A 55,452-nucleotide genomic window follows, 5' to 3' on the forward strand; every position below is an offset into this window, starting at 1 on the left:
GCATCGCGGCGAACCTGAAGTATCTCACTGATTTGGTTAATAGTATGGCCTTGGTCACTCAGTAGAATGGCATGCGCCCGACGACGGAGAGCGCGCTTCTCGCCATGGTGATAGGCGGAGGTCAGCGTCTGTTGTTCAGGTTCAGTGAGAGGGGCAACGAAGCGTTTTTCCATGGTTCTGTCCGTGTCAGAAATCCTGGCATGGATATTACACGAAAACTTTAGATCAGGTACTTACCTTCTTGTAATATCTTGTTCGCTGTATCTTGATGTCCCGGAGCGGCAAAGGCGGGGGCAGTGATAGCCACGGCAAGCGCTAAGGTCAATGCTTGAATTCCACGGTTCATGACAATCTCCTAAAAGTTGGTACAGCCTAAGTATGTGCGACGAATCTGAACTGGAGCTGAAAACGATACGAATATTGATGGATAAACTTGAAAAGCGAATCCGGTAATGGGATGGCGTAAGTCAATTGCACTAAGTGAATGTTTTCTTTGCGGTTCTGCTTGTTCTATCACATTGCAATCCTTTCACCAAATTAGATAGATCTTCAGATGTTCATGCCACGACACCTCGTCCGACCTATGATAGCACCACTTATGTTAAACTCTGTTTCTTTATAGCCTCTCTGTATTTCGAACGTTTCTCGAATCTGCTCGAAGATTCAGACCACTAACGGTGTTTAAAATGACTGAAAAGGTTTGGTGCATAGGAAATGATATTTCTATAGCCGGTAGCCGGTAGCCGGTAGCCGGTAGCCGGTAGAGGGAAGGGGATGCCGTGTTGCCAGCAAATAAATCTTGAAGAACCGACCAGCAGAGCGGCACTGGTTAGCTTATTTGGCGAGTGAGTCTTCCAATTTCCGAATGATAGCTGCATTTGTCCTGCATTTTGACGAACATAAGGATCGGGAAAGGCCGCATTGTCTAACACGATCGCACGGGATCCATATGCAAACTATCGAATTATAAAGGACACCGACTAGAATCCCTCAAACCATGATGGATACGTCACACCTATGACGATGAGACGGCATTCGTGGTTTCCTGCATGAGTCTCCCTGAGTCCGACAAGTATTTTCGGTCCGATCCATCGACTCTTCAAGAGGATCAAAAGATTGGAAACAGGGAGCTTTACCAATTATTTCATCCGAATATCTTCGAAATCTTGCTTCGAACTGACGCTAGATCAGCGGCGCCGGGGCCCGGCTATGCGGCTAAGAGTACCATCCCGGCGTATCAGGCCGTGCCAAAGCAGTGCCATACCGGCATGACCGACAATCAGCGCCAGCAGGGTCCAGCCAAGCCAGACATGCCACTGGCGAGCCTGCATCATCCGAGGACCTTGGGTGCTTCCGCCGTCGAATAAAGGTATGCCGAAAGGTGCGAAGGGCTGACCACCGAGCCAGGTCATGTAGAGCCCGAGAGCCGGTATTCCCAGCATTAGCAGATAGAGCAATAAGTGCGACAAAGTCGCGATTTTGGCTAACTTGCCGACGTGAGCTGGGCGGTGGCGTAAGTTGAATAGTGCCCAAAGTGCGCGAAGTACAATCAAGCCCATCAACAGCGTGCCCAGGGGTTGATGGGTCGAAAGCCAGGCTTGTACCCACTGTGGGTGTCCCCATAATATTTTTGCTGCCATCCCGCCAAGTTGCCATAGCAACAGAGCGCCAATACCCCAGTGTAGCCAGCGGCTGATTCGACCGTAGTAAGCAGGTGTATCCCTCCATGGAAAAGATGACATCGTGATCCTCCCTTAATGTAAAACTTGGACTTTTAGTACCAGGCGCGCAGACCCATTACCAAGGCAGTTGTTGACTCATCATCATCGTAATTACGTTCGTAGCTAACCCCCACGTATGGGCTTAGCTCCCTCATCAGGTCGTAGCGCAGACGAAGACCGATCTCACTACTGTTAAAACCGCGGTCAATGTCGTACTCGGGAACATCCTGGAACGATGCTGAGAGCTCCAGTCGTGGTTGCAGGATCAATCGCTGAGTGAGTAGCATTTCATATTCGAATTCGGTGCTTGCGCTGACATCACCCTCGTCACTGACGAATAACGCAGTGTCGGTTTCCATCATCAAAGGTGCCAGCCCCTGAAAGCCAACGACCGCGAAGCGTCGATCAGGGTCCGGATTGAAGCTTTGACGCACGCCCGTCTGCAAGTTCCAGAACGGGCTTATCGCGCGACTATAGAGCAACTGGAGATCGCTGCTTTCGGTGTAATGACCCCCTGGTTTCTGCACACCCTACGCCGTTAATGCGGGGTGTGCTCGGGGTGCCACGTAGTCCAGAGACTGATGTGGCCGCTCTTCGTTGTAGTACCGGATCCAGCGATTGATCACGACCCTGGCTTGGCCCAGCGATTCGAAACGGTGAAGCCAGATGCACTCCTCCTTCAAGGATCGGAAAAAACGCTCGACAAGCCCGTTCTGTTCCGGTGTATACGGTGTCGTGAATTCCTGCGTGAGGCCATAGGCTTTCACCGTGCCCGTGTAGTGGCGACTGCTAAAGACGAGCCCGTTATCGGAGCGAAGTGCGAGTGGCTGCTGAACGCGCCCCAGTGCCCCCAGTCGATAAATCAATGCTTCTTCCAGGGCAGCCTCCGCTGTCTTGCTGCTGCCATTGTCCGATAATCGCCAACCGAGGATCTCACGCGTGCAACAGTCGATGATGACCGCCAGGCTGGCCCGCCGATCCTTACCGCACCACACGTGAGTGAGATCCGTGGCCCAACGCTCATCGGGTCGTGAGGTGATCGACGGCAAGCGTCTGGCGCGAGGTCGGAAGCCTTGCGGCCGCTTGCGCACCTGCCAGCCTTTGAGTTGCAGGATGCGCTGGATCGGCTTGCGGTTCTCGCCCAGTACACACGCTAGCCGGCGATAGCCGTAGCTCGGGAAGCGTTCCAGCGTCAGCTTCACCCGGGCCGTCAGATCCGTATTAACGACACGCTGCCGCGCCTTGGGCCGGTAATACAGACTGCGCCGAGGAAAACCCAGCCAGCGGCAAAGTTTGGCCAGTGAGACCACTTGGCCTTCCTGGGCCATTTCCGCCTGCAGCGACCTTACGAGTTCTCGTCCTCGTCGAGCAGGCGACGCCACTTTTTTAGTGCGTAGATCTGCAAGTGGGCCTCGCCCAGCGCCTCCTTGGTTTCCCGCAGGTCGGACTCGTATTGCTCGCGGATATCCTTGGGGCGGGCCTTGAACCCGTTTTCCATGTTGCGCTGGGCTTCATCGATCCAGCCTTCGACCTCGGAGACGGTGAGGTCATGCTGTCGCGCGACCTCCGCGACCGTGGTCTTGCCCTTGAAGATGTCCATGACGACGGACGCTTTGCGCTTCGCGGTCCACCGCTTGATGGGGGTATCGTCGCTCATTCTGTCCTCCTGATGACTGCACTATAGCCTGTGCAGCTCTGGAGGGGGTCACTTCAAGGTGACGGTTCCTTTCATCCCGGCTTCGTAATGACCGGGAAGGAAGCACGCGTACTCGATGACGTCGCCCTGCTCGGGTGCGGTCCAGATCAGTGTCTCGGTCTCGCCCGGCGCTATGGTGACGGCTGCGCTTTGGGTCTCACCGTGATCCATCATGCCGTTGTGATGATCGCCCATCATCTTATCGCTGCCTTCAGCGCCGTGATGGTCTCCGCCCTGTTGCATCATTTCTCGATGCATCTGCTGCATGCGGCCGCTGCCGATAGAAAATTCGTGGGGAATCATGGATACGTTTTCGATCCGAAAACGTACCGTCTTACCGGGTTCAATCTGCAGTTTGTCGGCGTCGAACCACATGCTTCCGGCCTGAATATCGATAGTTCGGCTGGGCGCGGGCTCACTTTGGTGTGACTGACCGTGGCCGGTATCTGCCAAGGCTGAGGCGCTGACGGCAGTCAAGGTGAAAAGCAAAAACAGGAATTTCATCAAAAAGCTCCGCTGTTATGAGAAAGGATATTTAAAAATGATGTTTTCGCCCGCTGATCGAGGCCGGCGGATACCAAAACCAGATTGCCGGGTGCCAGAATCAACCTGCCGATATCGGCAGGGTCATGAACACTTGAGTTTCGTTATCGTCGAACTGATGCACGTTCAAGGCCCGAGCCTGATCGCCGGGCATCCCCGGTGTGCCAGCCGGCATGCCGGGCAGGGCTATACCGCGAACGCTTGGACGTTCGGCAAAAAGCCGATCGAGCGCTGCGCCGGGGACATGGCCCTCGACAACGTAGCCCCCCATCTCGAGGGTGTGGCAGCTCCCGAGTCCATGAGGAAGGTCAAGGCGTTCTTTGATTTCGCCGAGGTTGGTGGTTTCCACGACTTTGACATCGACACCACGTTCCTTCAGATAATCGCCGTAAGCGGCACAGCAACCGCAGGAAGGGCTTTTATAGAGTGTCGCCTGGTCGGGCAGTGAAGCGTGGGCCACTTGGGCACCCAGCATGAATGTTGCGGATAACAACAATGCGATGTTTCTGCTTGGCATGACGAATCTCCGGAGCGTTCATGAGCCTTCGCCAACAGTAAACGTGGGTAAGCTGAAAAGAGGCTGAATGGATCCGCCAAAACGAGAAAAGTATCTTCACGGTGCCGAGCCAGGGTGTAACGTGATTTCGACCCGCAGCCCGCCCAGTCGTGAACGGCCATAGGTCACACGACCGCCGTAGCGTTCGGTGAGCTGTGACAGAATGGAGAGCCCCAGGCCGTGGCCACGATGTTGTTCATCAAGCCTGACGCCTCGCTGGCCCAGGCGCTCGAGCATGATATCCGGAACCCCCGGGCCATCATCCTCGAGCCTTAGGCAACAGGGCTTGGGAAGTAGCGTAAGCTCGACGCGTTGGCGCGCCCATTTACCGGCATTGTCGAGCACGATACCGAGCATCTCCATGCCGTCCTGACGCTCCAGCGGTATCCGGAAATCGACGACGGCGGTGTCATCGAGAACGAAGATGCGATCGGGGTAGAGGGTACGAAACATTTCCAGCATGGAAATGACTTCTGCCATGCCGGTATGTTGCTGTCCTGTAGACTGGCCGGCGATACGCGAATGGCGTAGTTCGCTCTCCAGTTTTTCATCGATGTCGTCGAGACGAGCCAGAATCTGCTTACGACGTTGATCATCCAGGGCTCGTTTTGAGCGAAGGGCTTGCATGACCGCCGTTAGTGGCGTCCTGATCGCGTGAGAAAGGTTGGCCAGTGACTCCCGCGAGCGCTGCTGACGACGTTCATGTTCGTCGAGAAGGGTATTGAGTTGAGCGATGGGGGCTTTCAGCTCGGAGACGGTTTTGATGTCCAGGCGGCGGCGCTCGCCGCGTTGCAGCTCGATGAGCTGGCGCGATAGCCGACCGAACGGGCGTAAAGCATGATTGACCGCGAACAGGTTGAGCAGTATCAACAGCAACAGCAGCACCATGGCCGCTGCACCGATCCACCAGTGAAGGCGTGTCAGTCCTCGCTCGATGCCGGCGAAGTCTTCGCCGACCGTCAATGTGGCGGGTTCGCCGGCAAGCATCAATCCGGTTCGCCACAGCAGCAGTCGATGATCGCGCCACTGCAAGAGTTGCGCGCCTTCTGTATCCCCGGTCGGCAATGTCTCGAGCGCATCGTGAGTCGCGTAGACACGGCCGTTGGTCCGCAACTGATAGAAGTGGTGAAAGGTTTCGGCGGGGCTGGAATCAGGTGGCAGCGACAGGGCACTCGGGCCCTCGAGGCGCAATCGGCGCACGACCAGTTCGGATTCCTGCTGTAAGCGATCGGCGAGAAAATTCCGTGCCAACTGGTCCAGCAGCAGTCCGTGCAGTACCCAGGTACTCCCGACGACGATCAGCGCCGCAATGCCCAGGCTACCCAGCAACCGGAGGCGTAGGCTTCGCCGGCTAAACCGAGACAAGCATGTACCCCTCACCACGGCGCGTCACGATGCGCTCACGTCCGAGCCGATGACGTAGTCTGCCGATATAGACCTCGACGAGATTGGGAGTCGCAGCATCCTGCTCGAGCGCGTAGAGTTGTTCGAGCAAGTGTCGCTTGGAGTGAACGCGATCAGGGTGGCGCATCAGGTAGCGCAGAAGCCGAAATTCGGTGGAGGTGAGTGTTTGCCACTCCTGGTGATCCAGACTGAACTGCTGGCGTGCCTCATCGAGCCGAAGATTGTTGATCTCCAGAAGGGAGGAAAAATGACTACCTCGACGACGCAACAAGGCCTCCAGGCGCGCCAGCAACTCTTCCTCATGATAAGGCTTGGTGAGGTAGTCGTCGGCGCCGGCGCGAAGCCCTTCGACCTTATCCATCCAGCTATCTCTTGCGGTCAGAATCAGTATCGGCACAGACCACTTAGCGTCCCGCCAGTCGGAGAGGAGACTCAGCCCGGAGCCGTCCGGCAAACCAAGGTCCAGAATGACCAGCGTGTACTCCTCGCTAGCCGAGAGCGCAGACGCCGATCGGCTACTAGGTGAAATGTCGGTGCGGTAGCCAGCATCATCCAGAAGCTCTGCCAAACTTTCCGCCAACAGCTCATCATCTTCTACCAGTAATATTCTCATGGCTCATCGAGAGACTGAATCTGTTTGCCGAAGATACAGCCGGTTCCTGAATGGTTCCTGAAAATCCGGAAGGCGCCGGATATCGTGATTTATCCCAATTCGGTGTTCATTCAACTGACGCCTCCCCGAAGCCACATCTCAGGCATTTCGATCGACCGTTTTTTGCGTGACGGTGGCAGGATCATCGCTTCACCTGGAATGCCACGGTGCCACAGGGTAAGCCCCACAAAGAGCACAATACATGCAAAGAATGCCGCCATAACGTCATCCAGCACGATACCCAAGCCGCCACCGATGGCTTCGCTATAGCCAATGGGCAATAGCTTAGTGACATCGAACAGCCGATATAACACGAACGCCACTTCCATCGTCCAGGCACGGCGCGCCACCGTGATTCCGAGCATGGCGATCGGAAACGCCAGGTACTCATCGGCGACGATCTGGGAGAGATCTCCGCCGCCGAGCCAGATTGAAGCCCAATGACAAATTGGCACTGCCGTGACCAGCAGTACCGACAGAATGACAACCCGGCGTTGCGGCGAGTGATGTGTCAGCCACCAGGCCAACGGCACACCGATCAGCGACCCGATTGTCCCCGGTGCCCAGGATATCCATCCCAGGCCAAAGCCGGTCGCTACCAGCAAGACCGCATTCTCTATCAACATCTGTCTAATCCATGAGAGGAGGGGGTTGGCTTGCGATCAGGAGCAAGACTTGCTAAAACGAAAGTCGATATCGATCTTCGTTTTCGGTAGACCGGAAGTCAATACAATGAAGCATCATCACTTGCTCGTGGGCCTGGTCAGACTACACGTCCTTCACCATGCCGCCGAGCATGAAATCAACGGACAATGGATGATCGATGAGCTGGCGCGTCACGGCTATCGACTGAGCCCCGGCACTCTTTATCCCATGCTGCACTCGATGGAGAACAGGGGATACCTGATCTCCCGCGAAGCGCATCAGGGTAGCGTTCGCCGTAAGTTCTATCGCGCGACCGATCTAGGTCGAGAAGGGCTTGAAACGGCCAAACGCCAGCTGAGAGAGCTGACCGGCGAGGCCTTAAAAGACGACAGTCCCTTGTAAGAGAGCCATGGCAAGGAGCCCGGATGGAGAATCAGACACCACGCCCTGCCGGACTTATTAGAGAGGTCTTCGCGGCCTTTCTGTTGCTGGGCTTGACTTCCTTTGGTGGTCCCATCGCTCACCTGGGTTACTTTCGCAGCGAGTTCTTCCGCATGACCCGATGCCGCTGGCTGCGTGACGGCCGACTCTGCCTCGCACCTTGGCTATTGTTAACCTACTTTATCCAGGGAGCTAAATGAGGACGCTTATTCAGTTTGCGTTCAGCTGAGCCGCCTACCCTTTTATAAAGGGCTGGTTATCAGCGAAGGGACTGGAGCCCGCGGTCATTGTCTCTGGCCCGGGTTCGTTTGAATCAGCGACGCGAGGGATTCGCATGGAGCTGTTCGCTCTTCTCATCATTCTGATCGTGGTACTGGGCGCCGGGCTGCTGGTGCAGTGGCTGCCCATGCGTCACCAGCCGCGGCCCAGCTGGTCCCAGCGCGTGCCGTTTCTGGGCGGGGGGACGCCCGACAGCCACGCCTGGAGCCGCTACCACGTTCGCTACTACTCCATGACGCTGCTGTTGATCGCCTTCGAGATGGAGATGATGTTCATGTACCCGTGGGCGGTCGTGTTCGTCGAGACGGGCATGAAGGCCATGATGGAGATGGGCATGTTTCTCGCCATCCTGTCGGTGGGCATCGTCTATGCCTGGCGTGAGGGGGTGTTCAAGTGGCAGTGAACTGGCTGCACAAACTTGCCTCACGTGGCAGCGTTCCCGTGTTTCCCGTGCTGGGTAAGCAGGGTGATGGCGCGCTGCGGCATCTCGCGCTTTCTCCGCAAATCGAACTGGTCGATTCGCCGCGCCACGCCAGTGTGTTGCTGGTGGCAGGGGAGATTCCGGCCGACCGCTTCGAGCCCCTGCGTCGGGTGCATGACCAATTGCCATACCCTTTCACGACGCTGTGGTTTCGCAGTGAACCCTGGCCGCATCTGGAACGCGTGGCCCGTATCGACGATCTCGACGACCTGCCCGGTGCACTGGTCACGGCGCATCGCGAACTGATGGAAGGCTGCCGCGGCAGTACCCATCGTCTTTTGCCGGACGAGCCGCCCAACCCTTGGGAAGGCGAGGGCGATTTCGGCCAGGGCGGTGAAGGCATGATGGGCGGGGTGCCCTACGGGCGGCCCATGGCCATGAACATGGAGGATGACATCCGCGACGGATTGACGCTGGATTCACTGACTTTCCGGCTGGGGCCGTTCTTTTTCGTGTTTCCGCCCGGCATGGCGGCGGAGATCACCCTGCAGGGGGATCTCGTGCAGACATGGCAAACGCAATTTGCGCCGTATCCACAATCTCTCGACGATATCTTTTTCAACGCTCGCGAGCGCCCCGTCCCCATTGCGGAGGTCGAGCTTGCCCGGGCCCGCCATCACCTGCAGCGGCTGTTTCATGCGTTTCACCTGGCGGGCCTGGAGAACGTGAGCCTGAGGGCCTTGCGCCTGGCGCATGGATTGTCGACGTCGAGCACCCTCGACGGATTGCGGCGCGCACTATCACGTAGCGGCTTCTTTCGCCTGACGGCGGGCGGCGGCGCGCTCGGCCCCGAGCAGGCGCGCATGATCGGTGGGCCCGCCGCTCGAGCTGCCGGAATGGATGATGATCTGCGCTCGGAGGATGCCGGCTATCGACGGCTGGGGTTCTCTCCCGTCTGCCAGGCCGAAGGCGATACCCATGCTCGCTGGCGGCAGCTTCTGGACGAAATCGATCAGTCCCTCCATCTGGCCCGTCTGGCCGAACGCGACAGGGTACACACGGAGCGGACAGGCAGCGTCGAGACACCGCGTGGCCCCTGGTCGGCGCGGCGGCCGGCGGATGCGAGTGCGCTCTTCGACGAGCTGTTACCCGGGCTGGAGTGGGGCGATGCCCTGGCGGCGGTCGCCAGTCTGGATGTCGCGGGGTTGACCGATCAACCTGTCGGCACACGGCCATCCGGAGAGTCCCGGGCGGCAGAGGGAGGCACCGGAAGCGATGTTTAGTGAGCTATTTCTGCCGGTTCTCATGGTGATCTTCATGCTGGTTATCGGCGGTTATGCCGTCGCCGTGCTCGATCGCCTGGTTGCCAGTGCGCTTGGCACTCCTCAGGCCGGGCGTGTCTGGCTGGCGCCGATGTCACGCGGCGCCTGGTTGCTGACCCAGCACGCCAATGCCACCGAAGCGCCGGATTGGCGGGCCTGGCGGCTGGCACCGGCCCTGTATCTGGCGTTGGCGGCGAGCGGGCTGGCGGTGGTGCCATGGTCGGCCTCGCTGGTCGCCACGGACCTGGTCACCAGCGTGGTGCTGTGGGGCAGCGTGGAAGCCCTGGCGACCGTCGTCATCTTCTTGCATGGCTGGTCGGCGAATTCGTTACTGGCGTTGATCGGCGGGTACCGCTATGTGGCGCTGGGGCTCTCCTACATCCTGATCAGCATGTTCGTGCTGATCGGTGTGGCATTGCCGGCCGAATCGCTGCAGTTCACCCAGGTGGTGGCTTCGCAGGAAGGGCTGTGGAATGTCATTCGCCAGCCACTGGGGCTACCGCTGTTTCTCATCGTCGGCCTGGGCATGACCTTCTGGGGGCCGCTGAACCTGGCCGATTCGACGGACCTGGCCGGCGGCACGGCCTCGGAGATCTCGGGGCCGCCAAGGCTGGTCTGGGACATGGCCCGGGCGGCCATGCTGGTCGCGTTCAGCGGCGTGGCAGCGACTGCCTTCCTGGGGGGCTGGCTGGGGCCCTGGCTGCCCGGCCCGTTATGGATGTCCCTCAAGATGTTGGCGGTACTGATCGTGCTGCTGTTGCTCGGGCGGTTACTGCCGCGACTGGCGCCGGAGCGCTGCGTCACCTTGATGTGGGTCGTGTTGCTGCCGCTGTCGTTCATCGACCTGGTGTGGGCCGGGATAGGAGCGCTGTTGTGATGGAGAGCATGAATCACGGCATCGGTGTCGATATCGCGTTTGTGTTGCTGGCCACGCTGGCGGTGGTTACCGGGTGGCGCGTGTTTCGCACCGACTCGATGGTACGGGCCTCCTTTTTCCTGCTGGTGTCGTTCATCGCCGTGGGCGTGATCATGATCCTGTTGGCGGCGGAATACCTGGGCGTCGCCATGTTCTTCATGATGGCCGTGGAAATGACGGTCATGGCGCTGTTCATGGTCATGTTCATGATGAACCCGGCCGGCCTGAATCCCATGAACATGGTTCACCAGGAACGTATCGCCATCGGGGCCGGCGTCGCCGGTTTCCTGGTACTGGGCGCCATGGCTCTGTTGGCGACCTTTCCCGACCAGCCGGTGCCGGCAAGCCTCGATCCCGTCAGGTCACTGGGCAACGAAATGCTCGGTGACTCGATGCTGATTTTCGAATCGGCGGGTCTCGTGCTGCTGACCACCATGATCGGCGTGGTGGTGCTGTCGAGCCATCGCGGGCGCTATGGCGCGGCGGCGGAGGGCTCGATGCCGCCGGGGCTGGAACCGGGCGGCGACCCGGCAGGCAAGCCCGAGGAGGACGAAGAGGGCGAGGGTGGGCATCACCATCATCACCATCACCACTGAGCGGGACAGACAGGCAGGGAGGCTTGCATGACACTCACCACACTTTTGCTATTGGCAGCGGCACTGATCGGTATCGGGATCTATGGTGCGCTTTCCCAGCAGTCGTTCGTGATGCTGATGATGGGACTGGAGCTGATCCTCAACGGGGTCATGCTGGCGGCGGTGGCGTTCTGGGCCTTCAGCGGGGCCGGGGCGCCGGAAGGGCAATTGCTGACGATCATCGTCATGGCGGTGATGGCCATCGAGATGGCGATGGGATTTGCCCTGGTGGTCGCGGTCTTCCGCGGTAAGCAGGCCGACGTGACCGAATCGCTGACCGGGCTGAAGCACTGATGCTGTGGTTCGTTCCTCTCTTGCCCTTGCTGGCTGCCCCTGTCATCCATGGGGTCGGCAAGCGTTGGCTGGGCGACGACAGGGGCCGTGCCGCGCTGGCGCTGGCGGGGGTGGCGATTACGGTCGCTACCTTGCTGCTCGCGAGCGTTGCGGTCACGGCGGACTGGGGCGGCACCTATCGCTGGAGTTCCCTGATCGTCCTGTCGATCGGGATGACGCCCGCGAGCGCCGTGTTCGCCATCGTCGTGCCACTGATCGCCGCGCCGATCATCGTCTACAGCGCCTACCATGAAGCATCGTCTGTCAGTGACGGGGGGACGGCGCGCTCGCCCGTCGGATTGGTGGCGCTGCTGACGGCGTTCGTCGGGGCGATGGAGCTGCTCGTCCTGGCCGAGGATTTCGTCACCCTGCTGATCGCGTGGGAACTGGTCGGGGCATGTTCGTGGGCGTTGATCGCCCATGAGTGGCAGAAGACTGGCAACCTGAGGGATGCCGCCTGGGCGTTCCTGGTGACTCGCTTCGGGGATCTGGGGTTGTACATTGCCGCGGCGGCGGCGTTTGCCGGCACGGGTTCGTTTGCCTTTGACGAACTGTCCCGGCTCGATGGGTGGCTGCTGGACGTGTTCGTTGCCGGCGCCGTACTGGCCGCTGCCGCGAAATCCGCCCAGGTGCCGTTCTCTCCCTGGCTGTTTGCCGCCATGTCCGGGCCGACACCGGTGTCGGCATTGCTCCATGCGGCGACCATGGTCGCGGCGGGGATCTACCTGGTGATTCGGCTGCATACGGAGTTGTCCGCCGTCGCCTGGTTTGCGCCGGTCGCCATCACGCTGGGGCTGGCCACTGCCCTGGCAGGGGGCGTCGTGGCCTGTCTTCAGGGCCATGCCAAGAAGCTGTTGGCTGCCTCGACGTCGGCCCAGTATGGCCTGATGTGGCTGGCGGCAGGGGCGGGCTTTCCCGGTGTTGCCCTGGTGCACTTCGTCACGCATGCGTTCACGAAAGCGGCCCTGTTTCTGGCGGCCGGCGTCGCCGAACGCCATGTCGGCAGCTATTCGCTGAATGCGATGCGCCTGGGCCGCCTGCTTCCTGGCGTCGCGGCAGCCGCCATGGTGGCCAGCCTGGCGCTGGCGGGCGTCGTCCCGCTGAGTGCGGCGTGGAGCAAGGAGCAAATCGTCACGGCCGCCGGCCATCAGGCGTCCTGGCTGGCCGTGATCGTCGCCGTGGCGGCAGGGCTCAGTGCGCTGTACGCCACACGCTTTCAACTGCTGGCGTTCGGGCGGGGGCGGCATGACCGCATGAGCGAGGCTGTCTCCCGGCCCGGCCACTCCCGGGCGGAAGCCGTCGCGCTCTACCTGCTGGCGGCAGGCACATTGGCGCTGTCGATACTCTGGTGGCCCGGTGTCGGAAATGGCCTTGCTGATTTGCTGTCTGTGCACTTCCCCAAGACCAAGCTATGGGAACTGATCGTATCGCTACTGCTGGTGGCGCTGGGTGTGGGCCTCGGCGCCTGGGCGGTGCGTCGTGAGGTGTCGCGCCAGCAGAGCGACAAGCGTGCCGCTATGGCGGACTGGCTGGGTCTGCCGACGTTGACGGCGCGTGGCGCGGATGCCGTGATGATGTTCAGCCATGGCCTGGCACGCTTCGACGATCGCGCCGTGGATGCCGGGATCCGGGGCAGTGCCCGCTTCGGTGCGTGGCTGGCCAGGCTGGGAGAGCGGCGTGGCGAAGGCGCGTTCGATGGTGCCACGAACCAGCTCGCGAAGGGCATCGACTGGGCGGGACAAGTGGCACGTCGGGCGCACACCGGGCAGATGCATCACTACTACACCGGTATCGCGGCCGGACTCGCCGCGATCCTGATCATTCTGAGCATAGGAGTGCTCCTTTGATTTTGACTGCAGCCTTGGGGCTTCCCATGCTGGGGGCCCTCGTACTCGCCGTTTCAAGCCGTTGGACCGAGGTCACGGCTCGTCGATTTGCCATTGCGGTCTCGGTGTTGCCGGTGCTGTTGCTGGCTTGGGCGTGGCGACAGTTCGATCCGCAAGGTGCGCTATTCCAGTTCGTCGAGGAGGTGCCCTGGGTACCCAGCCTGGGCATGGGCTACAGGTTGGGCGTGGATGGCATTGCCCTGGCTGTCGCGACGATGAGTGCGCTGGTCTTCTCGGCGAGTATCGCCTACCCCGTGGACACGAAGCATCAGCCTCGCCAGTACTACGCCTGGATGCTCTTCCTGCAGTCCGTGTCACTGGGTGTCTTCCTGGCGCTGGACCTGCTGCTCTTCTATGTCTTTTTCGACCTGAGCCTGGTGGGGATGTTCTTCCTGATCGGCCGCTGGGGGCATGGCCAGGCGCAGCTCGCCGCGTTCAAGTTCTTTCTGTACACCTTCTGCGGCTCGCTGTTGCTGCTGCTGGCGATCATCGGGCTTTATCTGTCGGTCGAACCGCACACCTTCGACATGCGCGTGCTCATCGAGCAGCAACCGTTGGCGGGCGCGGGCATGACGGCCGGCCTGGTGTTCCTTGCCCTCATGCTCGGCTTCGCCATCAAGACACCGGTGGTGCCCGTGCATACCTGGCTGCCCCAGGCGCATGTCGATGCTCCGGGGCCGGTCTCGGCGATTCTCGCCGGGGTGCTGCTCAAGATGGGCACCTACGGGATCATCCGCATTCCGTTCGCCATGATGGCGGAGACGTTCTCACGCTATGCCCTGGTCATTGCGCTGTTCGCGGTCGCGTCGATTCTCTACGGGGCTTTCGTGGCGCTTGGTCAGAGCAACCTGAAACGACGCATCGCCTACACCTCGATCAACCACATGGGCTACACGGTACTGGGGATCGCCGTAGCCGCCGCGGTGCTAAGCGATGACACTGTCGCCCGGCAAATAGCGCTGACCGGGGCAACGGTGCAAATGGTGGCGCATGGTCTGATCACTGGCACGCTATTCCTGATCTGTGGCTCATTCTGGCAGCGCACCGAGGAGTACGACCTGGACAGCTACGGTGGATTGCTTCGTCAGGCTCCGTGGTTGACCGCTTTCGCCGTGCTCGCATCGTTTGCCAGTCTGGGCCTGCCTGGCCTGGCCGGCTTCGTGGCGGAATTCCATATCTTTGTCGGCACCTTTGGTGTCTATCCGTGGCTCGCCGTCATCGGCGTGCTGGGCATCCTGGTGACGGCAGCATTGTTCCTGCAGATGCTGCAGAAGGTGTTCTTCGGGGCGATGCCGGAGCGCTGGGCGCAGTTCGAGGATCTGCGTCCCATCGAGTGGGGCGTGCTCGCGGTGTTGTCGGCAGGCTTCGTGATCATCGGCGTGGCGCCGGCGTTTCTGCTGACACTGGTCGAGGCATCGGCGACGCTGTTGATGGGAGGCCACTGATGCCTATCGGTGACGTATTGCCGGAAATCAGCCTGACGCTGGGCGCGGTGGCGATCGTCCTGTTCGCCAGCTTCGTCCGTCAGCGGCAGCATCACTGGGCAGCTGTGCTGGCCCTGCTCGCTATCGGTCTCGGTGCGGGGCTGACCTTCGCGCAATGGGGCGGGGCGCCGCGACTGACGTTTTCCGGTGTCTGGGCCCTGGATGGCGTGGCGCTCGCCAGCAAGCTGGTCGTGCTGGCCGCCGGTGCGATGGTCGTTGCGATGTCGCCTGAATGGATGCGGACCGATCGCCGCCATGGTGAGTACTACGCACTGGTTCTGTTCGCCCTGCTGGGCGTCAGCATGATGGCATCGGCCAGCGATACCATGGAGTTGGTATTGGGCGTGCTGCTGTCCTCGGTGGCCAGTTACCCGTTGGCCGCCTATCACCGTGGCTGGGCGCCCGCGCTGGAAGCCGGCATGAAGTATTTCCTGATCGGTGCCCTAACTAATGCGTTGCTGACGATCGGTGTGGTGGTGCTGTTCGGCCTGACCGGCAGTACCGGGTATCCGGACATTACCCAGGCGCTGGCCACGGACAGCGACCGCCTGGCGCTGACCATTGCCACGGCCTGCGTCGTGCTGGGCCTGACCTTCAAGCTGGCGGCGTTTCCGGCCCACGCCTGGATGCCGGATGTGGCGCAGGGCTCACCAGTACCCGCGGCGGCTTTTCTGACCGTCATCCCCAAGGTCGGCGCCGCGGTGGCGCTGGCTCGCTTTGTTTCCCTGTTGCCGCCGGATGTCGCCTGGCGGGCGATCGTGGCATCGATCTCCGTCGCCACCATGACGCTGGGCAACGTGGCGGCATTGCGACAGACGGATGTGCGCCGTCTGCTGGGCTGGTCATCGGTTTCCCAGTCCGGGTATGCGCTGATGGCCATCGTAGTGCTGGGCATCAGCGATCAGGCCCTGCCGGCACTGGTGTTCTTCCTGGCAACCTATGCCACGGCCAACCTGGCTGCCTTCGCCGTGGTCACGCATCTGAGAGGCCGTACTGCGTTGGACGATTACCGGGGGCTGGCCAGAAACGCACCGATCGCGGCAACGATAATGATCGTGTCGCTGTTATCCCTGGTGGGTATCCCGCCGCTGGTCGGCTTCTTCGGCAAACTGATGCTGTTTCGCGTCACCCTCGAGGGCGGTTACGCCTGGCTGGCGCTCGTGGCGGTGATCAACACCGTCGTCTCGCTGTTCTATTACCTGCGCATCGTCGCGCCGATGATGTTCGGCAGTCGCCAGTCCGCCGTGCATGTGCTGTCGGGCCTGTGGGCGCGTTCCACGATGGCCGTGGCGGGCGTGCTGCTGATCGTCGGAGGACTCGGCGCGGAAGCGCTCTCGCTGTTTACAGGATCGATACGCTTTGCCCTTTAGGCCCCGGCGGCCTGGCCCGCCGGATCCACGTCAATGGAGTGATACTGAGAAAGGAGTCGTCCATGTCACCTGCTCAAGGTTTGGCAATCGAAACGCCAGACAACCTGCACGCCAAGGAATGGCTGCGTGCGTACCAGCGAATCCGTGCCGCCACCGAGGCCATCTGTGCGCCTCTGCACAAGGAAGACTACATGGTGCAGAGCATGCCGGATGTCAGCCCGCCGAAATGGCACATCGCCCATGTCAGCTGGTTCTTCGAAGCCTTCATCCTGAAACCGTTTCATCCCGCCTACCAGACCCTCGACCCCGCGTACGATCACCTCTTCAACTCCTATTACGTGACCCATGGCACGCCGTTCCCCCGGCCCGAACGCGGCATGATCTCGCGGCCGACCGTGGACGATGTCTATCGCTATCGCGCTCACATCGACCGGGCCATGGAAGCGCTGCTCAGCGATCCACCGCAGGAACATCTCCAGGAGATTCTCCGACGTCTCGAGCTGGGCCTGCCCCACGAACAGCAGCATCAGGAACTGCTGCTGATGGATATCAAGCACATCCTGGCCCAGAACCCCTTGTGCCCGGTCTATCGGGACGACCTGGCGCCGACGCCTGCGCATGACGTCGCTGCGCTCGGCTGGCATGCCTACCCGGCCGGCGTCCGGTACATCGGCCATGACGACACCGAGGAGGGTTTTGCCTATGACAACGAGATGGGGCGCCACCGCCAGTTCGTCGAGGCATTCCAGATCGCCGACCGCCCGGTGACCAACGGCGAGTTTCTCGCGTTCATGCAGGCGGGTGGATACGACAAGCCCGATCACTGGTTGTCGGACGGCTGGGCCACGGTCAAGGCCGAAGGCTGGCAGGCGCCACTCTACTGGGTCGAGCGTGACGGTGTCTGGCACCACTACACCCTGGGCGGCCTGGTACCGGTCGACATGAGCGCGCCGGTCTGCCATGTCAGTTTCTTTGAAGCCGATGCTTATGCGCAGTGGGCCGGTGCCCGCCTGCCCACCGAGGCCGAGTGGGAGACAGTGGCCCACGATGCCGACATTCAGGACGACTTCGGGCAGGGGAACTTCGTCGAGCAGGACCATCTGCAGCCGGTCGCTGCTGCCGGGGACACAGGCGCGTCGGGCCAGATGTTCGGCGATGTCTGGGAGTGGACGGGCAGCGCCTATCGCCCCTATCCGGGGTTTCGCAAGTTGCCGGGCAGCCTGGGCGAATACAACGGCAAGTTCATGTCCGGCCAGATGGTGTTGCGAGGCGGCTGTTGTGCGACGCCGGCCGATCACATCCGCGTCACCTATCGCAACTTCTTCCCGCCTCATGCCCGCTGGGCGTTTTCCGGTTTCCGTCTTGCCAAGTAAGCCTCTGATTAACGCCGTATTACCCAGCGGAATAATTAATCATAGGTTTCCAAGGAGAGCTGATCATGACCCTGGCCGTACAATTCCATGACATGCACACGACCCCTGCCAAGACGTCGCTTCGCGACGAGATCTTGACGGGATTCAGCGCCGACCAGAAGTTCGCCTCGCCAAAGTTCTTCTACGATCAGCGGGGCTCCGAGCTGTTCGACCGGATCTGCGAACAGCCGGAGTACTACCCGACACGAACCGAGGAACTGATCCTGGCCGACGCCGCCGAGGACATCGCTAACATCGCCGGTGATGAGGCGACGTTGATCGAACTCGGCAGCGGGGCAAGTCGCAAGGTTCGGCTGCTGCTGGAAGCCATGCGACCGTCAAACTATCTCGGCATCGATATCTCCCGGGAATTCCTGCTCGAAAGCACGCGCCGTCTGGCTGCCGACTATCCATGGCTCGAGGTGCACGCCGCCTGTGCCGACTTCTCTTGCAACATGGCCTTGCCGGAGGGGCTGGGATGCGAACGGCCGGTCGGCTTCTTCCCGGGATCGAGCATCGGCAACTTCGACCCGCAGGCCGCCGAGGATTTCCTGCGCGGCTTGCACTCCCTGCTGCCCGTTGGCAGCGGGTTGCTGATAGGTGTCGACCTGATCAAGGACAAGACGACACTCGAAGCCGCCTACAACGATGCGGCAGGCGTGACGGCAGCTTTCAACCTGAACTTGCTGGATCGCCTGCGCGAGGAGCTGAACACCGAAATCGACCCCGGGCATTTTGCCCATCGGGCTTTCTTCAACGAGGCGCAAACCCGCATCGAGATGCACCTGGTCAGCCAGTTACCCCAGTTCGTCGCGATCGAGGGCGAGCGCTTCCATTTTCTGGAAGGCGAGACCATCCATACAGAAAATTCCTACAAGTACACGGTCGAAGGCTTTCAGGCACTGACGGAGCGCGCGGGATTCAAGGCGCGCGCCTGCTGGACCGACGATGAGGACCTGTTCAGCGTCCACTATCTGGAGCGCTGCTGAGTCGTACTGCTGGCGAGACAGGGCGGGCAGCCCGAGGGAGCATGAGCTGTCGGCTCGTTTACGATGAGTAGCAAAATCCTACGGATACTTAGGCTAGATCATTATCCCTAATCATAATTTGGCTTTATGCTGTCGCCTTCCATTGGATGGATGCTCGCCAGGAATGCAGACAGGAATGTTCTGATGCCATGGATTCACGGATTTGCGAGACCGTGATAGCCAAGCACCTATGGTCGTGCTTACTGAGGGCCCCGGCGCTTGCGCCTGGGCCCTCTTTCATTTTTCGTTGCTCTCCCGTTCCGCCGCTCTCCTTCATTCCGCGCCCGCCTGCACGATTCCACCATGCTTCTGCTCTTCGTTGGTGGCTCGGCAGCCAATGCTATCTGGCGGTCACGGATAACAGGTGCCTCGGTTATATCCAGATGGCATAGAGAGAATTTTGCGTCGACTTTTATATTTCAAAAAGATCTAACGTTAGAACATTTTTGGCGTTACTCTAGGGGCATGTCTTCCCCAAGGAGTCGCCATGAACACTTTTGCTCTCTCCCGAGGTGATAGGGAACGCGGCCGGCCCGACGTCGCCGGCTTTTTCGACCCTCGCACTTTCAGCATTCAGTACGTCGTCAGCGATCCCGCCACGCGGCGTTGCGCGGTCATCGACCCTGTGCTCGATTTTGATGAGAAGTCCGGTGCCACCGCGACCCATCATGCCGACGAGCTGCTGGCGTATATCGAGCGCGAAGGGCTCGAGGTCGAGTGGATTCTGGATACCCACCCGCACGCGGATCACTTTTCCGCCGCGCGCTATCTGCACGAAAAAACCGGCGCGCCCACCGCCATCGGCCGGCCGGTGACCCAGGTGCAGGCGCTGTGGAAGGCGATCTACAACTGGCCGGACCTGAAGGACGACGGCAGCCAGTGGGATCATCTGTTCGACGAAGGGGATACCTTCAAGTTGGGCGAGATCGATTGTCGCGTGATGCACTCGCCGGGGCATACGCTGGCCTCGATCACCTACGTGATCGGCGATGCCGCCTTCGTTCATGACACCCTGTTCCAGCCCGATTTCGGCACCGCCCGCGCCGACTTCCCCGGCGGTGACGCCCATCAGCTATGGCATTCGATCCAGGCGATCCTCGTGCTGCCCGACGAGACGCGCCTGTTCACCGGTCACGACTACATGCCCGACGGCCGCGAACCGCAGTGGGAAAGCACCGTGCGCGAGCAGCGTGAGCACAACAAGCACCGGCTCGGCGAGAGCAGCGAGGCCGAGTACGTCGAGCTGCGCAACCGCCGCGACAGCGAATTGCCGATGCCGAAGCTGATCCTGCACGCGTTGCAGGTCAATATTCTCGGCGGACGTCTCCCCGAGCCGGAGAGCAACGGCAAGCGCTATCTGAAGATTCCTCTCAATGCGCTGGAAGGCGCGGTGTGGGAGTGAGATGAACCCCGGGGCGTGGCACGGTTCAGCTAACGAGGCCGACGAGTCATGAATCAGCAGTACAGAGCCGGGCTGGCACGCTGGCTGCCGATCCTCGACTGGGGGCGGCGCTACAACGGCGAGTTGCTGGGCGAGGATCTGCTGGCGGCCACCATCGTGGCGCTGATGCTGATCCCGCAGGCGCTGGCCTACGCCATGCTGGCGGGACTTCCGCCGGTGGTGGGGCTGTATGCGAGCCTCGTGCCGCTGGTCGTCTATACCCTGCTGGGGAGTAGCGCGACGCTTTCCGTCGGCCCGATGGCGGTCGTGTCGTTGATGACGGCATCGGCGCTGTCGCAGGTTGCCGAATCGGGCTCGTCGGATTACATCGCCGCGGCCCTGGTGCTGGCGCTGCTCTCCGGGGCCATTCTCCTGATCATGGGGCTCTGCCGGCTGGGTTTTCTGGTCAACTTCCTGAGCCACCCGGTGATGACGGGATTCGTCAGCGCCTCGGGCGTGCTGATCGCGGCGAGTCAGCTCAAGCAGCTGCTCGGTGTCGAGCTCTCAGGTTCGACGCTGCCGGCGCTGTTGTCCCGGCTACCTTCGGCGCTGGGCGATGTCAGCCTGCCCACAGTGGTCATCGGGCTGGGGTCGCTCCTGCTGCTGTGGCTGATACGGCGGTGGGGCAAGCCCGCGCTGGAACGCTGCCGCGTGCCGGCCAGGGCGGCGGGCGTGCTGGTCAAGCTGGCGCCCATCGCCACCATCGTGCTGGCGGCGCTGGTGGCCAGTGCGGCGGGGTGGTTGGGCCGCGACGTGGCCGTCATCGGCGAGATTCCCGCCGGGCTGCCACCGCTGACCCTGCCCGACTGGGAGCCGGAGCTGTGGCGTTCGCTGATCGGCTTGGCAGTACTGATCAGCATCGTCGGCTACGTGGAATCGGTCTCGGTGGCCCAGGCGCTGGCGGTGCGCCGTGGCGAGCGCGTCGATCCGGACCAGGAACTGATCGGGCTCGGCGGGGCCAATCTGGCGGCGGCTTTCACCGGCGGCATGCCGATCACCGGCGGCTTCTCCCGCTCCGTGGTCAACTTCGATGCCGGCGCCCGTACCCCGGCCTCCAGCGCCTTCACCGCCGTGGGCATCGCGCTGGCCATGCTGTTCCTGTCGCCGTGGCTGCGGGAGCTGCCGATGGCGACGCTGGCGGCGACCATCGTCATCGCCACCGTCTCGCTGATCGATCTGGCGGCGTTCAGGCGCGTCTGGCGCTATGCTCGCGGCGAGGGCATCGCGATGTCGGCGACCGCGCTGGCGACGCTGATGCTGGGCGTGGACGTGGGCATCCTGGTCGGCGTCGCCATGTCGCTGGCGCTGCATCTGTATGGCACCAGTCGGCCGCACAGCGCGGAAGTCGGCCGCATTCCCGGCACCGAGCATTTTCGCAACGTCCGCCGCCATGCCGTGGAGACCGACGCTGGTGTCGCCATTCTGCGCGTCGACGAGAGTCTCTATTTCGCCAACGTTCGCCATCTGGAAGACCTGGTCACGGCGGTGGTCAATCGCGATCCGCCGCCAAGGGATCTGGTGCTGGCCTGCCAGGCGATCAACGTCATCGACGCGACGGCGCTGGAGAGTCTCGAGGCGCTCAATCGGCGCCTGCGGGAAAAGAATATCGGGCTGCATCTCGCCGAAGTGAAAGGACCGGTGATGGATCGATTGAGTCGTACCGAACTGCTCGAGACGCTCAATGGCCGCGTCTTCCTGAGCACCTTCGATGCCTGGTGCGAGCTGCATGGCCGCGGGTCGGCGCCGTTGAGCCATCCCTGTATCGAATCGCCCGTCCCCGGGCATTCGGCGACTGCCGGTTGAGACGCGACAGCTGGTTGAGACGCGACAACTGGTTTAGACAATCGTGGTAGAGACAACCTCAAGAGGACACGAGATGGAAACGATGAGTGGGTTGCAAGGTGCGCTGGGCGGCGTCCTGATCGGCCTTTCCGCCACCCTGCTCATGGGGCTGCTGGGGCGGATCGCCGGGATCAGCGGCATTCTCTCCGGGCTGATTTTCGACCGCGGCGGGGACAGGCCCTGGCGTCTGGCCTTTCTGCTCGGGCTGGTTTCGGGCCCGGCCGTGTTGATGCTGACGGGAAGCGGTCTGGGCAATACGGCTGCCGGCACCGGTGTGGTCGGCCTGCCGGTGGCCGGACCACTACTGATGCTGGCGGGAGGGCTGCTGGTCGGGCTGGGCACCGGTCTGGGTAGCGGTTGCACCAGCGGGCACGGGGTCTGCGGGCTGGCGCGGCTTTCGCCTCGGTCGATGGCCGCGACGCTCGTCTTCGTGCTGGTCGCCATGCTGACGGTGTTCGTCTCGCGGCACATGCTGGGGGGCTCGGTATGAAAGCGCTGGCGGGGTATCTGGCCGGGCTGCTGTTCGGGCTCGGTCTGGCGGTCAGCGGCATGACCGATCCGGCACGGGTCATCGGCTTCCTCGACGTGGCCGGCGCTTGGGATCCGACCCTGATCTTCGTGCTGGGTGGCGCCGTCGTCACCACTTTCATCGGTTATCGATTGGTCTGGCGGCGGCAGGCGCCGGTGCTGGACGTGCGCTTTCAGCTACCCACGCGCCGCGATCTCGACGGCCGGCTGCTGGGCGGTGCGGCGCTTTTCGGCATCGGCTGGGGGCTGACCGGTTACTGCCCGGGGCCGGCGGTCGCCTCGCTGCCGGGGCTGAGCTGGCCGCTGGCGCTGTTTCTGGTCGCCATGGTGTCTGGGTGGTGGCTGGCCCGTCGATCATCGCCCGCTCACTGAGGGGCGAACTCATCCTGGCCTCATCGGCGCCTGCCAGACTGCGGCGGGCATGAGTGGGTGTGAGGCAACGGACGATGAAGCGGGGAGAGGGAAATGCGCGTGCTGCTCGTCGAGGATGATGCCCCGGTGGCGGCAGGCATCGAAGCGGGGCTGGCGCTGAGCGACTTCGTCGTCGATATCGTGACCACGCTGGACGGTGCACGCGGGGCGTTGTCCGCGATCGACTACGATGCCGCGGTGCTCGATCGCCGTTTGCCCGACGGCGATGGTCTGACGCTGTTGCAACAGTGGCGTCGTGCGGGTATTGCCATGCCAGTACTGATGCTGACGGCGAGAGACGCCGTTGCCAGTCGTGTCGAAGGGCTTCAGGGCGGGGCCGACGATTATCTGGTCAAACCGTTCGATCTGGATGAGTTGACGGCAAGGCTGCAGGCGCTGTTGCGCCGCAGCGCCGGGCAGGTCGACCGCTCCCTTCGCCACGGGCGCCTGGCGCTGGACCCCGTCGCTCGCAGCGTGACGTTGGATGGCGCACCGGTGGCGCTGGTGCGTCGCGAGCTGATGCTGCTGGAGGCGCTGATGCGCGCGCGTGGGCGGATCCTGAGCGCCGACCAGTTGAAGGACCGCCTTTACGGCATCGATGACGAGATCGAGAGCAACGCCCTCAACGTGCATATCTACCAGTTGCGTCGCAAGCTGGGACGCGAAGTGATCGAGACGGTCCGGGGCGTCGGCTACCGTCTCGGCGCGCTTCCCGCCGACGAGCGACTTCATGGCGACATACCCTCATGAGCCTTCGGCTGCGTCTCGTCGCCACGCTCGGGATCACGCTGATGCTGCTGTGGGGGCTGACGGCGGCGTGGTCGATGCGCGATCTCTCGAGCCAGCTCGAGCGTTCGCTGGATCAGCGTCTGGCTCAGTCGGCGCGAATGGTGGCCGGCCTGCTCGATCGCGTGCCGGCGGCGGCCTGGGATGGAGAAATGGGCGAGACCTCGACCATCCCTGCGCTCGAGGGCGTCGCCTGCCGCGTGTCGTCGCTGCGCGGGCGAGTGGTGGCGGGCACGCACCCGGAAATGAACGATGTTCTCGCGGTCGACAGCGAAGGCTACCGCTATCGCGATCACAACGGTCAGCGCTGGCGCGTCTATACCCTGGTCGACGACGACAGGCGAATCACCGTGGCGGATCGCCTGCGGGAGCGGGAGTCGCTACTGGCCCAGGTGCGCCGTGCGGCGTTCTATCCTTTTCTGCTCGCGTCGATCGGCAGCCTGGTCGCGCTGTGGTGGGGCGTGACCCGCGGGCTGTCGCCGCTGTCGAGGCTGCAGCGACGCGTGATGTCACGCGATCACGACGATCTCTCGGCACTGCCGATCCGCGGTCTACCGGGGGAAATTCGTCCGCTGATCGACGGTTTCAACACCCTGCTTGCGCGCACCCGGCGCATGCTGGAGCTGGAGCAGCGCTTTACCGACGATGCCGCGCATGAGCTGCGCACGCCGCTGACCGCGATTCGTACCCATCTTCAGATCGCGCGACGCGTCGACGGCGATCCCCGCCGGGAGGCGATGCAGCAGGCGGAGGCGGGGGTGGGGCGGCTGACGAAGACGCTCGACCAGTTGCTGTTGCTGGCACGCATGGAGAGCGAGGAGATCACGCGGGGGAGCGTCGACCCCACGCGGCTGGGCGAGGCCCTGGAGGCCGCGATGGTGGAAACCGGCAGTCGTGATCGCTGCCACTGGCACGCGTCGATCGACCAAATCCACGTCGGATTATCCGGGGAGTTGCTGGTGATTGCGCTGCGCAATCTGCTCGAGAACGCCATGCGTCACGGTTCGCCCGAAACCCCGATCGAGATCGAGGCGCACGAGACGAATGGCATGGCCGTGATCGACATCGTCAACCAGGGCGAGACCATTCCGCCCGAACAGATCGCCCGCCTGACGGAGCGTTTTCATCGCGGCAATCATCCCCGGGGCAGCGGGCTGGGGTTATCCATCGTCGAGGCGATCGCCACCCGGGCCGGCGGGAGCGTGAGGCTCGCCTCCGGCAACGGTATCGGGCTCCGCGTCACGCTCTCGCTGCCCCTGGCCTGATTCGCCAGGGGCGGGTGAGCAGGGGTGGGTGAGTAGGGGGATGAGAAAACTCAGGGCGCGTCGCTGCCCATGATGGCCCGCAGCTTGTCCGGGGAGGGCGCGCCCATAACCTTGTGTACCGCGCCATTGTCGTTCCGATAGAAGGTCACCGGCGTGGCGTAGAGCTGGGCGTCGCGCATCAGTTGCGTGTTGTCGCTGACCCATTGCTCGCTCTGGTCGGTTCCCTCGCTATCCGGCATGGTGCCGGTGCGATAGTGCTCGGCGATCGCGGCGCTGGGATCGTCGGCGGCCAGGATCGCGGCGGCTTTCTCGGGGCTGTCCGCCTTGAGTACGCCCACCATCAGATGACGAATCTGTAAATCACCGCTCTCGACCCAAGGCTGAGCGTCCTGCCAGAACTTGCGACAGTAGGGGCAGTTGGGATCGCTGAAGGTGTAGACCACTCGCGATGCATCGGCATCGCCATCACGAACCCAGTGATGATCCGCCATTGCCTGCCATAGCTCGGCATTCCTGGGTCCGTCGACGAGCCGTTCCAGCGGCTCGGCGGAGACATCCCGGCCCTGCGCGTCGATCAGCGTACCGACGACCGCATGCTCGCCGTCCGGGGTCAGATAGGCCGCGACGGACTGGCCGCGCACGCTGGCGGCGTAGCCCTTGAGCCCGCCGGGCGCATCGAATTCCCCGTGAATGGTGAGGCCCTGCTGCTCGAGTGTCTGGATCGGTGCGGGCCAGTCTTCGGCGAAGGCGGGGAGGCTTGCCGCCAGGGCAATACCGGTGGCCAGGGGCAGCGCGAGCCGTAGTGGCATCATTCGGGGGGCGTGGTCGTGCATCCTGGTCATCTCCGTCAGTTAATGTCTAGCGGGAAGGTCGATTGAAGCGCTCGGGTTGAAAGCGCGTCTGGGTCGTCATGGGTCGAAGCGCTCGAGACTGCGATCGAGCGTGGCTCGGGAAAGCTCGCCGAAGTGGGTATCGATGAGCTGGCCGTCGGCGTCGTAGTAGAGAGTGGTCGGCATGGCCATGGCCCCTACTTCCCGACCGAAGGTCATGTCCGGATCGCGATAGAGATGATCGAGCGAGAGGGACTCTCGTTGCAGAAACGTCTCGACGGCGTCGACGCTCTCGCCCTGGTTGACGAATACGAACGACACGTCGTCCCGCGCCTGCTGGGCCTGTTCCAGCATCGGCATCTCGCGACGACAGGGCGGACACCAGCTCGCCCAGAGATTGACCACCATGGGCCGGTCGGCTTCCTGCAGCACGGCGGGCAGGGCCACCGGTGACCCATCGAGAGCCGCCAACGGGATCGAGGGCAGGCTCGCGCCGCGGGGCGCCATCAGCGCCAGGGTGCCGGCCGTCATCGACCACGCCAATGCACCCGCTAGCACCGCTGTACCCAACGGGCGGCGCATGGCCGGCTGCCGCCAGAAACGCCAGGCCAGATAGACGAAAGCGATAGCCAGCCCCGCCAGCGGCTCGAACCCGCGATCCCGGATGTCGAGCCAGGACCAGAACGTGTCGTAGCTCTGCCAGTAGCGGGCCACGAAAACGACACGTGCGCCGATCACGCCGATCAGCAACGCATTGAACAGCAGATCGCCGACGCTGACCTGTCGACGACGGCCCACCCAGGCACCCACGATCAGGGCGACGATCATGGCCAGGGCCAGCAGAAGCTGCCCCAGACTCACGCCCAGGGGTCCCAGGGCGATACTGCGATCGAGCGGATTCATGGTCAGCCCTCCGTGGATTCGTTGGTGCGCTGTCTGGCCTGCGCATAGCGGTCGAGAAAGGCCTCGGCATCCAGTTCACCGATGATGCGGGCGCTGCGCTGCTCCTGACCGTCGGGACCGAACCACATCAGGGTCGGCGGACCGACGACACCGAAGTGCTGCATGATCGCCTGATCCTCGGCGTCGTAATCCGTGACGTCGATACTCAGCCGCTGCACGTCCTGGAGCGCATTCTTGACGGTCGGGTCGCTGAACACTTCCTGTTCGATGACCTCGCAGGAGACGCACCAGTCCGCAGTGAATTCGACCAGTGTCATCTGGCCGCCGTTGGCGGTTGCCTGGATACGGCGTTCGAGCGTCGCCAGATCCTTTACATCGTCGAACGCGATAGGCCCGGACCCGCTGGCGTCCTGGGAGGTCGCTGCCGCACCGCTCGGGACGTAGACCGACAGTGGCCGCCACGGATCCCTGGCGCCACCGGCGGCACCGATCAGGATCAACGCGCTCCACAGACCGATGATGGCGGCACTGGCGGTGGCGAACTGAGGCAGAATGCTACCCGTGCCGTTGCCCCGCGCCATGATCACAAGAGAAATCGCGGCGCCCAGGCCCAGCGCGCCCCACAGGCCAAGAACGAGGGCATCCGAGAGGATTCGGGCGACGAACCAGATCGCCATGCCCAGCAGCACGAAGCCGAACAGTGCCTTGACGCGCGTCATCCAGGCACCAGGCTTGGGCAGCAACTGGCTGCCGGCCGTGCCGATCAGTACCAGCGGGGCGCCCATGCCGAGGCCCAGCGCGAGCAGCGCCGCACCGCCCAGCCACGGATTGCCGGTTTCGGCGATGAAGAGCAGAGCGCCGGCGAGAGGAGCGGTCATGCAGGGGCCGACCAGCAGGGCGGAGAGCACCCCCATGACAGCGGCGCCCTTGAGTCGGCCACCGCGCTGTTTCGACAGTCTCGCATCCAGGCGTTGATGCAGCGCTCGCGGCAGTTCGAGCTCGAAGGCACCGAACATAGCGAGCGCCAGCACCACGAACAGCACCGAGAAGATGCCGATGAACCAGACATTCTGGAACAGCATCTGCAGGTTGGCGCCGGCCATGGCCGCGGCCACGCCCAGTATCGCGTAGGTCGCGGCCATGGGCAGAACATAGACGAGCGAGAGCACGAAGCCGGCGGCGCGTGGATTCTTGCCGCTGCGACGTTGGCCGACGATCAGGCTGGAGAGGATGGGGATCATCGGCAGCACGCAGGGCGTGAAGGTCAACAGCAACCCCATGCCGAAGAAAGCTGCCAGCGTCCAGATCCAGTTGCCGCCGGCGAGCTGCGCCGCCAGCTGCTGATCTTCCGCCATCGCCACGTCTGTCTGGGTCTGAGTGGTGGGGCTCGGTGCGGCAGACGATGGCGTGGCAGATGACGCGTTCGGCGTAGAGGTCGTAGCATCCGTTCGCGGCGCGTTCGTGTTCGTGGTGCCGCTCCCCGAGGCACCGGCGACGGATTCCAGCTCGAAAGTCCGCTGCTGGGGCGGATAGCAGAGGCCGGCATCGGCGCAACCCTGCCAATGAAGGGTGAGGGTATCGGCTTCCCCTGGCTGCGTGGTCATGCTCAACGCATGACGGTAGATCTCGGAACGACCGAAGTACTCGTCCTCGATTGTCTCCCCATCAGGAATGTCGAGTGACAGTTCGCGCTCGTTGGCCTGAGCGGAGAAGCTGTGGCGATAGAGGTAGTAACCGGGCTCGATCTGCCAGTTGATCTCCAGGTTGTTGCCGTCTTGCACCAGCGTCGGTTTGAAGGCCTGATCCGGCGGCAGGAAGTCGCCCTGTTGTCCGAACGGATCCTGCGCCACAGCCAGCGTGGCAACGCCGAGCATTGCCAGCATCATAATCCACCGTACTAGCCTGGACTGCATCAACTCCTCCTTCGCTCCTGCCCGCATCGACTGCGCTCCTGATTCGATGCCGCTAGGTTGGCTTATGGGGATGAGCTGAAAATGAATCCTCCCTATTCCTTTACTGCAACGCCGGTCTCGAAGCCTAAAAATCGATATCCATCCAGCGAAATCATTTTGGAAGGTTGATTCAATTTAAATGACGAATTTGTTTTTAATTGCCGTCCCAATAGGCCGTTCATTCCTGTCCAGCCAAACCTTTGTGTTAGGTAATCAACGAGATAGGGCGATATTGGATATATATGTCATCAAAACTTGTTCGAAGTCTTGAAAGTCACTACACCTTGAATGGCTGTTGAATACAGTCCCGGTATAGTGATTGTCGATCAATGGGCGATAGTCAAAGCGCCAAAGGAGACGAGATGGACTTCGGAAAATATCAATCCTGCATCGAGAGTTGTCATGTCTGTGCAGCTTACTGCGATGCCTGCTCTGTTGCCTGCCTGAAAGAAGACGACGTGAAAATGATGGCGGAATGTATCCGTCTGGACAGGCAGTGCGCACAGATCTGCCGTTTGGCGGCCTCCCTCATGGCGCAGGGTAGCGAATATGCCAGCCAGATCTGCAGACTCTGTGCAGATATCTGCAAGGCGTGTGGCGACGAGTGCGCCAAGCATGATGCCGAGCATTGCCAGGAGTGTGCCAAGGCTTGCCACCGCTGCGCCGAAGCGTGTGAAGCCATGGCGTAACCAGCAGGAAGCAAGACGAAAAGTATCTTCCTGTGAACGACCCGATATCCACCTGGATATCGGGTCGTTTCATGGACGCCTGTTACCGCACTTGACTCACGTTAATCCGGTCTTTCGAAGGCGCGTGGCGAGTTATCCGACGCCATCTACGCTCAAGGAGATTTGTCGCGTACGAGCTCATTCATTCATTCATGCACGCAGGATGCCTGCGTGTATGACTCGTACTTTCTCGACACCCGACTCTGAAAATGATCAGGAGGCATGATGAAAGCCGTCGTCTTTCACGCTATCGGTGATATTCGCGTCGATGACGTTCCCGAGCCGCAACTTCAGGAACCGACCGATGCCATCATTCGGCTGACCACCTCTGCACTGTGCGGCACCGACCTGCACTTCGTTCGCGGCTCCTTCACACCGATGCAAGCCGGCACCATTCTCGGACACGAAGGCGTCGGTATCGTCGAGCAACTCGGCGACGACGTGCGCAATCTCGATATCGGCGACCGGGTCGTCGTCTCCTCGACCATCGGCTGCGGCAACTGCTCCTACTGCCGCGCCGGTTACTACGCCCAATGCGACGTCGCCAACCCCAACGGCAAGCAGGCCGGCACCTCGTTCTTCGGCGGGCCGGCGCCGACCGGACCCTTCAACGGCCTGCAGGCCGAGAAGGCGCGCATTCCGTTCGCCACCACCGTGCTGACCAAGCTGCCCGACGAAGTCAGCGACGAACAGGCGATCGTGATATCGGACATTCTGCCGACTGCCTACTTCGGCGCCGATCTCGCCGAGATCAAGGATGGCAACAGTGTCGCGGTGTTCGGCTGCGGCCCGGTGGGGCTGTGCGCCATCGTCAGCGCCAAGCTGTTCGGCGCCGGCCGGGTCTTCGCCATCGACTCCAAGCCGGATCGTCTCGACAAGGCGCGCAAGCTGGGCGCGGAGTGCATCAACTTCGATCGGGAAGATCCGGTCGAGACGCTGCAGCGTCTGACCGGCGGGATCGGTCCGGATCGTGCCATCGATGCGGTGGGGATCGATGCCGAGCACGCCCACGATGCCCACGCCGGCGACAAGAGCGACATCGAGACCGAGGAGCAGGAGTCGCGTGCCAACGCCCCGGAAACGAATCCCGACGGTGACAACTGGCATCCCGGCGATGCGCCGAGTCAGGCGCTGCAGTGGGCGGTTCGCAGTCTGGCCAAGGCCGGCACGCTGTCGATCATCGGCGTCTACCCGCCGGATTTCCGCCAGTTTCCGATCGGCATGGCGATGAACCGCAACCTGACGCTGAGGATGGGCAACTGCAACCACAGCAAGTACATCCCCAAGCTGGTCGACATGACCCGGACGGGGCTGATCGACCCGGCGGACATTCTCAGCCAGGCCACGCCGATCTCCGACGTGCTCGAAGCCTACGAGGCATTCGATCGTCGCGAGGAAGGCTGGATCAAGGTCGAGCTCGAGCCGCAGGCGGATTGACGCTCATTCGATCTGGGCGCGCCCATAGGGAGGAAGCATGCAGGAGCATCGGTTCGAGGTCGCGGTCATCGGTGCCGGTAGCGCGGGACTGGCGGCTTGGCAGGCTGCCAGCAACCACACCGATAGCGTGGCGCTGATCGAAGGCGGAACCTCCGGCACGACCTGCGCCCGGGTGGGTTGCATGCCCAGCAAACTGCTGACTGCAGCAGCCAATGCGGCGCATCAGGTTCGTCATGTCGCGCCGTTTGGCGTACGGCTCGACGGCGAAGTGCGCGTGGATGGCGAAGCGGTGATGACGCGCGTCCGCCAGGAGCGGGATCGGTTCGTGGGCCATGTGCTGGAGTCGATGGATTCCATTCCCGAGTCGTGCCGATATCAGGGGTTGGCCCGTTTTGAAGACTCCCATACGCTGCTCATCGGTGATGACGTTCGGCTTACCGCAGAGAGAGTCGTCATTGCCACCGGATCGCGGCCGGTCATTCCCGAGCCATTCGAGATTGCCGGGGATCGGCTGGTGACCAGCGATACCTTGTTCGAATGGCGGACGCTGCCCGAATCAGTGGCAGTGTTCGGCCCGGGGACCACCGGGCTGGAACTGGCCCAGGCGCTAGCGAGACTCGGCGTGCGAGTGCGCCTGTTCGGTCAGCACGGCAGTCTGGGCGTGCTGACCGATGACAAGGTGATCGCCCAATGCGAGCGCTTGTTCAACGAGGAGTTCTATCTCGATACGCGCGGCGATGCGGAAATCGTCGAGCGCCATGGCGATCAGGTGAGGGTGCGCTTTACCGATCGCCGATCCAACGAATCCATGACCGAATCTTTCGATCACGCGCTGATCGCGACGGGGCGCAAGCCCAATGTCGATAGGCTCGAGTTGCCCCGCGCCGGGCTGGCGCTGGACGAGCGGGGCATGCCGGAGGTCGATCGCCATACGCTGCGCTGTCGCAACGGGGACGGGGCGTTCGGCCATATCTACATGGCTGGCGATGTCGACAACGATACGCCGGTCCTGCACGAGGCGACGGACGAAGGCAAGATCGCCGGCGACAACGCCGGCCGCGGGAAAGGCGTCTACGCTGCGCCGCGCCGTTCCCCGCTGAGCATCGCGTTCTGCGAGCCGCAGATGGCCCGCGTCGGGCCCGGGCATGCCGCGCTGGCGGAGCAGCACGGCGACAGGCTGAGCGTCAGCGAATTCTCCTACGAGAACCAGGGCCGGGCTCGCATCATGGCGGCCAATCGGGGCTATCTGCGCCTCTACGGCGAATATGGCAGTGGTCGTTTTCTCGGCGCCGAGCTCTGCGCGCCCGCGGGCGAACATCTGGCGCACCTGCTTGCCTGGGCGCATCAGCAGGCGTTGTCCGTGCCGGAAATGTTGGGAATGCCGTTTTATCACCCGACGCTGGAAGAGGGGCTTCAGACCGCGCTACGCGAGCTGAGCGCTCGGCTGCTGCTGAAACCGGCGATGGTGAATCAATGTATGGAGTGTGGCCCCGGCGCCTAGCGGCTGCCGGGAGAGACCTGGGCTGACCGATAATCGTCAGGCGCCAGGCCTAATCACATCTATTCGTTGCTCCAACCGACAGGCCCGCAGCTCGGAAGTTGGACACGCCGTCGCGGCGCTGTCGGATCGACCGAAGTGTCTTCGCGTCCGCGAATCAGGCCCTGAGTTCACGCTCCAGCTGGGGCATCACCTCGAACAGGTCACCGACCAGGCCGTAGTCGGCGACCTTGAAGATCGGTGCTTCCTCGTCGTTGTTGATCGCCACGATCACGCGGGAATCCTTCATGCCCGCCAAGTGCTGGATCGCACCGCTGATGCCCACGGCGATATAGAGATCCGGCGCGACCACCTTGCCGGTCTGGCCGACCTGCATGTCGTTGGAGACGTAACCCGCATCCACCGCCGCGCGGGAGGCGCCGATGGCGGCGTCGAGCTGCGCCGCCACGCCTTCGAGCAGCTTGAAGTTTTCGCCGCTGCCGAGCCCGCGTCCGCCGGAGACGACGACTCGCGCACTGCCCAGCTCCGGCCCCTGGTTCGTTGCGCGTGCGTCGCTGACGAAAGTGGAAAGGTCGTTGTCGACGACAGTGTCGAGCGCCTGGATCTGGGCGTTGCCGCCCGAGCCGACCGCATCGAAGGCGCTGGTGCGTACGGTGATGACCTTGAGCGGCGCGCCGTTACGCACCGTGGCGATGGCGCCGCCGGCGTAGATCGGACGTTTGAACGTCTCGGCGGATTCGACACCGATGATGTCCGACACTTGGGGCACGCCCTTGAGCGCTGCCACGCGGGGCAAGACGTTCTTGCCGGTCGTGGAAGACCCCGCCAGCAAGTGGGTGTAGTTCGCGACCAGCGTGTCGAGCAGTGTGGCCATCGGCTCCGCCAACTGATGGGCATAGACGGTGTGGTCCGCTGTCAGTACCGCGCGCACGCCATCCAGACGTGCGGCGGCTTCGGCCACGGCGCCGATGCCTTCTCCCGCGACGAGAATATCGATTTCCCCGCCGATCTGGCGGGCCGCCTCGACCACGTGGGCGGTGGCCTCGGCTAGGGTGTCGTCTTGATGCTCAGCAACGATCAGGATGCTCATGCGGTCAGCTCCTTTAAGGACGTGTTCCGGGACTCGTTTCCAGGGTTTGTCTGGTGCTTTTTCAAAGGTCTTTGTTCAAAGCACTTTGTTCAAAGCACTTTGGCTTCGTGCTTCAGCTTTTCCACCAGCTCGCTGACCGAGCCGACCTTGACGCCGCCGTTGCGCTCGGCAGGCGTTTCGACCCGCTCGAGCGTGAGATGGCGATCGATTTCCACCCCGAGCGATTCGAGAGAGCGCGTGTCGATGGGCTTCTTCTTGGCCTTCATGATGTCGGGCAGGCGCGCATGACGCGGTTCGTTCAGGCGCAGATCCGTGGTGACGACGGCGGGCAGACGCAGCGACAGAGTCTGATGGCCGCCGTCGACTTCGCGGGTCACCGTGACGTGCTCGTCGTCGACGGCCAGCTCGGAGGCGAAGGTGCCTTGGCCCATGCCGGTCAGCGCCGCCAGCATCTGACCGGTCTGGTTGTTGTCGCTGTCGATCGCCTGCTTGCCGAGAATTACCAGCCCCGGCTGTTCCTCCTCGACGATCTTCTCCATGACGCGAGCGACGTCCAGCGAGTCGACGCGTTCCTCGCTCTCGATATGCAGAGCCCGGTCGACGCCGAGCGCCATCGCCGTGCGCAACTGCTCCTGGGCGCCTTTCGGCCCGACGCTCACCGCGATGATCTCGGTCGCGACACCTTTCTCCTTCAGTCGGATCGCCTCTTCCACGGCGATCTCGCAGAACGGATTCATGGCCATCTTGGTATGGGTCAGGTCGACATCGGTGTTATCCGGCCGCACCCGTACCTGAACGTTGTAATCAATGACGCGCTTGACGCCGACGAGAACCTTCATGCGTGAACCTCCTGTTCAGGCCCGTGGAGTTCGGACTGCATCTCGTTGAATTGACGCAGGACCGGAGAGATCGGTGCCGCCGTGACGAGCGAGACGAGCACGATGGCGACCAGCGAGAAGACGAAGCCGGGTGCAATTTCGTAGAGATCGAAAAGGCCGCCCGAGATTCGTGACCAGACAATGACGGTGATACCACCGACGACGATGCCTGCCAGCGCGCCCCACTGGTTCATGCGCTTCCAGTAAAGCGAGAGAATCAGCGTCGGGCCGAAGCAAGCGCCGAAGCCAGCCCAGGCATAGGAAACCAGATCCAGGACATCGGAATCGGGAACCAGCGCCAGCATCAACGCCACTGCCGAGACGCCGAGTACAGCCAGGCGGCCGACCATCAACAGTTCCTTCTGAGAGGCGTGCTTGCGGAAGGTCGCCTTGTAGATATCGTCGGCGATGGTCGAGGAGCAGATCAGCAGCTGCGAATCCGCCGTGGACATGACCGCTGCCAGAATGGCGGTCAATAGAACGCCGGCGATGACCGGGTTGAACAACATGTCGACCATGAACATGAATATGCGCTCCTGGTCGGCAAGTCCGTCGGCGAAGAAGCCGTGGCCCAATACACCGATCGACAGCGCGCAAATCAGGCCGATTCCGGTCCAGGAAACTGCTACGCGGCGGGCGAAAGGAATGTTGCGGTGGTCATCGATACCGGCAAAGCGCGCCAGTGCGTGAGGCTGGCCGAAGTAACCCAATCCCCAGGCGAGCGAACTGGCGATGGCGATCCAGGTCAGCTGTTCGCCGCTGGCGGCATCGGTGAACCACTGAAGAATATGAGGGGATTCGTTCTGGACCGACGCGATGGAAGCTTCGATACCGCCGAGCTCCATGATCGCGGCGATCGGCACTGCGACCAGGGCGAACAGCATCATGATGCCCTGCAGCACGTCAGTCCAGGAGACCGCCAGGTAGCCGCCGAAGAAGGTATAGGAGATGATCGCCAGCATGCCGATCACCACGGCAAGCTCGTAGTTCATGCCGAAAACGGTATTGAGCAACTTGCCGCCGGCCACGAGTCCCGAACTGGTATAGAAGAGATAAAAGACGATGATGAACAGCGAGGCAACCAGGCGTAATACCTTGGTGTGCTGCTGGAATCGCTCGGCGAGAAACTCAGGGATCGTCAACGAATTGTTCGCCACGAAGCTGTAGACGCGCAGGCGCTGGGCGACGATCAACCAGTTCAGCAACGAGCCGGTGAGCAGTCCGGCGGCGACCCAGAACGAGGAAAGACCTGAAAGATAAGCGGCGCCGGGCATGGCCACCATCAGCCAGCCGGACATTTCCGAAGCACCGGTGGAAATGGCGGTAGCGAAGGGGCCGAGAGAACGGCCACCCAGCACGTAATCGGAGAAGTCCGAGGATCGCTTCCACGCCACGTAACCGATAATCAACATGACGATGAAATAGACCATGAAGGTGGTAACGACCACCGCATTATTATTGTCCAGCATGACGCGGTCTCCTTTTCAGGGCATTGGCTTTTTCAGGGCACAAGCAGGCCCGGCAACGGTTGAACGTTGCTAAATCGTTGTTGGCAGAGGGTTTTTCAGGGGTGGTTATACCCCAAAAGCGTTACTGCCCGGACGGACGACCACCGGCGCCATCGAGCCTGCAATGCGCAGGGATTCGGGCATTCGCGAATGGCGTCGTCGATGGCGGTTCAGCGTGGTTCGCCGGGTCTTGGGGTGAAATTGTCGCGAGGTTCATGAGGATTCCTTGTCATTGTTGATATTGGGGTTGGGTGATCTTCGATCAGTCGAGTTCCGGCTTTCGAGGCGAATCGGCCTGGTCCAGGGTGGCCATGTGGGCTGCCTCCAGCCCGTCGTGAACCGCTCGTTGAAAACCTCCCTGGATCATGGCGTTGAGCCCTTCCGTGGTGACGCCGCCGTAATCCAGAAAGCGCTTCACGATCTCCGCTGGCGGCGTTGCTTCCTCGAGCATCAGTTGCAAGCTGCCGGAAAGGTTGTGCAGCACGCCGCGACGGGCAATCGCTTCGGGGATGCCTTGCGCTATGGCATGGCCGATCAGGGCGTCGGCCAGCAGGGCGGGGAAGGCCGGCCCGCTGCCGGTGAGTGCCGTCAGGTAGTCGATCTGGGCCTCATCGTCGAGTTCGTCGCTGGAACCGCAGGTCGAGAACAGCCGCTGAACCCAATCCCGTTCGGCGCGGGAAACCGCCGGGGTCGCGCACCACGGCGTGTACGAGCGACCGATGGCGGCGACGGCGTTGGGCATGGCGCGCACGATACGCTCGCTCCCCGTGGCCTGGGTCAAGGTGGCGATCGAGACCTTGGCCATCAACGAGATGACCAGCCGGTTCTCGAGCGCCAGATCCAGCTCGGCAAACTGCTCGGGCCTGACCGACACCACGACGATGTCCGCGCTTTCGAGCAGCGCCCCGGCGCTGTCGACGCACGTGACACCGGGCCATTCGCCGTAGCGATAGCCGCTACGGCTGGCCGTCACCACGAGCTGCTGGGGAGCGATCAGCCCGCTTGCCAGTGCGGCGCGGCCCAGCGCGCTGCCGAGCCAGCCGTTACCACCGATGATGCCGAGCGTCGGTGCCTGTTGCATGGGTCATCTCCTGTTGAACAGCAGCCAGTTCCTCCGGGGGGAACTGGGTCGTATGGCGTGAGGCGAAACGCTCGAGATCGGCGGGGGTACACGATTGCCCGGTAAAGATGTTGACGTACTGCGCCACGCGACTGATCCGGGTGTCCCGGGTCTCCTGGGTATGCATCGAGATATAGCCGATCTGCAGCAGGTAAACGGTTCTGGCCCGCGTGTCGGCCTCCAGCGCGTCGTAACCATAACGGATGAACATTGCCCGCAGCGCTTCGAGACGCTGCTCGTCGGCGCGGCGGACCCGCTCGGCCACGGCGTCATCCTGCAGGCTCCAGCTTCTGACGGCGTACTCGAACTCCGAATCGAAGATGCCGGCGTCGAACCAGCAATCGAAGACGTTCAGCGTGGCCTCGACGATCGACGAGGCGTATTTCTCGCTGTGAAGAATCAGCGCGCGGGTGTTTTGGCTTTCCCAGCGATCGAGCAGCGCCGTGAGAATCTCTTCGCGATCCTTGAACAGCCAGTAGAAGCTCGTCCGCGATGTCTTCAGTTTCTTCGCCAGCGGCACGATCTTGACGGCGCCGACACCGGCGTTGATCAGCAGGTCGTAAGCGGCATTGAGCCAGGCCGTCCGGTTATCGCTGGAGTGATCGTCTTTCACTGAAAATTCCTTTCCTTGAGGCAAGGAAGTGATGTTATCAGGCCGCGTTAGACCTTTTGTGTACACCACTGTCATGCCAGTTGACAAAGGTGTACAGCGGCGAATAGCGTTGTGTCAACCCCATAACAACAAGGGAGTCTCACCGTGCAAAACGATCCGCTACTGCAACCGCTGCAACTCAAGCACCTGACGCTGAAGAACCGGGTCATGCTGACCTCGCACGAGCCCGCGTATCCGGAAGACGGCATGCCCAAGGAGCTGTATCGGGCCTATCACGTCGAACGCGCCAAGGCCGGCGTGGCACTGACCATGACGGCGGGATCGGCAGCGGTATCGAGAGACAGCCCGCCGGTCTTCAACAACATTCTTGCCTACAAGGATGAAGTGGTGCCGTGGATGCGTGAGCTGACCGATGCCTGCCACGAACATGGCACGGCGGTGATGATCCAGTTGACGCACCTGGGGCGGCGGACCCGCTGGGACAAGGGCGATTGGCTGCCTGCGGTCTCGGCATCGAATCACCGCGAGGCCTCCCATCGCGCTTATCCCAAGAAGGCGGAACTCTGGGATATCGAGCGATTGATCCAGGATTACACCGATGCCGCCGAGCGCATGTACGCCGCCGGTCTGGATGGTCTCGAGATCCAGGCCTACGGCCACCTGATGGATCAGTTCTGGTCACCGCTGACCAATGAGCTCGATGCACCCTACGGCGGCAGCCTGGAAAATCGCCTGCGCTTTACCTTCGAAGTGCTCGCAAGCATCCGCAAGCGGGTGGGGGAGAAGTTCCTGCTGGGGGTGCGTTATACCGGCGACGAGTGCCTGCCGGGTGGCTTCGATGCGCGCGACGGCATGGAGATCTCGCACCGGTTGAAGGACAGCGGCCTGGTGGATTTCCTCAATGTGGTGAAGGGCCATATCGATACCGATCCAGGGCTCACGGACGTGATCCCGATCCAGGGCATGCCCAGCGCTCCGCATCTGGATTTCGCTGGCGATATCAAGCGTGAAGTCGACTTTCCCACCTTCCATGGCGCCAAGATCCAGGATGTCGCCACGGCACGCCACGCGATCGCCTCCGGCAAGGTGGACATGATCGGCATGACGCGTGCCCACATGGCCGACCCGCATCTGATGAAGAAGGTCATCGAAGGGCGCGAAGAGGAGATCCGCCCCTGCGTCGGCGCCAACTACTGTCTCGATCGCATCTACCAGGGCGGGGCAGCCTACTGCATCCACAACGCGGCGACCGGCCGCGAGACCACCATGCCGCATACCATTCCACCGGCCGACACCCGGCGGAAGGTCGTGGTGATCGGCACCGGGCCTGGCGGCTTGGAGGCTGCGCGGGTCGCCGCCGAGCGCGGGCATGAGGTGGTGGTGTTCGAAGCCGCCGATGCGCCCGGCGGTCAGATCCGCCTGACGGCACAGAGCGAACGGCGCCGCGAGATGATGGGCATCATCGACTGGCGTTACGAGCGCTGCCAGGCCATGGGCGTCACTTTCCATTTCAACGTCTTCGCGGAGCAGGACGAAGTGCTGGCCGAATCGCCGGATGCCGTCATCGTGGCCACCGGCGGCCTGCCCAACGAACAGTCGCTGGCGGAAGGCAACGAGCTGGCGGTGACGGGCTGGGACATCCTCTCGGGACACGTCAAGCCGGGCAGCAATGTGCTCGTCTACGATGACGCCGGTGATCACACGGCCTTGCAGGCGGCAGAGATCGCCGCTGCGGCAGGCGGCAAGGTGGAGTACATGACCGCCGACCGGGCGCTGGCGCCGGAGGTCATGGCCATGAACCTGGTGCCGTACATGCGTTCCCTGCAGGTGCGAGACGTCACCTTCACGCCCACTTTCCGGCTGACCGGCATTCGCCGCGACGGCGGCGATCTGGTGGCCTCGGTCAGCAGTGACTACACCCAGGTCGAGAAGGAGAGACGCGTCGATCAGGTGATCGTGAACTTCGGCACCCTGCCCATGGCGGATCTCTACGAGGAGCTGAAGCCGTTGTCGAGCAACCAGGGCGCGGTGGATTACGACAACCTGATTGCCGGCAGCCCGCAATCGTTCAATACCAACCCGGATGGCAAGTTCCAGCTGTTCAGGATCGGTGATGCGGTTTCCCACAGAAATACGCACGCGGCGATCTACGACGCCCTTCGGCTGGTCAAGGACCTTTGATACGTAGCGCCGTTGCCTGCGCCGAGAGGCGGCAACGGCGTCCGGCAGCGTTACGGATAGACGTTATGGTCAGATAAGGGTGTAAACAATGCCATTCAAAAGAACAATCCATGCCATCGATACCCACGCTGGCGAACCCATGCGCGTCATCACGGGGGGCGTTCCCAACGTCCCCGGCAAGACGGTGTATGAAAAGATGGTCTGGCTGCGGGAAAACGACGATCAGCTGCGTCAGCTGATGCTGCGTGAACCGCGTGGTTATCCGCCTCTCTGCTGCAACATCATCGTTCCGCCCTGCCATCCCGACGCCGATGCCGGCTACGTCATCATGGAGCAGGTCGAATATCCCGTCATGTCCGGCGGCAACACCATATCCGTGGCAACCGTGCTGCTCGAGATGGGCATGCTGCCGATGGCGGAGCCGGTCACGGAGCTCGTCCTGGAAGCGCCGGCCGGCCTGATTCGCATCAGCGCCGAGTGCCGGAACGGCAAGGTCAAAAGCGTCACCTTCAAGAACGTTCCGGCGTTCGCGGCCTACCTGGATGCACAAATCGACGTGCCGCATCTGGGCAAGGTGACGGTGGATGTCGGGTGGGGAGGCATGTTCTATGTCATTGCCGACGTCCGTCAGTTTCCCGGCGTCCAGCTCATACCCGAGCAGGGCGCGGAAATCGCCCGGATCTCGGCCATGATCCGGCAGGCCGCCATCGAGCAGCTACCGGTCGAGCACCCGGACTACCCGGGAATCGGGATCACCATATCGCAGCTCTCCGGGCCGGCAATCGGTGCCGACGCGGATTGGCGGAACGCGGTCACTGTGGCCTCCGGCGATCTCGATTGGGACGAGCCCAGCACTTGGACGGGCGCTATCGACCGGTGTCCATGCGGCACGGGGACCTGCGCCAAGATGGCCGTTCTTCATGCCAAGGGAGAGCTTCCGTTGAATCAGGATTTTCGTCATCAGGGCATCCTGGGCAATGTGTTCACCGGACGGCTGGTCGAGGAAACGAGGGTTGGCGACAGGCAGGCGGTCATACCCACCATCACCGGCACCAGCTGGATCTACGGCATGAATACCTACGTGCTGGACCATGACGATCCCTTTCCGGAAGGGTTCAGCGTTCAGGACATCTGGGCCTGAAAGCGCTCTGCCGTCGAGAACCCGTTCGAACAATCACACCGGAGTCACTTTCCTTGGATCAGCAGACACTTTCCGCGCCCGAGGCGCAAAACCTGGCCGAGCAGGCCTGTCTCGCCGCGGGCGCCAACCAGGCCACGGCACGTTCTCTGGCAAAAGCGACGATATCGGCCGCGCTGTTTGGGCGCCCCGGCGTCGGCTTCCCGCACTTGCTGGATTATCTCGCCAGTTTTCGCGCGGGTCGCATCAATGGCAATGCCGAGCCGAAACCCGCCTCGCCCCTGCCCGCCATCATCCACTCGAATGCGGATGGCGGCATCGCGCAGCTCGGCTTCGATCTGGCGGCACCGACGATCATCGAAAGAACCCGGGAGCTGGGCGTTGCGATCTTCACCCAGGGCAACAGCTACACGACCGGTGAGCTGGGCTATTACGTTCGCCGTCTCGCCCTGGACGGGCTGATCGCCTTTGCCGTGTCCAACAGCCCGGCCGTGGTGGCGGGTTCGCCCGGCGGCAAGGTCGTGTTCGGCACCAATCCGATGGCGTTCGCCGCCCCGCTGAGTGACGCGACCGCGCCGCTGGTCATCGATCAGGCCTCCAGTGCCACGGCCTTCGTCAACCTCGCCAAGGCCGCGGAAGAGGGGCGCGAGATCCCCGCCGGCTGGGCCATCGACGAGACGGGCAGCGTGACCACCGATGCGGCCGCCGGTCTGCGCGGGGCGCTTTTGGCATTCGGCGGAGCGAAAGGCGCGAACGTGGCGTTGATGGTCGAGTGTCTCGCCGCCGGCTTGTCCGGTGCATCCTGGTCGCTCGACATGCCGGACTTCCAGAACGGAGACCGCGTCATCGACGCCGGACTGACGATCGTTGCGATCCAGCCCACGGTCCTCGATGCGGGCTTTTCCGCTCGCTTGAGCCAGCAGCTCGATCGCATCGCCGAGCGCGGTGCCTACGTGCCCGGCCGTCGCCCGGTGCAAAGTGGCGTTTCGGAAGCCGATCGGGTCACGATCGACACGGCGGTACTCGACGCTATCCGCCTCTTCCTGTGAGCCGCGGGCAAGCTCGCTGATATCGTTGCCGCTCTCGTTGACCTGTTTGACGCCGAGCGGCTCGTCGCGCCTTGCCGGGCAGGTCGGTGGCGCGGCCGGCGCGTTCGGTGCTAAGGTCTGGCTGTGGGAGATGGCATTCCTCCCGAGCGGCTTTCTCATTCTCGTTCGCTCGAACCACCGTCTATCGGTTAATGATGCCTGCGGGCGCTTCGGTCGAGGCGTGTCGGCAGGTGTCTGTCTTTCCTTCCTCGCTGGCGCGGCTCCTCGATCGGATCATTGATGAAACCTTGATGTATCGAGGACGCTAGGTATGTGGTTGTCCGTACTGTCGATCGGGGCCGGTGCCGCGATCGGTGCGAATCTGCGATGGCTGTTGGGTGTCTGGCTCAACGCCCTGTTTCCGGCGATTCCGCCCGGCACGCTGGTGGCGAACCTGCTGGGGGCGTGGCTGATAGGCATCGGCGTCGCGTTTTTCTCGCATCTTCCCTCCCTGTCGCCGGAACTCCGCCTGTTCGTGATCACCGGCTTCCTGGGTGCGCTGACCACGTTCTCCACCTTTTCTGCCGAGATGTTCGGCAATATCCAGGCGGAGCGTTACGGCATGGCGCTAATGGGGATCGGCATTCACGTGTTGGGCTCGCTCGCCATGACCGGGCTGGGCTTTCTGACCTTCAGCGTCATTCAGCATGTAATGGGAGGATCGCAGCAATGAATCGTCTGAACAGCGGCTACGAGGTGATATTCATCGTGCCCGAGTCTCGTCGTCACGAGGGGAAACGGGTCTACGACTGGGTCACCGAGACGGCGAAAAGCCTGGATATCGGCCGGATGACCAGGCGTAGCGATGTCGAGGGAATGGGGGAGGACGGCAAGCTGCACTCCGCCCATTTCTTCGATCTGGCGGATCAGCCCGTCGAGCTGATGTACGCGATGGACGAGGAAAAAGCGGAACGCTTCGTCGCCGCCGTCGAGGAGACCGGCGCCCCGGTCTTCTGCATCTGCCGGCCGGTCTACTTCGGCCAGTTGAACGACGAGTCGAACGCCAGGAACGGCTGAAGCCGAAAGCAATGAGTGGTGAGTGGCTCCCGAGGAGCCACTACCGTTCGGCATCCATCCGGCGGCTTTGCCGTATTCTGATATGTCCTATATTCTGGACATATGGAAACTACCGCTGTCACTGCCAGTTTTGCCGCCTTGTCCCAGCAGACTCGCCTCGAGGCATTTCGGCTGCTCGTCCGCCATGAGCCCGAGGGGCTTCCCGCCGGCGAGATCGCGCGCCAGCTCTCGGTGCCGCACAACACGATGTCGGCCCATCTTGCGGTGCTGGCGCGGGCCGGCTGGGTCGTCTCGCAACGCCAGAGCCGTTCGATCATCTATCGCGCCGATCTCTCGCACATGAAAGAGACGATCCAGTTCCTGGTGCGCGACTGCTGTGCCGGGCATCCGGAGGTCTGCGAGCCGCTGATGAACGCGCTGGGGCAATGCCATCCCGAAAGCAAGGAGACATGAGGTCGTCATGAAGCCGTTGATCTACCACAACCCCGAGTGCGGTACGTCCCGCAACACGCTGGCGATGATCGAAGCCTCCGGCGAGACGCCGGACATCGTCGAATATCTGAAGACGCCGCCCACATGCGAGCGGCTGGTCGAGCTGATCTCGATGATGGCGATCACCCCGCGCGAGCTGCTGCGCCGCAAGGGGACGCCGTTCGAGGAGCTTGGCCTCGATGATCCGGCCCTGGGCGATGACCAGTTGATCGACGCGATGATGGCGCACCCGATCCTGATCAATCGGCCGATCGTGGTCACCGACAAGGGCGCCAGGCTGTGCCGGCCTTCGGAGCGCGTGCTGGGGCTGCTGGCCAACCCGGTCGCCACGTTCACCAAGGAAGACGGCGAAGTCGTGCACGCCGAGGAGACGGGGCATGAATGACAGGGGCAAGAGTGATATGAATGATTCGGTCGATGCCGACGACCTGCCCAATATCGATCCGGCGAAACTGCAGCCGATCGATGTCGAGGCGTTAGTCGGTAGCGATGCGCCGCGTCACCCGCCGAAGATCCTGGTGCTCTACGGTTCGCTGCGCGAGCGCTCCTTCTCGCGGCTGGCCTCCGAGGAAGCGGGCCGGCTGCTGCGCTGGTACGGCTGCGAGGTGCGCACTTTCAACCCTTCCGGCCTGCCGCTGCCGGACGATGCCGAGGCGGAACATCCCAAGGTGCAGGAGCTGCGTGAGCTCGCCGAGTGGTGCGACGGCATGCTGTGGGTCAGCCCGGAGCGCCACGGTGCCATGACCGGCATCATGAAGGCCCAGATCGACTGGATCCCGCTGTCGCTGGGCGGCGTTCGACCCACCCAGGGCAAGACGCTGGCGGTGATGGAAGTCTCCGGCGGCAGCCAGAGCTTCAACGCCGTCAATCAGCTGCGGATCCTGGGGCGCTGGATGCGGATGATCACGATCCCCAACCAGTCCTCCGTGCCCAAGGCGTTCAACGAGTTCGACGAAGCCGGACGCATGAAGCCGTCGCCGCTCTACATGCGAATCGTCGACGTCTGCGAGGAGCTCGTGAAGTTCACCTGGCTGACACGGGGCCGCTCGGCCTATCTCACCGATCGCTATTCCGAGCGGGTCGAGAGTGCCGAAGAACTCTCTCGCCGCGTCAATCAAAGCACTCACTAAAAGTACTCGCTAAAGAGCACTCGCTAAAAAGTACTCATTAAAAAGCACTCACTGAACTCAAGGTCATTCGATGCTGGCACTGGCTATTTTCGTCGTCACCCTGATCCTGGTGATCTGGCAGCCCAAGGGGCTTGGCATTGGCTGGAGCGCGCTGGGCGGCGCTCTGGTGGCGCTGCTCGCAGGCGTCGTGCAGCTATCCGACGTCGGCGTGGTATGGGATATCGTCTGGGACGCGACGTTCACCTTCGTCGCGCTGATCGTCATCTCGCTGATTCTCGACGAGGCGGGATTCTTCGCCTGGGCGGCGCTGCACGTGGCGCGCTGGGGCAACGGCCGGGGGCATCTGCTGTTTCCGCTGGTCGTGGTGCTCGGCGCGGTAATCGCGGCGTTCTTCGCCAACGATGGCGCGGCGCTGCTGCTGACGCCGATCGTGATCGCGATCCTGCTGCGGCTGGACTTCTCGCCGCCGGCGGCGCTGGCGTTCATCATCGCCACCGGTTTCGTCGCCGATACCACCAGCCTGCCGCTGGTAATCTCCAACCTGGTCAATATCGTCAGCGCCAACTACTTCGATATCGGCTTCGACCGCTATGCGGCTGTCATGGTGCCGGTCAACCTGGTGTCGCTGGCGGCGACGCTGGCCGTGCTCTGGATCGCCTTCGGCCGACGGATTCCCAGACGTTACTCGGTCGAGGAACTCGACGCGCCGCGCTCGGCGATCAAGGATCTCCTGATCTTTCGCGCCGCGTTTCCGCTGCTGGCGGTGCTGCTCGTCGCCTATTTCGTCACCGCACCGCTGGGTATTCCCATCGCCTTCGTGACCGGCGCGGCGGCGATCGTGCTGATGGCGATCGCCGGTCGCTGGTGGCAGGGCGGCAAGGGCGCCGCCGTTTCGGTGACCGCGGCGCTGAAGGGCGCGCCGTGGCAGATCGTGCTGTTCTCGATCGGCATGTATCTGGTGGTCTACGGGCTGGGCAACGCGGGCCTGACCGACTACGGCGCGCGGGCGCTGCAGTGGCTTGCCGGGCAGGGTGACTTCGTCGCCACCATCGGCACCGGGTTTCTCTCCGCCATCGTCGCATCAATAATGAACAACATGCCGTCGACGCTGGTCGGGGCGCTGGCCATCGATCAGGCACAGGTGCCGGCGGTGACTCAGGAGCTGATGGTCTATGCCAACGTGATCGGCAACGATCTGGGGCCGAAATTCACTCCCATCGGCAGCCTGGCGACGCTTCTGTGGCTGCACGTGCTGGCCGGCAAGGGCTACAGGATCGGCTGGGGGCAGTACATGAAGGTCGGCCTGCTGATCACCCCGCCGGTGCTGCTGGCGACCCTGGTGGCGTTGGCGTTGTGGTTGCCGGCCCTGCCGGCGGCCTGAACTCGGCAGCCCCACGAGAGCCGGCAGCCCCACGAGAGCCGGCAGCCGTACGAGAACCGACAATCGGTCGAGAGGCACTGCATGAACATTCTGGTATTTCTGGGCTCGACGAGACAGAGCCAGCCACCGAAACCGCCGCGCCTGGGAAGCCGGGTGGCGGCGGCACTGCTGACGCACCTCCGGGAGGCGTATCCGGACGACGAGGTCGAACTGATCGATCCGCTGGATTACGACCTCGGCGACGTTTTCAAGCCGCACTTCGCCTACGCTTCCGGCCGGGCGCCCGAGCCGTTGGACGCGCTGGCCGACAGGATCCGCGAGGCCGGCGCCTACGTGATGGTGAGCCCCGAGTACAACCACAGCCTTAGCCCGGCGCTGGCGCACCTGCTCAACCACTTCGGCAGTTCGCTCTACGCTTACAAGCCGAGCCTGATCGTGACCTACTCGGCGGGGCAGTGGGGCGGCGTCCGTGCCGCCGTGGGCATGCGTACCTTCCTCTCCGAGCTGGGCTGCCTGCCGGTGTCGGCGATGATTCACGTCCCGCACGCGGCGGAAGTGCTGGATGACGAAGGGCAGTATCGCGACAACGAGGGCGCCGAACGCTGGCGGACCTACCTGCAGCGCGGCTCCACCCAGCTGCGCTGGTGGGCCGAGGCCGCCCACAGGCAGCGCGAGGAGGCCGATCCGCACACGCTGATCGGCGATTTCACCCGCGAGCCCCGGCAGCGCGACGCGCCCGGCTGAGTCGACGAAATCCCGACAGACTCGACAGCGCGCCCCTGCGGGAGCGGTCATGATCCCCGCCTCGCGTTGCCGTTCAGTGAATCGGCTCGGCGCCGTCGCCCGACGTGGTCGACTCCGCGGGCAGGCCCAGCGCGATGACGGCGCTCGCCAGTACCAGGCCGGCAGAAACCCAGAGACAGGCCTGGAGTCCGTACGCCTGATACAGCCAGCCGGAGAGTACCGTGCCGATCAGCCGCCCCATGGCATTGGCCATGTAGTAGAAGCCCACGTCCATGGAGACACCTTCGGCGCGTGCGAAACGCACGATCAGATAGCTGTGCCAGCTGGAGTTGATGGCGAACACCACGCCGAACAGCAGCAGGCCGACCACCAGCCAGAAGACGTCGGCATCGAGCGGCAGCAATGCCAATAGTGCAGGCAGCGAAGCCAGCGCGAGCGCCCAGCCGGCGGTGATGCCTCTGGCGCCCCCTTGCACGAGCCGGGTGATCCTCGGCGCCTGGGTCTGCACGCCGCCATAGCCGACCACCCAACCGGCGAGCATGGCGCCGACGGCCCAGTAGCCCCAGCCGTGCTGGTCGTAGAGATAGACGGGCAGTGCCACCACGAACCAGACGTCACGGGACGCGAACAGGCACAGTCTGGCCGCGGAAAGCACGTTCACCGCTCGGGAGGTGGAAAAGACCTCGCGAAACCTTGGCTTGGATTTCGTCCTGCCCAGATCGGCGCGCAGCCGCCACAGCGAGAGCAGCAACACCCCGGCCAGCATCACCAGCATCAGCGCGATGGCGCCCTGGAAACCGACCAGCGTCAGCAGCAGGCCGCCCAGGAAGAAGCCGATGCCCTTGAGTGCGTTCTTCGAGCCGGTCAGCAGCGCTATCCAGCGGTAAAGGGCGCTTTGCGCCGACTGGCTGTTGCTGGGCACCAGCACCTTGACCGCGCTCTTGGCGCTCATCTTGTTGAGATCCTTGGCGATCCCGGAGAGCGCCTGCGCAGCCATCACCCATACCACGGTCAACATCGACGAGGGCACCAGCAGCATGCCCAGGGCGACGATCTGCAGGCCGAGGCCCACGTTCATCGTCCGGTTGAGCCCGAGCCTGGCACCAAGCCAGCCGCCGACGAAGTTGGTCGCGACGCCGAAGGCTTCGTAGAAGAGAAACAGCATCGCCACTTCGAGCGGCGAGTAGCCGAGCTGGTGGAAATGCAGCACCACCAGCATGCGCAGGGCGCCGTCGGTTAGCGTGAACGCCCAGTAGTTGCCGGTCACCAGCAGATACTGGCGGACTTCGAAGGGTAGCGATCTCAGCCGCTCGACAGATGACATGATCGACCTCGCCTACGCTCGCCCGACCTTGAGTGCCAGCTCGACGGTGCGGTTGGTGTAGCCCCACTCGTTGTCGTACCAGGCGTAGATCTTCACCTGGCTGCCGTCGACCACCAGGGTCGAGAGCGCATCGACGATGGCGCTGCGCGGGTCCGTGCGGTAGTCCACCGACACCAGCGGGCGGGTCTCGAAGCCCAGAATCCCCGCCAGTGTGCCCGTCGAGGCCTCCTTCAGCGCCTCATTCACCTCCTCGGCCGTGGTCTCGCGTTCCACCTCGAACACCATGTCGGTGAGCGAAGCATTGGCCAGCGGCACGCGAACGGCATGGCCGTTGAGCTTGCCCGTCAGCTCGGGGAAGATCTCGGTGATCGCCTTGGCGGATCCGGTCGTGGTGGGGATCAGGCTCATGCCGCTGGCCCGGGCGCGACGCAGGTCCTTGTGCGGGCTGTCGAGAATCGACTGGGTGTTGGTGATGTCGTGGATCGTGGTCATCGAGCCGTGGCGAATGCCGAACATCTCGTGAATCACCTTGACCACCGGCGCCATGCAGTTGGTGGTGCAGCTCGCGGCGGTAACGATGCGATGCTGGCCGGGGTCGTATTGATGGTCGTTGACGCCCATGACCACGTTGAGCACGCCCGCTGCCTTGACCGGCGCCGTGACCACGACCCGTCCGACCCCCTGGTCGAGATAGGCCTGAAGCTTGTCGGGACTCTTCATGACGCCGGATGCCTCGATCACGACGTCGCACTGCGACCAGTCGCTGTCCGCGAGTTCGCGATGACTGCTGAACGGGATCTCGACGCCATCCACCGTGATCGACCGCTCGCCGGCCGCGATGCCGCTTCCCGGGGACCAGTGTCCATGCACGGAATCGAACTCGAGCAGGTGGGCGAACGTTTCCGCCGTTCCCGCCGGGTCGTTGATCCGCACGATCTCCAGCGTCTCCACCGCGCGGCGATCCCACAGGCTGCGCAGGGCGAGACGCCCGATTCTACCGAGGCCGTTGATCCCGATTCGAAGAGACATGGCAACTCCTTTGGCAAGATTCGATTGAGCGTGTTCGGTTGGTCGTATGCCACTAACCGTATTTCGCTAACCGTATTTCATTAACAGTGTTCGGTCTGGCGCGCGGGGCGGTTGCCCATCGCCGCCAGCCGGTCGCGGGCTTCGCCCATCAGCGAGGAGGCGCCCGCGGTCGCTTCGTCGAGGGTCGCAAGTACCCAGTTCGGCAGATCCGGCATCAGGCGATAGTGGACCCACTGCCCGTGGCGCCGATCCTGCAGCAGGTCGCACGATCGCAACTGCGCGAGATGACGCGAGACCTTGGGCTGGGACTCCTGCAGCGCATAGGTCATTTCGCAGACGCAGAGCTCGCCCTCGGTGTGGATGAGCAGCGTCAGGGCGAGACGCGTTTCGTCGCCGAGGCATTTGAAAAGCTGAACGGGAGAGAGTGCGGACACGATCGATCCTCAGGGATGGGCTCTGGATTTGACGCCGAGCCAGAGCTTCAGGCGTGTCTGGATCTCCTGCAGCGTATGCTGGTAGTTCCTGGGATCGTCGTGGAGCCGGGGATCCTGGATGTCCCAGTAGATGAGCTCCCTGGTGCGGCCTTCCCAGTCGCGGCAGTGCTGCCGGGCTTTCTCGCAGAGAATGATGACGGTATCGAACGTCTGGTCGGCGTAGGTCTCCAGCGGCTTGCTCGCCAGCCCCCGGGTACTGACGTTGATCGACTCCAGCGCCTTCAGCGCGGCACGATGGGGTTCGCTGGGCTCGACACCGGCGCTGAAGGCCTCGAAACGATCCCCCGCCATGTGCCGGAGCAGGGCTTCGCCCATCAGCGATCTTGCCGAATTGGCATTGCAGAGAAATAGCACACGCTGCTTTTCCATCAACACGTCCTCATGCGTTTTCAATGCTTCTCGGCGCTCGGGCTGGGTGCCGGCTCGTTGCCGAGTCGATTCCTGCCGCCGATGGGAAGACATTGCCATATACGCATATGTGCATGTCATTTTCATGACAGCGGACTGGCCAGCAGGAATGTGCGTTACAGAAATAAACACACCAAATGCTATTAGTTAACTCACATAAACTTATCTGATGGAATTAGCGCGTACGGTGTAGGGGCAACGTCAGGAAGACGTGGTGCCAAGGATGGATGTCGCGGGAAGCGATAGTCACAAGGACGCATGGCAGGATGCCATGGCAAGTTAGCAAGGAACCGCTACGATCTAACCCCGGCCCACGCGGCCGGGGTTTTTCGTTCGGGGCCATCGGGTCTGACCCGGTGAAGCCGGGTTCGTTATCCACTGGATGCGTATCGGCAAGAGGACAAGCGATATGGAAGCTCCCGTTCAGCGACGAGTCGGCGCGACGCTACTCGCCGCGATCCTGTTGGGCATTGGCGTGATGGCGGCGCTCGACGAGATCGTCTTTCACCAGGTGCTGGCCTGGCACCATTTCGTCGAAACCGACAACTCGGCGCTGGCGCTGGCCTCCGACGGGCTGCTGCATACGCTGGAGCTGGTGGTGTTGGTCGTTGGTGGTGCGCTGATGCTGCGTCTTCACGAGACCGGTCAGCACGCTGCCGGCTATCGCGGCGCGGGGTTTCTGCTGGGGATGGGCGGCTTTCAGCTGTTCGATGGCATCGTCGACCACAAGATCCTGGGGCTTCACCAGGTTCGCTACGTCGACAATCTGCTGATGTATGACCTCGGCTGGAACCTGGCCGGTCTGCTGCTGCTCGCCATCGGTTACTGGCTGCTGCGCCGGGCCCGGCGAGGCGAGGCGCTGAGCCAGCGGTGAACGCCTTCACGCTGGTCTTCGGCGCGCTGGCCGCACTCTACGCCTGGGGTTGGTGGCGATCGAAACGGCATGGCCGGGGCTGGCCGCTCTGGCGGCTGGTCATCTTTGTGGGCAGTGCGCTGGCGATCATCGCGGTGATGTCGCCGCCTCTGATGCACTGGGCGCACACCGATTTCCGCGGCCATATGACGGTGCATCTCGTCGCGGGAATGATCGCGCCGCTGGGGCTGGTGATGGCGGCGCCGATGAGCCTGGCGCTGAAGAACGTGCCCGCGCACTGGGGCAGGCGCTGGGTCAGGTTCGTATCCCTGCCACCCATTCGCGTGTTGGGCCATCCCGTCACGGCGGCGCTGCTCAATATCGGCGGCATGATGGCGCTGTACCTGACCGATCTCTACAGCGCGATGCGCCACTCTCCCGGCTTCGCCCTGTGGCTGCACTGGCATTTCGTGGTTGCCGGGTGTCTGTTCAGTTGGGCCATTGCCGGGCCGGACCCGGCGCCGAGACGCCCCTCCCTCGAATGGCGCTTCGGCGTGCTGGTGGTATCGATGGCGGCACACGCGACGCTGTCCAAATGGATGGCCCGGTTTCACTTCCCCGCCTCGGTGCCGCTCGATCAGGTCCAGCAGGGCGCGGAATTGATGTTCTACGCCGGGGAGCTGCCGGAAGCTCTGCTGGCCTACTTGCTAGCGCGGCAGTGGGTCCGGTCGCGCTACCGGGAGCCGGCCGGGGCCCGGGGCGTGACGCCGTAATCCCGGTCATGCCCCGGCATGATCGTCCTCGTCCAGCGGCAGTTGGACGTTGCCGCCGGTCCAGGTCCACCGGGTGATCTCCGGGATATCGTCGAGATGTTCGCGGATATAGGCGTGATGCTTCTGCAGTAGCGTCTGCAGATCCTCGATGAGCCCGGCGGCGCCCTCCCACTGATCCGGCAGGTAGCGCAGGGCATCGAGCGCCAGGTGCATGCGGCTCATCTGGTTGAGTACCGTCATGTCGAACGGCGTCGTGGTGGTGCCTTCCTCCTGATAGCCGCGAACGTGGAAACGCTCGGTCTCGGGGCGATTGTGGATCAACTGGTGCACCACGCCGCGAAAGCCGTGGAAGGCGAAGACCACCGGCCGGTCCGCCGTGAACAGCTCGACGAAACGTTCCTGGCTGATCCCGTGCGGATGGTCCACCCGCAGCGTCATGATATCGACCACGTTGACCACGCGGACTTTCAGCGCCGGCAGATAGGTACGCAGGATATCCACCGCTGCCAGGGTCTCCTGCGTGGCGGTGTCGCCGGCGCAGGCCATCACGATATCCGGCGTTTCGTCGCCGCTGTTGCTGGCCCACTCCCAGATGCCGAGACCTTCGCGGCAGTGTTCGCGGGCTTCGTCCATCGTCAGGTACTGCAACTGAGGATGCTTGTCGATCACGATGGCGTTGAGGTGATCGACGCTGTCGAAGCAGTGCTGGGCGGTCGCCAGCAGCGTGTTGGCATCCGGCGGCAGATAGATCCTTACCACCTGCGGCTGTTTGGTCAGCAGCGTGTCGATGAACCCCGGCCCCTGATGGCTGAAGCCGTTATGGTCGTTGCGCCAGCAGGTGGAGGTCAGCAAGTAGTTCATCGACGGGATCGAGGCGCGCCAGTCGACGTTACGGGCGTGCTCCAACCATTTGGCATGCTGGATCGCCATGGAATCGATGATCGAGACGAAGGCCTCGTAACTGGCGAACAGGCCGTGGCGGCCAGTCAGCACGTAACCTTCGAGCCAGCCGTTGCAGTTGTGTTCGCTCAACACCTCGAGCATGCGGCCGTCCATGGAGAGCTGCTCGTCGTATTCCTCGAATGGCCCCATGAAACAGCGGTCGGTGACGTCCAGCACCGCGCCGAGCCGGTTGGACTTGATCTCGTCGGGGCAGAACAGCCGGAAGTTGTGCGGGTTGTCGACGTAGATATCGCGCATGAACTGGCCAAGGCGCTCGGTGGAACCGTGACGCTCGCGGCCGCGTCGCGACTCGTCGAACTCGACGGCGTAGGTCTCGAGCGGCCGGTACGCGAGCGGTTGGCGCAACCGGCCACCGTTGGCGTGCAGGTTGGCGCCCATGCGCCGTTCGCCGGCAGGGCAGAGGGCGGTGATGGGTTCCCGGGGCGCGCCCTGCTCGTCGAACAGCTCCTCGGGAAGGTAGCTTTTCATCCAGCTTTCGAGCTGCGCCAGACGCTCGGGATGATCCTTCAGGCCGCCCATCGGTACCTGGTGGGCACGGAATGTTCCTTCCACCGGTAGATCGTCGACGGACTTCGGCCCGGTCCAGCCCTTGGGGGTACGCAGCACGATCATCGGCCAGACCGGCCGGCGGTCGATGCCTTCCTGCCGCGCATGCTGCTGAATCTCGTGGATCCGGTCGAGAGCGCTGGTCAGCGCCGCCGCGAAGTCGCGGTGGACGGCATCGGGCTCGTCGCCTTCGACGAAGAGCGGCGCGTAGCCGTGGCCGCGGAAGTAGTGCTCCAGCTCCTCGTCGCTCTTGCGAGCGAGCACCGTCGCCGAGCCGATCTTGTAGCCGTTGAGGTGCAGGATCGGCAGCACCGCGCCGTCCCGGGTCGGGTTGAGATAGTTGACGCCTTTCCAGGAGCCTTCCAGCGGGCCGGTTTCCGCCTCGCCGTCGCCCACCACCGCGGCCGCGACGAGATCGGGGTTGTCGAACACGGCGCCGAAAGCGTGGGTCAGCACGTAGCCCAGCTCGCCGCCTTCGTGGATCGAGCCCGGCGTGGGCACGCTGACATGGCTGGGCACGCCGCCGGGCGTCGAAAACTGGCGGAACAGGCGCTGCATGCCTTCCGCGTTGCGCGGCACATGATTGAAATGCTCGCTGTAGCTGTTCTCCAGCCATAGGTTGGCGAGCAGCGCCGGGCCGCCGTGACCGGGCCCCGTCAGATAGATCACGTCGAGATCGCGGCGCTGGATCTGCGCGTTGAGATGCGCGTAGATCAGGTTGAGCCCCGGCACTGTGCCCCAGTGGCCGAGCAGGCGCGGCTTGATGTGATCGAGCGTCAGCGGCGTCTCGAGCAGCGGGTTGCCGGTGAGATAGATCTGGCCGACGGCGAGATAGTTGGCCGCCCGCCACCAGTGGTCGATCCGCTTCAGCAACTCCTCGTCCTTGTCGACCGGAAGCCGGGGCGTCGTCGTGGATTGGCTTATGGAGGGAAACATGAAGGCACTCCTGGATAATGGTGGCGTGAACGAAAGAGGTCGGATGCCAATGGCTGGCGGCTTGAGGGTTCGGGCAGATTTCCTAGGCGCGATGGTCCCGATCCCGATCCCGATCCCGATCCCGATCCCGATCCGGCTCCGGGGCCGACTCGCTGGCGTCGCCCCGCGTGCGTGACCGGTAGAGCTGCCAGGTATGCCGGGCGATCATCGTCTCCTCGTCGGTGGGGATGACGTGAACGGCCACCGCGCTATCCGGCGTCGAAATGCGTCCTGGCTCGGCGGCCCGGTTCGCCGTGTCATCCAGCACCACCGACCACAGCGGGGCCAGCCGCTCGATGACGGCCTGGCGAATCGGTGCCGCGTGTTCGCCGATGCCGGCGGTAAAGACAATCCCGTCGACACCGCCCAGGCTCACCGCCAGGCGGCCCATCTCCTGGGCGACGCGATAGACGAAGAAGTCCACCGCCAGCTGCGCCCGGGGCGAATCGCTCTCCAGCAGCGTCTGCATGTCGCTGTCGATGCCGGACAGCCCGAGCAGCCCGGCATCGTGATAGAGCAGCGTCTGCAGTTCCTCGCTCGAATAGCCGAGTTCATGCTCGAGATAGAGCACCAGCCCCGGATCGAGGGCGCCCGAGCGCGTCCCCATCGGCAGCCCGTCCAGCGCCGTGAAGCTCATCGTGGTATCGACGCTCCTGCCGGCCTGCAGTGCGCAGAGACTGGCGCCGTTGCCCAGGTGGGCGACGATGGTGCGGCCCTCGGCCAGGCGTCGGTCGACATTGGGCAATCGGCCCGCGATGTATTCGTAGGAGAGTCCGTGAAAGCCGAAGCGGCGGATGCCCTGCTCGAAGAAGCGATAGGGGAGCCCGGTCAACTGGGCGACGCGGGGCATCCCGAGATGGAAGCTGGTATCGAAGCAGGCGACCTGCAGCGTCTCGGGGGCGAAGCGGCCGACGGCATCGATGCCTTCCAGATGATGCGGCTGGTGCAGCGGCGCCATCGGCACCAGTGACGCGATGCCTTCGCGGGTGGCGTCGTCGATGGCCGTCGGCATAGAAAAGAGGTCGCCGCCGTGGACGATGCGATGGCCGACCGCCGCCAGTTCCAGCTTGCCGAATTGCGCATCCAGCGCTTCGCGCAGTCGCGCGTAGGCGCTGTCATGATCCGGCAGCTCGTGATCTTTTGGCGTCTCGTCGAGGAAAGCGGTGCCATCGGCCAGCTCTCCGAACAGATGCGGCGAATCGCCGATCTCCTCGACCTGGGCCTTGGTGATGAGTTCGGGCGAGGTCGTATCGTCGGCGCGATAGAGCGAAAGCTTGATGCTGGAGGAACCGGCATTGAGGGCGATGATATAGGCGGATGACGCGGCCATGAGGTCTTGTCC

The 55,452-nt window shown here is 62.9% G+C and carries 57 protein-coding genes, 1 pseudogene and 1 riboswitch; of the genes and pseudogenes, 33 read left to right on the top strand and 25 right to left on the bottom strand.

The annotated features are described in order from the left end of the window. From R3F72_RS14790 to R3F72_RS14840, 11 genes are all read right to left on the bottom strand, one after another. Positions 1 to 173: helix-turn-helix domain-containing protein (locus tag R3F72_RS14790; protein WP_332780065.1), on the bottom strand; the 173-nt coding region annotated here is incomplete at its 3' end. A gap of 47 nt (positions 174 to 220) precedes the next feature. Further along, complete coding sequence (locus R3F72_RS14795) at positions 221 to 346, bottom strand: hypothetical protein (RefSeq protein WP_332780038.1); 126 nt, start codon at positions 344 to 346, stop codon at positions 221 to 223. 841 nt (positions 347 to 1,187) lie between these two features. Next, positions 1,188 to 1,742: a cytochrome b gene (locus R3F72_RS14800; RefSeq protein WP_087721111.1), complete on the bottom strand. Its 555-nt coding sequence runs from the start codon at positions 1,740 to 1,742 to the stop codon at positions 1,188 to 1,190. A gap of 32 nt (positions 1,743 to 1,774) precedes the next feature. Continuing rightward, on the bottom strand, positions 1,775 to 2,248 hold the full coding sequence (locus R3F72_RS14805; protein WP_087719873.1) for a copper resistance protein B: 474 nt from the start codon (positions 2,246 to 2,248) through the stop codon (positions 1,775 to 1,777). Positions 2,249 to 2,251: 3 nt separating this feature from the next. Beyond that, positions 2,252 to 3,049 carry an IS3 family transposase gene (locus tag R3F72_RS14810; protein ID WP_087719874.1) on the bottom strand — a complete coding sequence of 266 codons (798 nt, stop codon included), beginning with the start codon at positions 3,047 to 3,049 and terminating at the stop codon, positions 2,252 to 2,254. Positions 3,050 to 3,066: 17 nt separating this feature from the next. Then, positions 3,067 to 3,378, bottom strand: a complete 312-nt coding sequence (locus R3F72_RS14815; RefSeq protein WP_035410216.1) for a DUF1153 domain-containing protein — start codon at positions 3,376 to 3,378, stop codon at positions 3,067 to 3,069. 48 nt (positions 3,379 to 3,426) lie between these two features. Then, a complete protein-coding gene (locus R3F72_RS14820; protein ID WP_087719875.1) occupies positions 3,427 to 3,921 on the bottom strand; it encodes a cupredoxin domain-containing protein in 495 nt (164 codons plus the stop codon). Positions 3,922 to 4,021: 100 nt separating this feature from the next. After that, the gene (locus tag R3F72_RS14825; protein ID WP_081919659.1) at positions 4,022 to 4,477 is read right to left on the bottom strand and encodes a DUF411 domain-containing protein; all 456 of its coding nucleotides are present in this window, start codon (positions 4,475 to 4,477) and stop codon (positions 4,022 to 4,024) included. Positions 4,478 to 4,573: 96 nt separating this feature from the next. Beyond that, positions 4,574 to 5,881: a sensor histidine kinase gene (locus R3F72_RS14830; protein ID WP_143543288.1), complete on the bottom strand. Its 1,308-nt coding sequence runs from the start codon at positions 5,879 to 5,881 to the stop codon at positions 4,574 to 4,576. Beyond that, positions 5,868 to 6,533 carry a response regulator gene (locus R3F72_RS14835; RefSeq protein ID WP_087719877.1) on the bottom strand — a complete coding sequence of 222 codons (666 nt, stop codon included), beginning with the start codon at positions 6,531 to 6,533 and terminating at the stop codon, positions 5,868 to 5,870. Before R3F72_RS14835 ends, R3F72_RS14830 begins: the two co-directional genes overlap by 14 nt. Before the next feature lie 110 nt (positions 6,534 to 6,643). Further along, positions 6,644 to 7,198, bottom strand: a complete 555-nt coding sequence (locus R3F72_RS14840) for a phosphatidylglycerophosphatase A family protein (protein WP_087719878.1) — start codon at positions 7,196 to 7,198, stop codon at positions 6,644 to 6,646. A gap of 49 nt (positions 7,199 to 7,247) precedes the next feature. On the opposite strand from R3F72_RS14840, the gene R3F72_RS14845 reads away from it, so the two are divergent. The 18 genes and pseudogenes from R3F72_RS14845 (at position 7,248) to R3F72_RS14930 (ending at position 25,017) form a co-directional block, all read left to right on the top strand. Further along, on the top strand, positions 7,248 to 7,619 hold the full coding sequence (locus R3F72_RS14845; protein WP_256961300.1) for a PadR family transcriptional regulator: 372 nt from the start codon (positions 7,248 to 7,250) through the stop codon (positions 7,617 to 7,619). Between the two features lie 23 nt (positions 7,620 to 7,642). Continuing rightward, a pseudogene (locus tag R3F72_RS14850) lies at positions 7,643 to 7,798 on the top strand (chromate transporter); the annotation flags it as partial. 194 nt (positions 7,799 to 7,992) lie between these two features. Continuing rightward, a complete protein-coding gene (locus tag R3F72_RS14855) occupies positions 7,993 to 8,340 on the top strand; it encodes an NADH-quinone oxidoreductase subunit A (protein ID WP_332780039.1) in 348 nt (115 codons plus the stop codon). Further along, entirely contained in the window at positions 8,331 to 9,641 is a 1,311-nt protein-coding gene (locus R3F72_RS14860) for a hypothetical protein (RefSeq protein ID WP_332780040.1), read from the top strand. Before R3F72_RS14855 ends, R3F72_RS14860 begins: the two co-directional genes overlap by 10 nt. Then, complete coding sequence (locus R3F72_RS14865; protein WP_303854795.1) at positions 9,634 to 10,557, top strand: NADH-quinone oxidoreductase subunit H; 924 nt, start codon at positions 9,634 to 9,636, stop codon at positions 10,555 to 10,557. The genes R3F72_RS14860 and R3F72_RS14865 overlap by 8 nt, the downstream gene beginning before the upstream one ends. Further along, positions 10,557 to 11,192 carry an NADH-quinone oxidoreductase subunit J gene (locus R3F72_RS14870; protein ID WP_303854793.1) on the top strand — a complete coding sequence of 212 codons (636 nt, stop codon included), beginning with the start codon at positions 10,557 to 10,559 and terminating at the stop codon, positions 11,190 to 11,192. The genes R3F72_RS14865 and R3F72_RS14870 overlap by 1 nt, the downstream gene beginning before the upstream one ends. A 27-nt stretch (positions 11,193 to 11,219) precedes the next feature. Next, positions 11,220 to 11,525 carry an NADH-quinone oxidoreductase subunit NuoK gene (nuoK, locus tag R3F72_RS14875; RefSeq protein ID WP_087719884.1) on the top strand — a complete coding sequence of 102 codons (306 nt, stop codon included), beginning with the start codon at positions 11,220 to 11,222 and terminating at the stop codon, positions 11,523 to 11,525. After that, positions 11,525 to 13,411 (top strand): NADH-quinone oxidoreductase subunit 5 family protein, encoded by a 1,887-nt coding sequence (locus R3F72_RS14880; protein ID WP_332780041.1) that lies wholly within the window; start codon positions 11,525 to 11,527, stop codon positions 13,409 to 13,411. The genes nuoK and R3F72_RS14880 overlap by 1 nt, the downstream gene beginning before the upstream one ends. Positions 13,412 to 13,425: 14 nt before the next feature. Continuing rightward, positions 13,426 to 14,895 (top strand): complex I subunit 4 family protein, encoded by a 1,470-nt coding sequence (locus tag R3F72_RS14885; RefSeq protein WP_332780066.1) that lies wholly within the window; start codon positions 13,426 to 13,428, stop codon positions 14,893 to 14,895. After that, complete coding sequence (locus R3F72_RS14890) at positions 14,895 to 16,304, top strand: NADH-quinone oxidoreductase subunit N (protein WP_332780042.1); 1,410 nt, start codon at positions 14,895 to 14,897, stop codon at positions 16,302 to 16,304. The genes R3F72_RS14885 and R3F72_RS14890 overlap by 1 nt, the downstream gene beginning before the upstream one ends. Positions 16,305 to 16,366: 62 nt before the next feature. Beyond that, a complete protein-coding gene (egtB, locus tag R3F72_RS14895; protein ID WP_332780043.1) occupies positions 16,367 to 17,677 on the top strand; it encodes an ergothioneine biosynthesis protein EgtB in 1,311 nt (436 codons plus the stop codon). A gap of 65 nt (positions 17,678 to 17,742) precedes the next feature. Further along, positions 17,743 to 18,705, top strand: a complete 963-nt coding sequence (gene egtD, locus R3F72_RS14900) for an L-histidine N(alpha)-methyltransferase (protein WP_332780044.1) — start codon at positions 17,743 to 17,745, stop codon at positions 18,703 to 18,705. A gap of 526 nt (positions 18,706 to 19,231) precedes the next feature. Then, positions 19,232 to 20,146 (top strand): MBL fold metallo-hydrolase, encoded by a 915-nt coding sequence (locus tag R3F72_RS14905; protein WP_332780045.1) that lies wholly within the window; start codon positions 19,232 to 19,234, stop codon positions 20,144 to 20,146. 48 nt (positions 20,147 to 20,194) lie between these two features. Then, on the top strand, positions 20,195 to 21,988 hold the full coding sequence (locus R3F72_RS14910; RefSeq protein ID WP_332780046.1) for a SulP family inorganic anion transporter: 1,794 nt from the start codon (positions 20,195 to 20,197) through the stop codon (positions 21,986 to 21,988). A gap of 73 nt (positions 21,989 to 22,061) precedes the next feature. Further along, the gene (locus R3F72_RS14915) at positions 22,062 to 22,517 is read left to right on the top strand and encodes a YeeE/YedE family protein (RefSeq protein WP_332780047.1); all 456 of its coding nucleotides are present in this window, start codon (positions 22,062 to 22,064) and stop codon (positions 22,515 to 22,517) included. Next, complete coding sequence (locus tag R3F72_RS14920; protein WP_303854774.1) at positions 22,514 to 22,927, top strand: DUF6691 family protein; 414 nt, start codon at positions 22,514 to 22,516, stop codon at positions 22,925 to 22,927. Before R3F72_RS14915 ends, R3F72_RS14920 begins: the two co-directional genes overlap by 4 nt. Before the next feature lie 93 nt (positions 22,928 to 23,020). Further along, a complete protein-coding gene (locus R3F72_RS14925) occupies positions 23,021 to 23,716 on the top strand; it encodes a response regulator (protein WP_303854772.1) in 696 nt (231 codons plus the stop codon). Beyond that, a complete protein-coding gene (locus R3F72_RS14930; protein ID WP_332780048.1) occupies positions 23,713 to 25,017 on the top strand; it encodes a sensor histidine kinase in 1,305 nt (434 codons plus the stop codon). The genes R3F72_RS14925 and R3F72_RS14930 overlap by 4 nt, the downstream gene beginning before the upstream one ends. 50 nt (positions 25,018 to 25,067) lie before the next feature. On the opposite strand, the gene dsbG is transcribed toward R3F72_RS14930, so the two are convergent. The 3 genes from dsbG to dsbD form a co-directional block, all read right to left on the bottom strand. Next, entirely contained in the window at positions 25,068 to 25,850 is a 783-nt protein-coding gene (dsbG, locus tag R3F72_RS14935) for a thiol:disulfide interchange protein DsbG (protein WP_332780049.1), read from the bottom strand. A gap of 75 nt (positions 25,851 to 25,925) precedes the next feature. After that, positions 25,926 to 26,750, bottom strand: a complete 825-nt coding sequence (locus R3F72_RS14940; protein ID WP_332780050.1) for a prolipoprotein diacylglyceryl transferase family protein — start codon at positions 26,748 to 26,750, stop codon at positions 25,926 to 25,928. Between the two features lie 2 nt (positions 26,751 to 26,752). Further along, positions 26,753 to 28,633: a protein-disulfide reductase DsbD gene (dsbD, locus tag R3F72_RS14945; RefSeq protein WP_332780051.1), complete on the bottom strand. Its 1,881-nt coding sequence runs from the start codon at positions 28,631 to 28,633 to the stop codon at positions 26,753 to 26,755. A gap of 431 nt (positions 28,634 to 29,064) precedes the next feature. Here dsbD and R3F72_RS14950 point away from each other — a divergent pair, with 431 nt between their 5' ends. The 3 genes from R3F72_RS14950 (at position 29,065) to R3F72_RS14960 (ending at position 32,368) form a co-directional block, all read left to right on the top strand. Further along, the gene (locus R3F72_RS14950; RefSeq protein WP_332780052.1) at positions 29,065 to 29,391 is read left to right on the top strand and encodes a four-helix bundle copper-binding protein; all 327 of its coding nucleotides are present in this window, start codon (positions 29,065 to 29,067) and stop codon (positions 29,389 to 29,391) included. 264 nt (positions 29,392 to 29,655) lie between these two features. Then, positions 29,656 to 30,867 (top strand): zinc-dependent alcohol dehydrogenase, encoded by a 1,212-nt coding sequence (locus R3F72_RS14955; RefSeq protein WP_332780053.1) that lies wholly within the window; start codon positions 29,656 to 29,658, stop codon positions 30,865 to 30,867. Between the two features lie 37 nt (positions 30,868 to 30,904). Continuing rightward, a complete protein-coding gene (locus R3F72_RS14960; RefSeq protein ID WP_087719906.1) occupies positions 30,905 to 32,368 on the top strand; it encodes a dihydrolipoyl dehydrogenase in 1,464 nt (487 codons plus the stop codon). A 154-nt stretch (positions 32,369 to 32,522) separates the two neighbouring features. Here R3F72_RS14960 and R3F72_RS14965 read toward each other — a convergent pair whose 3' ends face one another. From R3F72_RS14965 to R3F72_RS14985, 5 genes are all read right to left on the bottom strand, one after another. Next, positions 32,523 to 33,455, bottom strand: coding sequence for an electron transfer flavoprotein subunit alpha/FixB family protein (locus R3F72_RS14965; RefSeq protein ID WP_303854695.1), 933 nt, complete (start codon positions 33,453 to 33,455; stop codon positions 32,523 to 32,525). Between the two features lie 89 nt (positions 33,456 to 33,544). Continuing rightward, the gene (locus R3F72_RS14970) at positions 33,545 to 34,294 is read right to left on the bottom strand and encodes an electron transfer flavoprotein subunit beta/FixA family protein (protein WP_332780054.1); all 750 of its coding nucleotides are present in this window, start codon (positions 34,292 to 34,294) and stop codon (positions 33,545 to 33,547) included. Next, a complete protein-coding gene (putP, locus tag R3F72_RS14975; protein WP_087719909.1) occupies positions 34,291 to 35,802 on the bottom strand; it encodes a sodium/proline symporter PutP in 1,512 nt (503 codons plus the stop codon). Before putP ends, R3F72_RS14970 begins: the two co-directional genes overlap by 4 nt. 301 nt (positions 35,803 to 36,103) lie before the next feature. Beyond that, positions 36,104 to 36,922 carry a pyrroline-5-carboxylate reductase family protein gene (locus R3F72_RS14980; protein WP_087719910.1) on the bottom strand — a complete coding sequence of 273 codons (819 nt, stop codon included), beginning with the start codon at positions 36,920 to 36,922 and terminating at the stop codon, positions 36,104 to 36,106. Next, on the bottom strand, positions 36,885 to 37,574 hold the full coding sequence (locus R3F72_RS14985; RefSeq protein ID WP_256961304.1) for a TetR/AcrR family transcriptional regulator: 690 nt from the start codon (positions 37,572 to 37,574) through the stop codon (positions 36,885 to 36,887). The genes R3F72_RS14980 and R3F72_RS14985 overlap by 38 nt, the downstream gene beginning before the upstream one ends. 144 nt (positions 37,575 to 37,718) lie before the next feature. On the opposite strand from R3F72_RS14985, the gene R3F72_RS14990 reads away from it, so the two are divergent. The 10 genes from R3F72_RS14990 to R3F72_RS15035 all read left to right on the top strand — a co-directional run bounded on the left by R3F72_RS14990 (position 37,719) and on the right by R3F72_RS15035 (position 46,745). Continuing rightward, the gene (locus R3F72_RS14990; protein ID WP_303854698.1) at positions 37,719 to 39,755 is read left to right on the top strand and encodes an NADH:flavin oxidoreductase; all 2,037 of its coding nucleotides are present in this window, start codon (positions 37,719 to 37,721) and stop codon (positions 39,753 to 39,755) included. 88 nt (positions 39,756 to 39,843) lie between these two features. Then, positions 39,844 to 40,896, top strand: a complete 1,053-nt coding sequence (locus R3F72_RS14995; protein WP_332780055.1) for a proline racemase family protein — start codon at positions 39,844 to 39,846, stop codon at positions 40,894 to 40,896. A 53-nt stretch (positions 40,897 to 40,949) separates the two neighbouring features. After that, positions 40,950 to 41,942, top strand: a complete 993-nt coding sequence (locus tag R3F72_RS15000; RefSeq protein WP_303854700.1) for an Ldh family oxidoreductase — start codon at positions 40,950 to 40,952, stop codon at positions 41,940 to 41,942. 117 nt (positions 41,943 to 42,059) lie between these two features. Then, positions 42,060 to 42,150: riboswitch (Fluoride riboswitch) on the top strand. Between the two features lie 102 nt (positions 42,151 to 42,252). Further along, positions 42,253 to 42,654 carry a fluoride efflux transporter CrcB gene (crcB, locus tag R3F72_RS15005; RefSeq protein WP_303854701.1) on the top strand — a complete coding sequence of 134 codons (402 nt, stop codon included), beginning with the start codon at positions 42,253 to 42,255 and terminating at the stop codon, positions 42,652 to 42,654. Continuing rightward, positions 42,651 to 42,998 carry a DUF190 domain-containing protein gene (locus R3F72_RS15010; protein ID WP_303854702.1) on the top strand — a complete coding sequence of 116 codons (348 nt, stop codon included), beginning with the start codon at positions 42,651 to 42,653 and terminating at the stop codon, positions 42,996 to 42,998. The genes crcB and R3F72_RS15010 overlap by 4 nt, the downstream gene beginning before the upstream one ends. A gap of 102 nt (positions 42,999 to 43,100) precedes the next feature. After that, positions 43,101 to 43,451 (top strand): ArsR/SmtB family transcription factor, encoded by a 351-nt coding sequence (locus tag R3F72_RS15015; protein WP_087719916.1) that lies wholly within the window; start codon positions 43,101 to 43,103, stop codon positions 43,449 to 43,451. A 7-nt stretch (positions 43,452 to 43,458) separates the two neighbouring features. Beyond that, the gene (arsC, locus tag R3F72_RS15020; RefSeq protein WP_087719917.1) at positions 43,459 to 43,875 is read left to right on the top strand and encodes an arsenate reductase (glutaredoxin); all 417 of its coding nucleotides are present in this window, start codon (positions 43,459 to 43,461) and stop codon (positions 43,873 to 43,875) included. Further along, positions 43,868 to 44,620: an arsenical resistance protein ArsH gene (gene arsH / locus R3F72_RS15025; RefSeq protein WP_256961305.1), complete on the top strand. Its 753-nt coding sequence runs from the start codon at positions 43,868 to 43,870 to the stop codon at positions 44,618 to 44,620. The genes arsC and arsH overlap by 8 nt, the downstream gene beginning before the upstream one ends. Before the next feature lie 70 nt (positions 44,621 to 44,690). Beyond that, complete coding sequence (locus R3F72_RS15030) at positions 44,691 to 46,001, top strand: arsenic transporter (RefSeq protein ID WP_087719918.1); 1,311 nt, start codon at positions 44,691 to 44,693, stop codon at positions 45,999 to 46,001. 81 nt (positions 46,002 to 46,082) lie between these two features. Beyond that, the gene (locus tag R3F72_RS15035; RefSeq protein WP_332780056.1) at positions 46,083 to 46,745 is read left to right on the top strand and encodes an NADPH-dependent FMN reductase; all 663 of its coding nucleotides are present in this window, start codon (positions 46,083 to 46,085) and stop codon (positions 46,743 to 46,745) included. A 73-nt stretch (positions 46,746 to 46,818) separates the two neighbouring features. Here R3F72_RS15035 and arsJ read toward each other — a convergent pair whose 3' ends face one another. From arsJ to R3F72_RS15055, 4 genes are all read right to left on the bottom strand, one after another. Then, the gene (arsJ, locus tag R3F72_RS15040; RefSeq protein WP_332780057.1) at positions 46,819 to 48,069 is read right to left on the bottom strand and encodes an organoarsenical effux MFS transporter ArsJ; all 1,251 of its coding nucleotides are present in this window, start codon (positions 48,067 to 48,069) and stop codon (positions 46,819 to 46,821) included. 12 nt (positions 48,070 to 48,081) lie between these two features. Beyond that, complete coding sequence (locus R3F72_RS15045; RefSeq protein WP_332780058.1) at positions 48,082 to 49,098, bottom strand: ArsJ-associated glyceraldehyde-3-phosphate dehydrogenase; 1,017 nt, start codon at positions 49,096 to 49,098, stop codon at positions 48,082 to 48,084. A gap of 80 nt (positions 49,099 to 49,178) precedes the next feature. Next, complete coding sequence (locus R3F72_RS15050) at positions 49,179 to 49,532, bottom strand: metalloregulator ArsR/SmtB family transcription factor (protein ID WP_332780059.1); 354 nt, start codon at positions 49,530 to 49,532, stop codon at positions 49,179 to 49,181. Between the two features lie 9 nt (positions 49,533 to 49,541). After that, entirely contained in the window at positions 49,542 to 49,961 is a 420-nt protein-coding gene (locus R3F72_RS15055; RefSeq protein WP_332780060.1) for an arsenate reductase ArsC, read from the bottom strand. Between the two features lie 448 nt (positions 49,962 to 50,409). Here R3F72_RS15055 and R3F72_RS15060 point away from each other — a divergent pair, with 448 nt between their 5' ends. Both R3F72_RS15060 and R3F72_RS15065 read left to right on the top strand, forming a co-directional pair. Then, positions 50,410 to 50,874 (top strand): DUF2243 domain-containing protein, encoded by a 465-nt coding sequence (locus R3F72_RS15060; RefSeq protein ID WP_303855691.1) that lies wholly within the window; start codon positions 50,410 to 50,412, stop codon positions 50,872 to 50,874. Beyond that, complete coding sequence (locus R3F72_RS15065; protein ID WP_332780061.1) at positions 50,871 to 51,626, top strand: cytochrome c oxidase assembly protein; 756 nt, start codon at positions 50,871 to 50,873, stop codon at positions 51,624 to 51,626. Before R3F72_RS15060 ends, R3F72_RS15065 begins: the two co-directional genes overlap by 4 nt. Positions 51,627 to 51,632: 6 nt before the next feature. Here the strand turns inward: R3F72_RS15065 and R3F72_RS15070 are convergent, their stop codons facing one another. Both R3F72_RS15070 and R3F72_RS15075 read right to left on the bottom strand, forming a co-directional pair. Then, on the bottom strand, positions 51,633 to 54,071 hold the full coding sequence (locus tag R3F72_RS15070; RefSeq protein ID WP_332780062.1) for a phosphoketolase family protein: 2,439 nt from the start codon (positions 54,069 to 54,071) through the stop codon (positions 51,633 to 51,635). An 82-nt stretch (positions 54,072 to 54,153) separates the two neighbouring features. Continuing rightward, complete coding sequence (locus tag R3F72_RS15075; protein WP_332780063.1) at positions 54,154 to 55,440, bottom strand: acetate/propionate family kinase; 1,287 nt, start codon at positions 55,438 to 55,440, stop codon at positions 54,154 to 54,156. Positions 55,441 to 55,452 lie beyond the last annotated feature (12 nt).

Origin of the sequence: Salinicola sp. 4072, assembly GCF_036663415.1 — a bacterium.
Taxonomy (GTDB): domain Bacteria; phylum Pseudomonadota; class Gammaproteobacteria; order Pseudomonadales; family Halomonadaceae; genus Salinicola; species Salinicola salarius_A.

What these genes read in the sequence shown, in the direction of transcription:
- R3F72_RS15015 (WP_087719916.1), top strand. Translation starts at nt 43,101, where the DNA reads ATGGAAACTACCGCTGTCACTGCCAGTTTTGCCGCCTTGTCCCAGCAG.
- R3F72_RS14865 (WP_303854795.1), top strand. Translation starts at nt 9,634, where the DNA reads ATGTTTAGTGAGCTATTTCTGCCGGTTCTCATGGTGATCTTCATGCTG.
- R3F72_RS14970 (WP_332780054.1), bottom strand. Translation starts at nt 34,294, where the DNA reads ATGAAGGTTCTCGTCGGCGTCAAGCGCGTCATTGATTACAACGTTCAG.
- egtB (WP_332780043.1), top strand. Translation starts at nt 16,367, where the DNA reads ATGTCACCTGCTCAAGGTTTGGCAATCGAAACGCCAGACAACCTGCAC.
- R3F72_RS14960 (WP_087719906.1), top strand. Translation starts at nt 30,905, where the DNA reads ATGCAGGAGCATCGGTTCGAGGTCGCGGTCATCGGTGCCGGTAGCGCG.
- R3F72_RS14965 (WP_303854695.1), bottom strand. Translation starts at nt 33,455, where the DNA reads ATGAGCATCCTGATCGTTGCTGAGCATCAAGACGACACCCTAGCCGAG.
- R3F72_RS15035 (WP_332780056.1), top strand. Translation starts at nt 46,083, where the DNA reads ATGAACATTCTGGTATTTCTGGGCTCGACGAGACAGAGCCAGCCACCG.
- R3F72_RS15060 (WP_303855691.1), top strand. Translation starts at nt 50,410, where the DNA reads ATGGAAGCTCCCGTTCAGCGACGAGTCGGCGCGACGCTACTCGCCGCG.
- R3F72_RS15055 (WP_332780060.1), bottom strand. Translation starts at nt 49,961, where the DNA reads ATGGAAAAGCAGCGTGTGCTATTTCTCTGCAATGCCAATTCGGCAAGA.
- R3F72_RS15045 (WP_332780058.1), bottom strand. Translation starts at nt 49,098, where the DNA reads ATGTCTCTTCGAATCGGGATCAACGGCCTCGGTAGAATCGGGCGTCTC.
- R3F72_RS14820 (WP_087719875.1), bottom strand. Translation starts at nt 3,921, where the DNA reads ATGAAATTCCTGTTTTTGCTTTTCACCTTGACTGCCGTCAGCGCCTCA.
- R3F72_RS15010 (WP_303854702.1), top strand. Translation starts at nt 42,651, where the DNA reads ATGAATCGTCTGAACAGCGGCTACGAGGTGATATTCATCGTGCCCGAG.
- R3F72_RS14800 (WP_087721111.1), bottom strand. Translation starts at nt 1,742, where the DNA reads ATGTCATCTTTTCCATGGAGGGATACACCTGCTTACTACGGTCGAATC.
- R3F72_RS14825 (WP_081919659.1), bottom strand. Translation starts at nt 4,477, where the DNA reads ATGCCAAGCAGAAACATCGCATTGTTGTTATCCGCAACATTCATGCTG.
- R3F72_RS14815 (WP_035410216.1), bottom strand. Translation starts at nt 3,378, where the DNA reads ATGAGCGACGATACCCCCATCAAGCGGTGGACCGCGAAGCGCAAAGCG.
- R3F72_RS14980 (WP_087719910.1), bottom strand. Translation starts at nt 36,922, where the DNA reads ATGCAACAGGCACCGACGCTCGGCATCATCGGTGGTAACGGCTGGCTC.
- putP (WP_087719909.1), bottom strand. Translation starts at nt 35,802, where the DNA reads ATGCTGGACAATAATAATGCGGTGGTCGTTACCACCTTCATGGTCTAT.
- R3F72_RS14795 (WP_332780038.1), bottom strand. Translation starts at nt 346, where the DNA reads ATGAACCGTGGAATTCAAGCATTGACCTTAGCGCTTGCCGTGGCTATC.
- R3F72_RS14955 (WP_332780053.1), top strand. Translation starts at nt 29,656, where the DNA reads ATGAAAGCCGTCGTCTTTCACGCTATCGGTGATATTCGCGTCGATGAC.
- R3F72_RS15070 (WP_332780062.1), bottom strand. Translation starts at nt 54,071, where the DNA reads ATGTTTCCCTCCATAAGCCAATCCACGACGACGCCCCGGCTTCCGGTC.
- R3F72_RS14855 (WP_332780039.1), top strand. Translation starts at nt 7,993, where the DNA reads ATGGAGCTGTTCGCTCTTCTCATCATTCTGATCGTGGTACTGGGCGCC.
- R3F72_RS14910 (WP_332780046.1), top strand. Translation starts at nt 20,195, where the DNA reads ATGAATCAGCAGTACAGAGCCGGGCTGGCACGCTGGCTGCCGATCCTC.
- crcB (WP_303854701.1), top strand. Translation starts at nt 42,253, where the DNA reads ATGTGGTTGTCCGTACTGTCGATCGGGGCCGGTGCCGCGATCGGTGCG.
- R3F72_RS14950 (WP_332780052.1), top strand. Translation starts at nt 29,065, where the DNA reads ATGGACTTCGGAAAATATCAATCCTGCATCGAGAGTTGTCATGTCTGT.
- arsH (WP_256961305.1), top strand. Translation starts at nt 43,868, where the DNA reads ATGAATGACAGGGGCAAGAGTGATATGAATGATTCGGTCGATGCCGAC.
- nuoK (WP_087719884.1), top strand. Translation starts at nt 11,220, where the DNA reads ATGACACTCACCACACTTTTGCTATTGGCAGCGGCACTGATCGGTATC.
- R3F72_RS14880 (WP_332780041.1), top strand. Translation starts at nt 11,525, where the DNA reads ATGCTGTGGTTCGTTCCTCTCTTGCCCTTGCTGGCTGCCCCTGTCATC.
- R3F72_RS14940 (WP_332780050.1), bottom strand. Translation starts at nt 26,750, where the DNA reads ATGAATCCGCTCGATCGCAGTATCGCCCTGGGACCCCTGGGCGTGAGT.
- dsbD (WP_332780051.1), bottom strand. Translation starts at nt 28,633, where the DNA reads ATGCTGGCAATGCTCGGCGTTGCCACGCTGGCTGTGGCGCAGGATCCG.
- R3F72_RS14995 (WP_332780055.1), top strand. Translation starts at nt 39,844, where the DNA reads ATGCCATTCAAAAGAACAATCCATGCCATCGATACCCACGCTGGCGAA.
- R3F72_RS15075 (WP_332780063.1), bottom strand. Translation starts at nt 55,440, where the DNA reads ATGGCCGCGTCATCCGCCTATATCATCGCCCTCAATGCCGGTTCCTCC.
- R3F72_RS14870 (WP_303854793.1), top strand. Translation starts at nt 10,557, where the DNA reads ATGGAGAGCATGAATCACGGCATCGGTGTCGATATCGCGTTTGTGTTG.
- R3F72_RS14915 (WP_332780047.1), top strand. Translation starts at nt 22,062, where the DNA reads ATGGAAACGATGAGTGGGTTGCAAGGTGCGCTGGGCGGCGTCCTGATC.
- R3F72_RS14930 (WP_332780048.1), top strand. Translation starts at nt 23,713, where the DNA reads ATGAGCCTTCGGCTGCGTCTCGTCGCCACGCTCGGGATCACGCTGATG.
- dsbG (WP_332780049.1), bottom strand. Translation starts at nt 25,850, where the DNA reads ATGCACGACCACGCCCCCCGAATGATGCCACTACGGCTCGCGCTGCCC.
- R3F72_RS14905 (WP_332780045.1), top strand. Translation starts at nt 19,232, where the DNA reads ATGAACACTTTTGCTCTCTCCCGAGGTGATAGGGAACGCGGCCGGCCC.
- R3F72_RS14835 (WP_087719877.1), bottom strand. Translation starts at nt 6,533, where the DNA reads ATGAGAATATTACTGGTAGAAGATGATGAGCTGTTGGCGGAAAGTTTG.
- R3F72_RS14920 (WP_303854774.1), top strand. Translation starts at nt 22,514, where the DNA reads ATGAAAGCGCTGGCGGGGTATCTGGCCGGGCTGCTGTTCGGGCTCGGT.
- R3F72_RS15030 (WP_087719918.1), top strand. Translation starts at nt 44,691, where the DNA reads ATGCTGGCACTGGCTATTTTCGTCGTCACCCTGATCCTGGTGATCTGG.
- R3F72_RS14890 (WP_332780042.1), top strand. Translation starts at nt 14,895, where the DNA reads ATGCCTATCGGTGACGTATTGCCGGAAATCAGCCTGACGCTGGGCGCG.
- R3F72_RS14810 (WP_087719874.1), bottom strand. Translation starts at nt 3,049, where the DNA reads ATGGCCCAGGAAGGCCAAGTGGTCTCACTGGCCAAACTTTGCCGCTGG.
- R3F72_RS14925 (WP_303854772.1), top strand. Translation starts at nt 23,021, where the DNA reads ATGCGCGTGCTGCTCGTCGAGGATGATGCCCCGGTGGCGGCAGGCATC.
- R3F72_RS14840 (WP_087719878.1), bottom strand. Translation starts at nt 7,198, where the DNA reads ATGTTGATAGAGAATGCGGTCTTGCTGGTAGCGACCGGCTTTGGCCTG.
- arsC (WP_087719917.1), top strand. Translation starts at nt 43,459, where the DNA reads ATGAAGCCGTTGATCTACCACAACCCCGAGTGCGGTACGTCCCGCAAC.
- egtD (WP_332780044.1), top strand. Translation starts at nt 17,743, where the DNA reads ATGACCCTGGCCGTACAATTCCATGACATGCACACGACCCCTGCCAAG.
- arsJ (WP_332780057.1), bottom strand. Translation starts at nt 48,069, where the DNA reads ATGTCATCTGTCGAGCGGCTGAGATCGCTACCCTTCGAAGTCCGCCAG.